The following is a 57,671-nucleotide window of genomic DNA, read 5'->3' as shown; positions in this document are numbered from 1 at the left end:
GCTCAGCCGCCTGGGTCGTGGCACGGATCTCCCGATTCCCAGCGAAATCGCCTTCACGCTGCATACGATGGAAAATTGCTAGCGGAGGCTTTCCGGCGTCTCGATTTGAAGGTCCAGATAGCAGGGCGCCAAGGCATCCGGATTGCCCTGCGCGGCATCCGTCATGCGCGCGATCAAGGCGGCGCAGAGAGCGGGCAGAGGATGCGATAGCAGTAGGCGAATATGCCCGTCGAGCAAGCCCTGATGGGCAGCGCTGGTGCGGTCATTGCCGATAGTGGCGATGGATTTCGCCCGTGGGCATTCGCGCAGCGCGGTCAATGCGCCGCCGATGCCGCCGCCCGCGATATAAAGACCACGCAAGTCTGGGTGCCTTTGCAACAGATGCCGGACGAGTTCTGCCGCGACATTGGCGTCTTCCAGTGTCGCGCCGGGTTCGATGACCTCGAATTGCGTCGCATGTTCCCGGAGATAGGATCGGAAGCCGCTTTCGTTGAGATCCTGGCAGCGGAAACGGTGGGTTCCGACCAGCACCGCGACCTTGCCGGATTCCCGCGCCATCTGAGAGATGAACCAGCCGGCGGTCCGGCCCACGGCGTGATTGTCGAGGCCGACATAGCCGATGCGGGCAGCGGTGCTGATATCCGAAATCAGGGCGAAGACCGCGACACCCTTGAGGGTCAGCGCTTCCAGCGCCGCCGAGATAAGGGGATGGTTGGCGGCGACGATGGCGATGGCGTCGACCTCCGCGCCCAGCGATTTGATCTGGGCGGCAACGGCGGTCGGCGCGAGGTTCTCGGCATAGAAAATCCGCACGGAAATGCGGGCCGCTGTCGAAGCCTGCGCCGCTATTTGTATATCCCGCGCCAGCGCCTGATAGAAGCTGCGATGCTTTTGCAGCAGCAGGAAGCCGAAGCGAAGGGCCGGTTTTTCCCGAGACCAGCGTCGGGCAATGACAGGGGCGCCGCGAAAGCCGAGGGATTCCGCGGCCTGCATGACCTTTTCGGCCGTCGGCTGCCGTACCGGGTTGCGGCCGTTGATGACGCGATCAACGGTGGACACGCTGACACCGGCGGCTTCGGCCAGGTCGGTGATACGCGTCCGAGCCCCCGATTTGCGAGATTCTTTCATTTTCCGGCCGCTTCTTTGACGGGTTTGACAGAAAATACCGCGATTTCCTCTGACGGCAAGCGGCCTGGGCGTAAAGGCAGGCAACGGAGGAAGACGCAGAATGAAACATGTGTGGAAAAACTATCGCCTGCGGGACGAAACGGCTGGCATGGCGACGGCAAATGCCGACGGTGATCTGGGTCACGCGGTTGGAACCCTATGGTATGCCTGCCCGGTCAGCCGAAAGCAGCTGAAAGAGCTGATGCGCCGGTCCGATGGGCCGGCTTTGCGCTTCTTCGCGCTGTGGCTGGCGCTGCTGGCCGTGGCGGGCATGACTGCTTTTTTCGCCTGGGGGACATGGTGGGCAATTCCCACCTTTTTCATCTACGGCACGCTCTATGCGGTGGCCGATCATCGTCATCATGAATTGTCGCATGGCACGGGATTCCGCACGCGCTGGATCAATGAGATGTTCTATCATCTCTGCGCCTTCATCACGCTACGCGAGGGCTTCTATTACCGTTGGAGCCATAGTCGCCATCATACGCATACGCTGCTGGTGGGAAAGGATCCCGAGATCGCGGCGCCGCGTCCGCCGAACGTCTGGGCTCAGTTTCTCGACTTCTTCTTTTTGCATGACGGCTACGTTCAGGTCGGGCGGCTATTGCAGAACGCAACCGGTAATCTGACAGAAGACGGCAAGTATTTTGTGCCGGATGGCCAGCGTCGTGCCGTCATCTGGGCGTCCCGCGCCTATTTGGCCATTATTCTGGCGGTCGCCGTCATCTGCGTCGCGGCGCACAGCATTCTGCCTGCCATGTTCGTCATACTTCCGCGTTTCTACGGCGGCGTCCTCTGCCAGGTTTTCAACCTGACCCAGCATGCGGGCCTGGATGAGGATGTCTTCGATCATCGGCTTAATACGCGTACGGTGATCATGAACCCTGTCTTTGCCTTCCTATACGCGAATATGAATTATCATATCGAGCATCACATGTTCCCCATGGTGCCGTTCTACCGCCTGCCGCAGTTGCATAGGCTGATCAGGCAGGACTGCCCGCCGCCTTATAGGGGCGTCCTGTCTGCCTGGGCCGAGCTATTGCCGGCATTGATCCGCCAAAGGCGAGAGCCCGCGTACTTCGTGCAAAGGCAATTGCCGGCGCATGCTCGGCTCCCAAGTCAAGCCGCAGATTAGGCTTTGCCGTAATGTTTGATGTGCGGTAGGATGCGACCTCCCATCCGTTACACTCATACCGGGCACCGCTCTGACCTCCCGCTGGTGCCCGGACTGCTGGCCTTGCGTACGACCCCGCCCATTGGGGTAAGCCAGCATCGGACTTTTACCGCCTCGGCGGGTGTATTTCTCCGCGCGTGAGCAAACCTGGCAGAGACAAAGGCAAAACTTGCCGGTCTCCCTAAGCGCTAAGGTCGGGACAGACTACCCCTTTTGGTAGATAGATCTGCCTACGCAAATCATAAGATTTATGCGGGTTCATCCGGATGGCATTTTCAGTGCCGCCGAAGGTGCTAACGACTGAGCCTGTTCCGAAAAGCCCAGCGGCACAGCCGAAAAATAGATTTTATTTGATCTGGCAAAAAATCCTCCCGATGTCGGGGTGGCTTTTGCGATCCCCAATATCATTAGACTAGCATTGCGAAAAATCGCAAGCTGGCTCTGATCCATGACACTGCGGCCGCGCACGGAGAGGGCGGCTGCTTGGCGTTTAGATCAAGAGGTGTACCCATAAATAGGAAAACGTCTAACCCAAATGCACGAAACTAATTGCCTTTAGTACCTCGCCATAAAGTCCAGGCAGAAATCGGGTTAGTCTCTATCTAGATTGAGAATCACAAGATTCTTCTGGTCCCACAACAGCCCGAAGAAAAGTCACGTCATCTCACTTTGGCTTAGTAATCATCCGGATGTCGGCAGTTCCGCATTGGTGGTTCGTGGTCAGGCTTGGTGCCGCCGCAATCAGGATAGTAGCATGGCCTCCTCAGTGCAGCGTTTTGAACTGGTGATTATCGGCGGCGGGCCGGGTGGTGTTGCAACGCTTCTTGCTGCCCACAAGGCTGACCAGCTGGATAACCTCCTCTCGATGGGCATCGCGATCGTGGAAAGCGCAGCCAGCCTGGGCAAGGGGGAGATCGGCAATTATGCGATTAACTCCGATAGCGGCGGCGGCACCTTTGTGGATTGCCTCGACAGCGCCCATCCGACGGAGCTGACGCGGCTGCAAAGCCACGAATTGACCAGAAATTTGGCGGCAGCCGGACATGGTCCTGTGCCTTTGCGCGAGGCTGGCCGCTTTTTGGGACTGGTCGGGGCCGCGATCGAACGTATGGCTGAGGCCTATCCGGCCAGCGCCGTCCTCACGCGTCACAAGGCGCAGTCTGCCCGGCGGTGTGACGATGGCTGGATGGTCGAGATCAGCGATCTTGAGGCCGGCACGACGCGCAAGATATTTGCTCGCCAGCTGATCGTCGCTTCCGGCGCACATCAGCCTCTGCCGCGCATGGCGCGGGAACAGTTTGATGGCAAAAGCCTGGTCGAGCGATGCGGTGCGCGCCTCATGCAATCGGGTGAGGTGCTGACACCGGAAGGATTGCAGCGTATCGGCGACATCCTCAGCAAAAAGGCTAATCCCCGTCTGGCTATCATCGGCGGGTCGACAAGTGCTGCTGCGGTAGCGCACGCGCTTTTGCATCGGCTGCCGAACGTAGCTTTCGGCGAAGCCGGCATTACGCTTCTGCATCGCCGTCCGCTGCGCATCTACTACCCCGATCGGGAGCAGGCGCTGGCCGAGGGTTACACCGAATGGACAGAGGACGACGTGTGCCAGATCAGTGGCCGTGTTTTCCGCTTCGCGGGTTTCCGGCTGGATTCCCGGGAGCTGGTCATGCAGGCGCGTGGCATTGGTGGACGGCCGGTCGAAGCGCGTTTGCGCTTGCAGCAGATCGGCGCGGATGAGAGACACGCCGCCCAGATCATGGACGATGCGGATATCGTGATCGCTGCGATGGGATATCGGCCCCGCGGCCTCCCTTTCTTTGACGAAGTGGGCGTGCCGATCACCCTGCACTCGCAGCTTGGCCCGCAGCACCCGATGGTTGATAGCGCTTGCCGCGTCATGGATAGCGAAGGGCAAGCGATACCGAATGTCTTTGGTATCGGCCTGGCCGCCGGCTTCGTGCCGCGTGGATCGCTGGGCGGCGAAGCGAGCTTCCGGGGGCAGGCCAATGGCCTTTGGCTCTGGCAACATGATGTCGGCACTTTGATCGTGAATGCCGTGCTGAAAGCGTCCCGCACGGAAACAGACAAGATCGAGATTGGTCTGCCTGCAGTCGCTGCGGCGGCTTCGAAGCGCGAAATCTTTCATTCCACCCCAGCCCTGTACGGTTAGTCATGTCAGTCGCTTTCATTCGTCCCAATCCGCCGCGGTTGAGTGAACTGGCCGCGGAACTGCGCGAAATCGAAGATCGCCGGATGTTCAGCAATTTCGGGCCGGTGAACTCGGCCTTCGAGCAGGACATGATCGATCAGGTCTTTTCGGGTGTCGGCCACGCCATGACAGCGTGCAATGCCACGATCGGTCTGATTCTCGCGATCCAGCAGGCCATCGGCGACCGGCCGACGACCACACGCTATGCCTTGATGCCGTCCTTCACTTTCGCCGCTGCCGCGCAAGCCGCGCTGTGGTGCGGCCTGACGCCGCTATTCTGTGACATTGATCCGGCAACATGGGCCGCCTGCCCGCGTGACGAAGAACGGCTTCTGTCCGAATATGGCGACAAAATCGCGGTTGTCGTGCCTTATGCGACATTCGGCTTCGATATCGATCTCACCCGTTACGAGCGCTTGATGGCCCAGCACAAGGTTCCGGTAGTCGTCGATGCGGCGGCCTCTCTCGGGACAGTCTCCTCGGACGGCCGTGGCTTCGGGACCGGCTTCAGTGGTACCATCGTCTATTCCATGCATGCGACCAAAGCCTTCTCGACCGGAGAGGCGGGCATCGTTTACAGCGGTGACCAGGCGCGCATCGACGAATTGCGGCAGATGTGCAATTTCGGCTTCGGCGAAGCCCGCGCGGCGACAATGCCAGGATTGAACGGCAAGTTGAGTGAAGTTGGCGCCTTGCTGTGCCAGCAGCAGCTCAAGCGGTTCGACGGCACCATGCTGCGCCGGTCTCAGATCATGGCGCGCTACCGCGAGGCGTTTCCGGAATTGACCTTTCAACCGCGCAGGTTGGGCCGTCAGGCCCATCAGTTCGGCGTCGGGCTGCTGCCGGAAGGCTTTGGTCCGCGCCGGAGCGAGTTTCAGGCTGCGCTGACGGCTGCAGGCATCGGCAATGCTGCTTATTTTAGCCCGCATGTGGCGCAGCAGCGCTATTTCGCGAATCACGCGATTTTCGGCGAACTGCCGGTGACCAATGATGTCGCCAGCCGCGTCATCAGCCTTCCGATGTTCGACACCATGACGGACGCGGAACTGGAAGAGGTTGTGACCGTCGTCCGCCGCGAACTCACGGCCCTGATCGAAACACAATCGGCGATCACCCAATGGCCTTGGGCATCGATGGCCGCCGACTGATCGTGCGCTACGAAAAAAGGCGAAGCATCGGCTTCGCCTTTTAAAGTCGACGAAAACGCCTTTCCGGAGTGATAAGCCTCCGCCTGCGCTACACGGCCTTAGACCGCAGCGATCTCCGGAGTGTCGATCCGATTCTTCCGGCAAGCAATCCGGGCCTCGCGATCATGCCGATGAGACGCTTGCGGTCGTATGCGGTGAACAGTACCGCGAAGACGACGCAGGCCGTCAAAAGCCATCGCTGGTCAACCGCTTCGTTCAGCCTCGACCGAGCATCGACCAGTCGCCACCTTGCCGTGCGCTCCGCGTCCGAGAAGGCTTCCGCGATCATGCGGAAGCTCTTTCGGTGCCAACGATTTCGTTCGGAGGCGCGGGCATCGATCAATTGCGCGAGGATCGAGCCTCCGTGCTTGCGGTAGACCGAGCGCGCCGCGGTCTCGACAAGCATGTCACCATGCTGCGCTGCGATGGCGAAAAGCCCCCAATCGGCGGCCGGAATGTCCTTGTACCAATCCGGCAGCGGACCCACGCAAGCTGAACGCACCATCCACGTCGACGTCTGAAAGGGGGGTGAGACAATAATGTCACGCAGGCCAACTCTGGGAGCGCCACCATGGTCCTCGAAAGCAAGGTCCGAGAAGCGCAATCCATCGTCGGTGGATCCGTCTTCGAACGAAATCAGAGCATCATGGGCGGCACCGACGACATCGGGGTTCGCCTCCAGAAGTTCCACCTGATGGGCAAGTTTGCCAGGGTCCGTCCAGAAGTCGTCGCCGTCCAGGAATGCGATGAACTCGCCACGGCAGGCCTCCAGCGTGGTTACCTGATTGACGCGACCCGGGACACCGTCGGGCCGGCGGCCCTGGAGATTGAGGCGGATGACGCCGGGATGGAGCGCGGCATAGGACTCGACGATCTCTCGGGTGCCATCGGACGAGAAATCGTCGCCGATGACGATCTCCATGGCGAAGTCGACGTGCTGCGCGAGCGCGCTATCGATGGCCTGAGCGATCCATTGCCTCTGATTGTAGGTTACGATCAGGACGCTGACCTTCGGACGCGTCGACATGCCCACCCTTCCGTCCATCACCGGCAATAATAGTCGCCCTTCCGTCACCGGCGTTAGCCCTAACACGGCATCTTTGGCGGGTGGATAGCGATTGTGATCAGGGTAAAATCATTCGGCCTCAGCCATTTGGGTGAGGTGCAGCCGAACCGTCTGCATGGACGCAGGGCTGCTCCAGCGGGCCCGTTGGCCAATGCGCACAGCAAAAACCGGCCAATCGCCTGGATTCTCCCCCTCGACCGCACTGTCACATAGCTGTTATGGCTAAGCCGAACTGCTGGCGGAGAAAGACCTATGCTGACGCGTCGGACAATGCTGACAACCACGGCCGGGACGGCCGCGGCTATCGGGCTAATGCCCCCTGGGGCGGCTTCCGCCTGGGCCAAGACCCCCAAAAACATGGTCGTGATGGCGAAGCAGATCGACGACATGGTCAGCCTCGACCCGGCCGAATCCTATGAGTTCACCGATAACGAGGTGGATGCGAATTGCTACAGCAAGCTCATCGTCCCGGATACGGCGGACCCGAGCAAGCTGGTGGGCGACCTTGCGCAGTCATGGGATGTCTCGCCGGATGGCCTGACCGTCACCTTCCACCTCAAATCGGACAAGCTCTTTGCGTCCGGCAAAGCCGTGACGGCTGAGGATGCCGCTTATTCCCTGCAACGCGTCATCAAGCTCAACAAGGCGCCTGCCTTTGTCATCGGCCAGTTCGGCTTCACGCCGGACAATGTCGACAGCCTGATCACGGCGACCGACGCCCATACACTCGTCGTCAAGCTGCCGGCTTTGCAGGCGACCAGCTTTCTTCTCTACTGCCTCTCGGCCAATGTCGGCGGCATCGTGGAAAAGGCGGTCGCCGAGGCCCATGCCACGAACGGCGATTTCGGCAATGCTTGGCTAAAGACGAATAGCGCCGGCAGCGGTCCTTACAGCCTCGTCTCTTGGGTCGCGAGCGACCATATCATCCTGAACATTAACCCGCATTTCACGCCGGCGCCGCAGATGAAGCGTGTCGCCATCCGTCATGTCGCGGATCCCTCGGCCCAGCTTCTGCTGGTGCAAAAAGGGGATGTCGATATCGCGCGTGACCTGACATCGGATCAGCTGAAGTCCATATCGGGTGACAAGGCGCTTCATCTCATTTCCGCCAATCAGGCGGCTCAGATGTATATCGCCATGAACGAAGCGGTGCCGCAGCTGGCCAAGCCCGAAGTGCGGCAGGCCATCAAATGGGCGCTCGGCTATGATGCGATTGCCCAGAACATCACCCCCGATACCTGGGGCGTCTCTCAGTCATTCCTGCCGAAGGGTCTGCCTGGCACGCTGAACGAGACACCGTTCAAGAAGGACGTCACCAAGGCGAAGGCTTTGATGGCCCAGGCCGGCCTCTCGGGCGGTTTTTCGGTGACCATGGATTACATCTCCCACGCGCCCTATTCGGATATCGCCCAGGCTATCCAGGCGGATCTGGCGGGGATCGGCATCAAGCTGACGCTGGTGCCCGGAGAAGAAAAGCAGGTCATCACCAAGACGCGCGCCCGCACCCATCAGCTGGCCCTGCTGGAATGGTTCCCGGACTATTTCGATCCGAACTCGAACGCGCAGGGTTTCTGCTACGACCCTGACGATACGGATGCCAGCAAGGTCCGCGTCCCGGCCTGGCGCAGTCATTTCGCGGACAAGACGCTGAGCGCGGATGTACTGGCTGCATCCAAGGAAACGGATAATGCCAAGCGCATGGCCATCTACGCGGATATGCAGCACCGCTTCTGGGATATCGCGCCCTTCGCCTTCGTGTTGCAGAAGAACGATGTCGCGACGCTCCGCACCGGCGTGAATGGCCTGTCGCTCGGCGCGCTGCCGGACTTCACCAGCTATAAGGGCATTACCAAGAGCTAGAACCTTGCGTCGTATTAAAAGCCTGTCTGAGACCCTGAGCAGCGTGCTGGTCACGCTGTTCGGGTTGGCTGTGGTCACCTTCATGATCGGGCGCGTGGTGCCGATCGACCCTACGATCGCGATCGTGGGGGACCATGCGCCGCCAGACGTCGTGGCGGCGGCAAGGCTTCAACTGGGGCTGGACAAGCCTTTGCCCGTCCAGTTCCTGATCTATGTCCAGCATCTGCTGCATGGCGATCTGGGACGGTCGGTGATGAGCAGTCACCCTGTCACCCAGGATATCGCGCAGTATTTTCCGGCGACCGTTGAACTGGCGACCACCGCCATCATCATCGCCATGCTGATCGGCATTCCGCTGGGCGTGCTGGCGGCCGCCAGGCAGGGGTCGCGCTTCGATCAACTCGTGCGCGTCATCAGCTTGGGTGGCCAATCGGTGCCGGTTTTCGTGCTGGGGCTGGTCGCGCTGCTGGTCTTCTATGTCAAACTCGGCTGGGCGCCCGGTACCGGCCAGCAGGATGTGCTGTTCGACGGCACGGTGCCGCGCGTCACCGGTATGCTGGTGGTGGATGCGGCGCTGAACGGCGATTGGGATGCGACCTCGGATGCACTGGCGCATCTGGCTTTGCCGGCCCTAGTCCTCGCCTTTTTCAGTCTCTCCACCATCACGCGGATGACACGCGCCTTCATGCTGGATGCCTTGGGCGGCGAATATATCGTAACCGCCCGGGCCAAAGGCCTCTCCGGCACGCGCATCCTATGGCGGCATGGTTTCGGCAATATCGCGGTGCCGCTGATCACGGTTCTGGCGCTTGCCTATGCCGGTCTGCTGGAAGGGGCGGTGCTGACCGAAGTGATCTTTTCCTGGCCGGGCATCGGCCAGTATCTGACGGTTTCACTGCTGAATGCCGATATGAATGCCGTGCTGGGCGCCACTTTGGTTATCGGTGCCGTCTATGTTGGCCTCAATATGCTTGCCGATCTCGCCTATCGGCTGTTCGACCCGAGGGTGCGATGAGTAGCACGCGTGATTGGCTGCTGACGGATGCGCCGTCATCGCGGCGCCAAGCGGCCTGGGGGCGGCGCTATCGCCGCTGGCTGCAATTCCGAACGAACGGCCTTGCCATGTTCGGCCTGACGGTCGCCGTCATTCTCATCCTGGGCGCGGTTTTCGCCCCCTTGCTGGCGCCGCAAAACCCTGGTGCGCAGAATCTCGCCATGCGGTTGGCGCCGCCCTCGGCCCAACATTGGCTGGGCACGGATGAACTGGGCCGCGATCTGTTTTCGCGCCTGCTCTATGGCGGGCGCGTGACGCTCGGCATGGTGGTGGCCGTGGTTATTCTGGTGGCCCCCATCGGGCTGCTGGTCGGCAGCGTTGCGGGCTATGCCGGCGGCTGGGCGGACCGCGTGCTGATGCGCGTGACCGACGTTTTCCTGGCCGTGCCGCAGTTGATCCTGGCGCTTGCCTTCGTCTCCGCCTTGAAGCCCGGCATTACCAGTGCCGTCATCGCCATCGCGCTGACAGCCTGGCCGCCTTACGCGCGCCAGGCGCGGGCGGATACGCTGACGATACGGCATAGCGATTTTATCGCGGCCGCGCGGCTGACAGGCGCTTCCGGCACACGCATCGTTCTGCATCACATCATTCCGCTTTGCCTGTCGAGTATGATCGTCCGCATGACGCTCTCCATGAGCGGCATCATTCTGACGGCGGCGGGGCTTGGTTTCCTTGGCATGGGCGCGCAGCCGCCAATGCCCGAATGGGGCACTATGATCGCGACCTCCCGCGCCTTCATCCTTGCGCAATGGTGGGTGCCGGCCATCCCTGGCATTGCCATTTTCGTCGCGTCGCTCGCGTTCAATCTCCTGGGTGACGGCTTGCGCGACGTGCTTGACCCGAGGCAGCGCTGATGCTGGTGCGCATGGATAATCTGCGGGTGGGCTTTCGCACGCCGCAGGGTGTGAGCGAGGCCGTGCGCGGCGTCTCCCTCACCGTCGGCCAAGAGAAGCTGGGCATCGTGGGGGAGAGCGGATCAGGCAAGTCGCTCACCGCCCGTTCCATCCTGCGGCTTTTGCCGGGTAGCGCCACCGTGACGGCGGACAAGCTGGAATTCGACGGGATAGACGTGCTGTCAGCCCGGGAAGGCGCATTGCGGCGTATTCGCGGAAAGCGGGCCGGGCTTATCATGCAGGATCCAAAATACTCGCTCAATCCGGTGATGACGGCGGGCGCGCAGATCGCGGAAGCCTGGCGTGCGCATAAGGGTGGCAGCCGGCGCCAAGCCACCAAGGCCGCTATCGATTTGCTGGCGCAGGTGCGCATTCGCGACCCGGCCAGGGTCGCCGGGCTTTATCCGCATGAACTCTCGGGCGGCATGGGCCAGCGGGTCATGATCGCCATGATGCTGGCGCCGGACCCCGAACTGCTGATTGCGGATGAGCCGACCAGCGCGCTGGATGCGACCGTGCAGGCGGATATCCTGCGGCTGATCGAGGATCTGGTGGCAAAGCGCGGCATGGGGCTGATGCTGATCAGTCATGACCTGCCGCTCGTCAGCCATTTCTGCGACCGCGTGCTGGTGATGTATGCCGGGCGAGTTGTGGAGGAGGTAAAGGCGGCCGATCTGCATCGCGCCAAACACCCCTATACCCGTGGCCTGCTGGAATGCCTGCCGTCCCTGGTGAAGCCGAAACCGCAGCTTTCTGTCTTGAAGCGCGACCCGGCCTGGAGCGCGCCGCAATGACGGCCAGCATGATCGCCGTGGAAAACCTGCGCGTGCGCTTCGGCACGCAGGACGTCGTCAAGGGCGTATCCTTCAGCGTACCACGCGGTGGCAGTTTCGGCATGGTGGGGGAAAGCGGTTCGGGCAAATCGACTATTCTCCGCGCGGTCTCCGGATTGAATGCCGACTGGACCGGGCGCATGGAAATCGACGGCGTTGCATTGATGCCCAAACGCGGCCGCGCCTTCTTTCGCCGCGTGCAAATGGTCTTTCAGGACCCTTACGGCTCGCTGCACCCGGGCCAGACGATCGACCGCGCCTTGAGCGAACCGCTGCTGGTACATGGGATTGGCGACATCGAGACGCGCATTCTGCGTGCTTTGGCCGAAGTCGCTCTCCCGTCCACCGTCCGCTTTCGCTTTCCGCATCAATTGTCGGGTGGCCAGCGCCAGCGCGTGGCCATCGCCCGCGCGCTGATGGCCGAGCCCGAGGTTCTGCTGCTCGATGAACCGACCAGCGCGCTGGACGTGTCCGTGCAGGCCGAAGTCTTGAACCTGCTGTCTGCTCTGCAAAAGTCGAGAAACCTTACCTATGTCATGGTCAGCCATAATCTGGCGGTGGTGGCCCATCTTTGCCCGATGATCGGTGTCATGCAGGGCGGCAATCTGGTTGAAACGATCTCAGCCGAAAACCTGCGTGCTGGCCGCACGCAGCATGCGCATACGACCGAGTTGCGCGCCTTGAGCGTGGAACTGGAAGACCCGGAAGAGGTCTGAGACCGGGCGTGAATGCCAGTTACTGCGCGCAGTAAGGAACGAAAAGCTTTCGACGGTTTTCCTCGTATTTCTATGAAATCTGCCCTGAGGAGATGCGATGATGAGCGTGCCGGACCCGTTGAGCCAATTCGCCTCAGGCCTGGCGCCGCATAGTCCGCTCCGCACGGCTATCACCCATCATTACCGCGCGCCGGAGGCGGGTTGCGTCGCTGCCCTGATTGAGGAGGCGAGGCTGCCTGACACCGTCGCGGCACAAGCGCGGGCGGTTGCGATGGCGCTTGTCCAGACGCTGCGCGCCAAGGGCAGTCCAGGGCCGGTGGAAGGGCTGGTGCGGGAGTATGATCTCTCAAGCCAGGAAGGCGTCGCGCTGATGTGCCTGGCGGAAGCGCTGCTGCGCATCCCCGACAATGCCACGCGCGATGCGCTGATTCGCGACAAGATCAGCGCCGGGCACTGGCGTGGTCATCTTGGCCAGTCATCCTCGCTTTTCGTCAATGCCGCGACCTGGGGGCTGGTGGTGACCGGCAAACTAACCGGCACGGTCAATGAGACAGGTTTGGGTGCCGCGCTGACCCGGTTGATCGCGCGGGGCGGCGAGCCGCTCATTCGCCATGGCGTCGAACTCGCCATGCGGATGATGGGTGAGCAGTTCGTGACCGGCCAGACCATTACCGAAGCGCTGCGCAATGCCCGCCGGCTGGAAGCGCGTGGCTTTCGCTATTCCTACGATATGCTGGGGGAGGCCGCCGTCACGGCTACGGATGCCGCGCGCTATTACCGTGACTATGAGGCGGCGATTCACGCCATCGGCAAGGCGGCAGCGGGCCGTGGCATTTATGAGGGGCCTGGGATTTCCATCAAGCTGTCCGCACTGCATCCGCGCTATAGCCGGGCGCAGCGCGATCGTGTGATGGCGGAACTGCTGCCAAGGTTGGTGGCGCTGGCGCAGCTATGCCGGCACTACGATATCGGCCTCAATATCGATGCCGAAGAAGCTGACAGGCTGGACCTGTCGCTCGATCTGCTGGAGGCGCTGTGCTTCGACGCCGGGCTCACCGGCTGGGACGGCATCGGCTTCGTGGTGCAGGCCTATCAGAAGCGCGCGCCTTATGTGCTGGACTGGATCATCGATCTTGGCCGGCGCAGCGGGCACCGGTTGATGATACGGCTGGTCAAGGGCGCCTATTGGGATAGCGAGATCAAGCGCGCGCAGGTCGACGGGCTGGACGGTTTTCCGGTCTTCACGCGGAAGGTCCATACGGATCTGTCCTACCGCGCCTGTGCGGCCAAACTGCTGGCCGCGCCGGATGCGGTGTTTCCGCAATTCGCGACCCATAACGCGCAGAGCCTGGCCGCCATCTATGCCATGGCCGGCGACGGCTTTCATATCGGGCAATATGAGTTTCAATGCCTGCATGGCATGGGCGAGGCGCTGTATGAGGAGGTTGTGGGTGCGGAGACGCTTGCCCGGCCCTGCCGCATCTATGCGCCTGTCGGCACGCATGAGACGCTGCTGGCCTATCTGGTCCGCCGGCTGCTGGAAAACGGCGCCAATTCCTCCTTCGTCAATCGCATCCAGGACAAGACCGTGTCCGTGGATCGGCTGGTCACGGATCCGCTGGACGAGGTTGGGGACGGGCGACCGCATGACCGGATTGCACTGCCTCGCGATCTTTTCATGCCGGAACGGGTCAATTCGACTGGGCTTGATCTTAACAATGACAGCCAGCTTTTGGCTCTTTCCGAGGCACTGCGAGCGAGTGCTACAGCGACATGGACGGCCTTGCCCGCGAGTGGGGCCGAGACGCCGCCGCAGCGGGTACGCAACCCAGCGGATCGGCGCGACATTGTCGGCCATGTTGTCGAGGCAACAATGTCGCAAGTCGATGTCGCGTTCGCCCGTGCGGCGGCAGCCGCTGGGCCTTGGGCGGCAACAGCGCCGGGCGTAAGGGCCGATTGCCTGATGCGCGCCGCCGATCTGCTGGAGGCGCGAGCGGCAGCACTGCTCGGTCTCATCATCCGCGAGGCCGGTAAAAGCCTGCCCAATGCGATTGCGGAGGTCAGGGAGGCCGTCGATTTCCTGCGCTACTATGCCGAACAGGGGCGCGCCTTGGATGGACCGGGTTACGGTCCGCTTGGCGTCGTGACCTGCATCTCGCCATGGAATTTTCCGCTCGCCATCTTTACCGGCCAGGTTGCGGCAGCGCTCGCCGCTGGAAATTGCGTGCTCGCCAAGCCGGCGGAGGAAACGCCACTGATCGCGGCCCAGGCGGTTGCTCTGCTGCATGAGGCCGGCGTGCCGCAGGACGCGCTGCAACTACTGCCCGGCCATGGGGAGGTTGGCGCGCAGTTGGTGGCCGATGCGCGTACCTGCGGCGTGGTCTTCACCGGCTCCGCCGCCGTCGCCAAGCAGATCCAGGCGGTGCTGGCGCAGCGGCTGAACCCCGATGGCCGTCCCGTGCCGCTGATCGCGGAGACCGGCGGACAAAACGCGCTGGTCGTCGACTCGTCCGCATTGACCGAGCAGGTGGTGGCGGATGTGCTGGTCTCGGCTTTCGACAGTGCGGGCCAGCGGTGCTCGGCGCTCAGGGTTTTGTGTTTGCAGGCCGATATCGGGGATCGCACGCTGACCATGCTGCGCGGCGCTCTGGCAGAACTGTCCATCGGCAACCCCGATCGGCTGGCGACGGATATCGGACCTGTCATCACCGACGCGGCGCGCGACGATATCGCGGACCATATCGCAGAGATGCGCGCGGCAGGATGCGTCATCCATCAGCCGCCGCTGCCGGACGGTTGCGCGCAGGGCAGTTTCGTCGCGCCCACGATCATCGACATTCCGAACCTCGCTATTTTAAAAAGGGAAGTCTTCGGCCCGGTTCTGCATGTTCTGCGCTATCCGCGTGACGGCCTGGACAGGCTCATCGCCGATATCAATGCCACCGGCTTCGCGCTGACCTTCGGCCTGCATACCCGTATCGATGAAACGGTCGCGCGCGTTACGGCCCTGGCAAGTGCCGGCAATATCTACGTCAATCGCAACCTCATCGGGGCCGTGGTCGGCGTGCAGCCCTTCGGCGGCCATGGGCTATCAGGCACAGGCCCCAAAGCCGGCGGCCCGCTCTATCTCCGCCGGCTCCTGGCGCAGCGGCGCGATGCGGCTTTCGTCTTCGGCGGGCAGCGCGACCTGCCCGGCCCGGTGGGTGAGCGCAATCTCTATGGCACGGAAGCGCGCGGGACAGTGTTCTGCATCGCGCGGGACGCATTGGAATCAGCGCGACAGATCCGCGCCGCGCTCGCGACCGGCAACCGCCCGCTAATTGCTTCTGCCAGCTTGGCCGGGCTGCCGGATGATCTTCGTGCCTCTGTGCAGGTGGCAGAAAATCCCTGGGCTGCCGACTTCTCGGCCATTTTGTACGACGGTGACAGCGAAACCTTGCTTGCGGTCAATCAGCGCGTTGCTGCCTTGCCCGGCCCGATCATCGCAATTCACACAAGCAACGCGACCGGAGACTATCCGCTCGAATGTCTGGTGCGGGAGCGGAGCATCAGCATCAACACCACGGCTGCCGGCGGCAATGCCAATCTTATGATGATCGGTGACTGACAACTCTCGCCCGGCCGTGCTCTCACTTAGCCGGACTGATCGACAGCGAAGATGTTTGCCGCCATTCTTGGACCGCAGGCGGATGTGTGCCAGGCAAAGAATAAAGACCAAACGGAGGGAGGCGAGAATGAAGGCGGCAAGACTGGAATCGGTCAGCGAGATGGCCACGCGTAGCGTTGAAAAGCCCATTGCCGGGCCAGGCGAAATTCTGGTCAAGGTTCTGGCAGCCGGGATCTGCGGCTCTGACCGGCATATGTTCAAAGGGGAATATCCCACCGCCCGCCCGGTGACGCTGGGCCACGAATTCTGCGGCACCGTGGAGAGCATCGGCCAAGGCGTGACGCGTTTCTCCGGCGGCGAGTTGGTGACGATTGATCCGAACATCGCCTGTGGAATCTGCCCGGCCTGCCGCAACGCTCAACCAAATCTCTGCGCCCGGCTGACCGCGATCGGCGTGACCCGCGATGGCGGCTTCGCGGAACATGCTGCGGTCCCGGAAGGTCAGGCATTTCTGCTGCCGGCCGATCTGGACCCCGTCCACGGCGCGTTTTCCGAACCACTCGCTTGCTGTCTGCATGCCATAGACAAGGCGGAGATACGATCAGGCGGCAGTGTCGCCATTTTGGGTGGTGGCGTCATCGGGCTATTAATGGTGCAGCTTGCCAAGCTGGAAGGTGCCGCAAAGGTCATCCTGATAACGCGGCAGGCCTCGCGACGCCAGATGGCATTGGACCTCGGCGCGACCCATGCTTTTGATCCGTCTGCAACGGACACGGTCTCTGCCGTCCGGGATCTGACGGGTGGCGGCGCGGATGTCGTAATCGAATGCGCCGGTGTGCCGGAAACGCTCCGGACGGGCATTGCGATGACGCGTCGCGGCGGCAATTTCGTTCTTTTCGGTGTCACCCCGGCGGGACTGGAGGTGCCGATCACGCCTTTTGATCTTCTCGTCAACGAAGTCACGATACGGCCGGCTTATCTCAATCCTTTTACGCATGATCGCGCGGCAGCGTTGGTCGCGAGCGGCGCCTTGGAACTTGATAAGCTTGTTACCAAAACCATCGGTCTGGACGATGTCGCTGCGGTTATCGGCCAATCACCCGAGGCCGGGGAAATCAAGGTGATCGTCAGGCCCTGAGTCTCCGGCACCACCGTCTTTGTCAGTAATGAGCCATGGCGGTCAGATGGGGAGATGACCGGCCATGGGCCAGCTGAATATCGTCCGGATCAAGCAGAGCGCCGTGCGACAGGATCCAGGGCTGGCGGCCATCGGCCAAACCGCTGGACAGAACGCGCATCGCCTCGTCCACCGCGTCATGGATATCCGCGTGATAGGATTGAGAGAACGCGCCATGAGGGCGAAACTGACTTTCGCGGGGCGTTTCGCCCCGTCGCAGCCAAATCAGGCTAGCACCCCGGTCACGATTGGGCATTTGGCGCTCCTCACATCCTTGCGATTTTGCTTATCGTCAATTTCACCAAATGTGTTCGCTATGGGGCAATATCAATGGGTCCGGCAAAAGATTAATCGATTTCTAAAGGCGGTGTGACTAAGTCCACTTGTGGACAGAGAATTTGCTAATGCAGGTAGCGGCACGAAAGTATTTCTTACCATATTTTTGTTTAATCAAATAATTGAAAGATCAATTCTCTGGAGATGCCTCTCGGCTGGCGCGAGCGCCGCTTTACCAGGAGCCAGAGCTGGGTCCGGCGTCTTGGGTGATGCCATCGTCAAGCTGAGTTAGGTCGGTTCGATGAGCCGAGAAATCTCCTGCGATGCAAGAAAAATCGGCACTGCGTAAGACATGCCCATCGGACAATATTGCAGTTGACGGTACAGTATTTCGGGTCATTAAACTGATGCGCAAAATAATAAGGTGGAAGCCATGGAACGCTGGCTCAAGCGCGGCGCCGATCTCGGCGGGATCGCTCTGGCAGATAAAAAAGTGCGAGAAACGGTCGAAGGAATCCTCAGCGACGTCGCCGAGCGTGGTGATGCGGCGGTGCGCGAATTGTCGATACAGTTCGATAAATGGGATCGTGAGTCCTATCGCCTGACCGAGCAGGAAATCGAAGCCTGCCTGTCGCAACTGTCAAAGCGCGATTTGGACGACATTGCCTTCGCGCAATCGCAGGTGCGGAACTTTGCTCGCCATCAGCGGAGTGCCATTCAGGATATTGAGGTTGAAACCTTGCCGGGGGTTGTCCTGGGCCACAAGAATATCCCGATCCAGTCAGCCGGATGTTACGTGCCTGGTGGCAAATATCCACTCCTCGCATCGGCCCATATGTCCGTCATCACGGCAAAGGTGGCCGGCGTGCCGCGTATCGTCACATCTGCCCCGCCGTTTCAGGGCAAGCCTGCGCCGGCGATCGTTGCAGCACAGCACTTGGCCGGTGCCGATGAGGTCTATTGCCTGGGCGGCATACAGGCGGTGGCCGCCATGGCGCTGGGCACGCAGTCGATAACGCCGGTCGATATGCTGGTTGGGCCCGGCAATGCCTTTGTCGCTGAAGCAAAGCGGCAATTGTTCGGGCGCGTCGGGATCGATCTTTTTGCTGGTCCGACCGAGACTTTGGTCATCGCGGATGACAGTGTCGACGGTGAAATCTGCGCCACCGATCTACTGGGCCAGGCCGAGCATGGTCCGGATTCGCCGGCCATTCTCCTCACGACCTCCGAGGCGCTGGCCCGGGACACAATGCGCGAAATTGACCGCCTGCTGCAAATTCTGCCGACCGCCGCCATCGCGCGGCAGGCCTGGGAAGGGCATGGCGCCGTCATTGTCGTCGATAGCGCCGATGAGATGGTGGCGGTCGCCAACCGGCTGGCTTTCGAGCATGTCCAGGTAATGACGGCTGATCCCGACTACTTCCTGGCGCATATGGTGAATTATGGAGCCTTGTTCCTCGGACCTCGGACGAATGTGGCCTTCGGCGATAAGGTGATCGGCACCAATCATACTTTGCCGACCAAACAGGCGGCCCGCTATACCGGCGGTCTCTGGGTCGGTAAGTTCTTGAAAACCTGCACCTATCAGAAGGTTCTGACCGACGAGGCGTCGAACCTGATCGGCAGCTATTGTTCCCGGCTTTGCGCCCTGGAAGGCTTTGTCGGCCATGGCGAGCAGGCCAATATTCGGGTCCGCCGTTACGGCGGTGGCAATGTGGCCTATGGTGGCGCTGCGGCGTTTCAGACGGAAGCTGCTGCGACGCCTATATAATAGGTACGCTGTGATCACAGATCATAGGACGTGACCTTCGATTTGGGACGAGAGGAAACAGGGATTCATGGCCAAAACCAAAAAAGTCGTCATTACCTGCGCGGTTACGGGGGCCATTCACACGCCGTCGATGTCGCCTTATCTGCCGGTGACGCCGGATGAGATCGTGGAGGCCGCATTGGGCGCTGCTGAGGCGGGCGCGGCGGTGCTGCACCTGCATGCGCGCAACCCGGAGACAGGCCAGCCTGATCAGCGCCCAGAGGCCTTCGCGCCCTTCCTGTCCCGCATCAAGCAATCGACCGATGCCGTGTTGAACCTGACGAGTGGCGGCAGTCCCTTCATGGGCATCGAGGAGCGCATTCGGCCGTCCACGACCTATAAGCCCGAGGTCGCTTCGCTGAATATGGGCTCGATGAATTTCGGTCTTTTTCCGATGCTCGGTCGTTTCAAGGACTTCAAACATCCCTGGGAGCGCGAATTCCTGGAAAACAGCCGGGATCTCATTTTCCGCAATACTTTCAAGGATATCGAATTTGCCCTGAAAGCCATGGGCGGCAATGGCACCAAATTCGAGTTCGAATGCTACGACATCGGCCATCTCTATAACCTCGCGCATTTTCTGGACCGCAAACTGGTGACACCGCCACTGTTTGTGCAAACGGTCTTCGGCATTCTGGGTGGCATCGGTCCGCATCCGGAGGACGTCATGCATATGCGGCGCACGGCCGACCGACTGTTCGGCGATGCCTACCAATGGTCGGTCTTGGGTGCCGGTCGCAATCAGATGCCTATCGTCGCCATGGGGGCCGCTATGGGCTCTCACGTGCGGGTCGGTTTGGAAGACAGTCTGTGGATCGGGCCGGGCAAATTCGCTGAAAGCAATGCCGCGCAGGTTCGGCAGGCAAGGCAGATAATTGAAGGTTTGGGTCTGGAACTGGCATCACCGGATGAGGCGCGCAGCATTTTGGCGCTGAAGGGTGGGGACACCGTCGAATTCTAAAATATACCGCGATCTGTGATCACAGTGTTGACGAGGGCTCCGCCGCGTGTCATCGTCAACGCTGCTAGGAAGACGACGTAAACCAAATCAAAGAATTTGGGCCAAGTAAGAATAGGACGAAACACCGCATAATCATGATAATAACGCCAGACTTGTCTGGTGCGATGTTGTCGTTGCGGACAGAATCCGTCATAGAATAACGCGTCTACGCCAATAATAATCGGCCGGAAAACGGTCAAAGCGGGAGACTTATACGTGAGCGCTGGTACCATCGTCTCATCATCACTGATGCCGAAACGCCGAGACCTTCTCAAAGTCGTAGCGGCCGGTGGTGCCGCGGCTTTTGCCGGTGCTGCGCGGCCTGCCGCCGCCGCTGCGCCTGTTCTTGGATTCAGCAATAAAAGTCTCGACTTTTACTTCTTTCGTATTTTACAGGAAGCCGCCAAGCGCGCGGCGGCCGCCCAGGGCTGGGGCTTTCAAGCCGTCAATGCCAACTTCGATAATACAACGCAGATCCAGCAATGGGATTCTCTGCTGCTGACGCGCCCGATTGCCATGCTGGGTGACACCGTCGACAGCCAGGCCATGGTGAGCGCGGTCAAAAAGGCTAACGCCGCCAAGATTCCGGTCGGGCTGGTCGACAGTCTGGCGACCGGCGGCAATGTCGCCATCTCCGTTGCTTTCGACAATTACCAGGGCGGCGTCATGGCGGCGAATACGGTCATCGATCTCCTGAAGAAGAAGTATAACGGACAGGCCAAGGGCATTGTCCTCAATTGCTATGGTGCGCTGGCAAGCGACGCCTGGCGTGCCCGCAAGCTCGGCTGGGACGCGACTTTCAAGAACTACCCCGATATCAATATGCTGGATCGCCCGACCGACGGTCTGCTCAAGAACATGCTGAGCGTGACGGTCGATACCTTGTCTCAATATCCTAACCTCGATGCCATTCACGCGCCCAGCGATACGCCGTCCCGTGGTGTCGTCACGGCGCTGAAGCAGCGGCATCTGTGGCACAAGATCGGCGACCCGAAGCACGTCATTTTCGTTACCATCGATGGTGAGCCGATCGGCCTGCAATGGATCAAGGAAGGCTATATGGACGCCGATATTTCGCAGGATCCAATCGCCTATAGCGAGATCGCGGTTGAAATGCTGGCCAAATATTCGGTGAAAGGCCAGGCAGTGCCCTTGGGCAAATATACCAACAAGAAATACTACTGGGAGAGCGGCGACATTGTGCAGGGCGATACCGGTCCACGCCTGATCATTCCGCCGTTCGTCATGAATGCAACCAATGCTTCCGACCCCCGGATGTGGGGCAATGTTGCGTCCAATACCTGGGGCATCGCCTATCAGTGATGGGGTGTCTGCTCAGATTCCATCATTGATACTGCAATTCTCTGGGGAGATTTCCATGGCCGATGACTATCTGATCGAAGTGGATGACTGCATCAAACGCTACGGCGGTGTCGTCGCTTTGAAAGGCGTCTCGCTTCGCGTCAGAAAAGGATCGGTCCACGGGCTCCTCGGCGAAAACGGCGCCGGCAAATCGACGCTCGTCAAAATTATCGCCGGGATCGTGCAGGCTACGAGCGGCACGATGCGCTTCAACGGCGAAGAGATCGTCGACGCCGATGTCAAGGCCATGGAGGAAAAGGGTGTTTTCCTTGTCACGCAGGAGCCGATGATCGTCGAGCCGATGACGGTCGCCGACAATCTGATGCTGGGGCGCTGGCCCGCGCGTTCCGGCTTTGTGCGCGATCGGCATATGATGGCATTGGCGACGTCCTTTCTGGAGGAAGCCAATCTCGACCCAAGACGGCTGGCCAGCACCTTGTCTGTGGTCGAGAAACGCAAGCTGAATATCCTGCGTGCCCTGCATAGCGGCGGCAAGCTGATCATTCTGGATGAGCCGACGACGGCTTTGACGATGGCGGACAAGCATCAGCTTTTTACGTTCATGAAGCAACTGCGGGCGCAATCCGTCTCCTTCCTGTTTATTTCGCATTACAATGAAGAAATCCTCGAGATCTGCGATGAGGTCTCGGTTCTGCGCGACGGCCAAATGATCGGGCAGGGGCAGGTCGTGTCCCACCTCGATTCGTCGGCGCTCAGCGAAATGGTGATCGGGCGTGACGTGCATCTGTTCAAACGCGTGACGGATGAGGCCAAGGGCGATGTCGTCTGGACCCTGCGTGACGTTCGCGCATCGGGTCTGAGCGTCGATCGCCTTGATATCAGAAAGGGGGAGATCATCGGCTTCGCTGGTCTACCAGGGTCGGGTGCCAAGGAATTGGGCAGGGCCATTTACGGGCTTATGCCCTCCGCTCGCGGCTTTCTGGATGAAAGCGGAGTCGCCCACGCTTTGCCGCGCGACCCGGCAGAAGCGCTGCGCACCGGCATCGCCTTCCTGTCGGAAGACCGACTGCGCGACGGTATCATCGCCATCCAGTCGATTGCCGAGAACATGACCTTGTCCAGCCTGCCGGCGGTCTCTCGCTTCGGCTGGGTGTCGCGCAGCGCGGAACGCCAATTAGTCGAGAAATTCTGGCGACTGTTCGCGGTCAAGGCGGCGTCGCATGCGGCGCCGCTCGGCTCGCTCAGCGGCGGTAATCAGCAGAAGGTTCTGCTGTCCCGCCTGGTCGCGACCGAACCACGGCTTGTTATCCTGAACGAGCCGACGCGAGGCATTGATGTGGGCGTCAAGGAAGAAGTGCATCGTCTGGTCGACGATCTGAGCCACAGGGGCGTTTCCGTTATTATCATCACCTCCGACATCGAGGAGATGCTGCGGATTGTCGATCGGGTGGCCTTGTTTGTCGATGGTCGCATCAGCGCCATCGAGCCGGCACATGGTTTGACGAAAGAGGATGTGTTTGAGATGGCCTATTCCGCATCCGACAGATCCGTCTCCGCTTCGCATCAGCCTCTTCATTGATCGAAGAAGAACAACAATGAATACAAAAACCAGTGTGATGCCAACCGTTGCGGTGGCGCCGGGTGCCGTCGCCAAAAATGCCGGCGCCAGCCCTTCCGTTCAGCTTCTGCTGAAATATGTCGTGTGGATCTGGCTGGTCGGCCTCGTCATCGTCTTCGGCCTGCTCAACAAGTTCTTCTTCACCACATCTAACCTTCAAAACATCCTGACCCAGGCGACCGTTCTGGGCCTTCTGGGCCTCGCCGCGTCATTGCCGTTGCTGGTGGGAGAGATCGATCTGTCGATTGCCGGCAATATGGGCATATCCTCCGCCATCGGCGCGCTGGCGATTCTGCAACTGCACATGCCGACCTTCCTCGGCGTCATTGTGGGTGTCGGTGCCGCGACCTTGATCGGCTTCTTCAACGGCTTGTGCATCACCCGCCTGCGCATGGTCTCCCTGATCGAGACATTGGGCATGATGATCATCCTGCAGGGCGGCCTTTTGGCCATCACCCAGGGTGCCACGATCACTGATTTTACCGATGCCTATACCTGGGTGGGGCAAACCACCGTCGGCGGTTGGCCGGTCATGCCGCTGGTTCTCTTCGTCGGCTTCATCGGCATGGCGGTGCTGCTGCGGCGCACGGTTTTCGGGCGCAAGCTATACGCGACCGGCGGCAATGCGGCCGCCGCCCATGTCGCAGGTATCCGCGTCAACAAGGTCAAGATCGTGGCCTTCACCCTGTCCGGGTTCATTGCCGGGATTGCCGGCTATTTTCTCGCATCCTGGCAGATGGCCATCACATCGGATCAGGGCGAGGGTTTTCTGCTCTACTCCATCGCGGCCCCCATCATCGGCGGTGTCAGCGTCTTCGGCGGTCGTGGTGACACCTGGGGCATTTTGGGTGGCGTGCTGCTGCTGACGGTTATCCATGTCGGCCTGGCGGTCGTGAATGTCCCGTCCTTCTACGTGGATATGATCGGTGGCTTCCTGATCTTCATCGCGGTGGCGGTCGATGCCATTCGCGTCGGAATGGGCGGAACGCGCTGAGCCTCCGCACGCGACGCGACAAAACAATAAAGGGAGATGACGATGAATTACATGGTCAATGGAACCGGGCTTTCGGCAGAGAATCAGGGCTTCCTCAAGAAACGCCATAAGCTCATGATTGGCGGCGCTTGGGTTGACGCCCTGTCCGGCAAGATGTTCCCGGTCTTCAATCCGGCCAATGGGCAGGAAATTGCGCAGGTCGCGGAAGCGCAAGCGGAAGATGTGGACCGCGCGGTCGCGGCCGCCCGCAAGGCATTCGAATCCGGTCCCTGGCCGTCCATGAAGCCGGTGGAGCGCAGCAAGCTCATCTGGCGCCTGGCGGATAGTCTGGAGGCCCATGCGGATGAGCTGGCGCAGCTGGAAAGCATCGACAACGGCAAGCCCTTCAAGGACGCGCGCAATGTCGATCTGGCATTTTGCTGTGAATTACTGCGCTATATGGCCGGTTGGTGTACCAAACTGAATGGCGAAAGCATCCCGGTATCGATTCCGGGCGACTGGCACGCCTATACCATGCGCGAACCTGTCGGCGTCGTCGGTCAGATCGTGCCGTGGAATTTTCCGCTTCTCATGGCGGTCTGGAAAATTGCCCCGGCCTTGGCTGCCGGCTGCACGATCATTCTGAAACCGGCGGAGCAGACGCCGATGTCTGTCCTGCGGCTGGGTGAAATCGTGCAGGACGTCGGGTTCCCCGATGGCGTGCTCAACATCCTCACGGGTGACGGCATGACGGGTGCGGCTTTGGCGGCCCATCATGACGTCGATAAGATCGCCTTCACGGGGTCGACCGAGGTGGGCCGGTTGATCGTCAAGGCCGCTGCCGGCAACCTCAAGAAAGTCAGTCTTGAGCTCGGCGGCAAATCGCCGGTGATCGTCTTCCCGGACGCTGACATGGATGTGACGATCTCCGGCACGGCGTCCGGCATCTTCTTCAATTCCGGTCAGTGCTGCACGGCGGGTTCCCGGATGCTGGTGCATAAAAAGGTCTTCGACAAGCTGATGACCGGCCTGGCCGACGAAGCGTCCAAATACAAGATCGGTCCGGGCCTTGATCCGTCCAGCCGCATCGGGCCGCTGGTATCGCAGGAACAGCTTGATCGCGTGACCGGCTTCATGGATGCCGGCAAGCGCGACGGCGCCGAGGTCGTGACCGGTGGCGAACGCTGGGGCAATGAGGGCTATTTCGTCAAGCCGACGATTTTTGCCAATACATCGCCCGATATGTCTGTCGTGAAAGAAGAGATCTTCGGGCCTGTGGCCTGCGCCATGCCCTTCGATGATGATGACCTGGCCCGGATCGCCGCTCAGGCCAATAATACCCCCTATGGTTTGGGTGCCAGTATTTGGACGCGCGATATCGGCGTGGCCCATAAGCTGGCTCGCAAGATCAAGGCCGGCACTGTCTGGATCAATGCGCATCTGCCCAATGATGTCGCTCTGCCCTTCGGCGGCTATAAGCAGTCCGGCTGGGGCCGGGAAATGGGGGCCGAGGCGATCGAGCTTTACACCGAGGTCAAGGCGGTCGCCGCGAATCTCTGACCTGAAGGGAAGGGGCATCCAGCCGGTTGCCCCTTCCGACCTAAGTTCTGATGAGGATAGATGCGATGCAAGTAACGGCCGAGGGCAAGCGCGTATTCGTCACCGCCGGTGCTTCCGGCATCGGCCGGGCGACGGCATTGGCCTTTCGGGAGGCCGGTGCGCGCGTGCATATTTGCGACGTCGATACCAGGGCGCTAGCCGCGATGGCCGAACTGGGCATTGGCGTTTCGCGGGCGGATGTCTCGTCCTCGCGGGAGATGGATCCCGTCTTTTCGGACATCGAAGCGAAATGGGGCGGGCTTGATGTTCTCGTCAATAACGCGGGCATCGCCGGCCCGACCAAGCTGGTCGAGGATATCACCGATGCCGAGTGGGACGCGACGGTTGCCGTCAATATCAACGGCGCCTTCTACTGCGTTCGTCGCGCCGTACCGATGATGAAACGTCAGAAAAGCGGCGCCATTATCAATATCTCCTCGACGGCGGGGCGCATCGGGATGCCGATGCGTACGCCCTATTCGACCACGAAATACGCGGTACGCGGATTGACGGATGTTCTGGCGATCGAGCTTGGCAGCCATAATATTCGCGTCAATGCCGTACTGCCGGGGTTGATCGACGGCCCCAGGGGCAAGCGCGTCGTGGATGAACAGGCGGATGCCAAGGGGATCGACCGCCAGGCCTATCTGGCCGCCATGCTTCACAATATCTCGCTCCATGCGCTGATCAGTATGGAGGAGGTCGCGGCCATGGTGCTGTATCTCGGCTCTGACTGGGCCAAGCATATTTCCGGCCAATCGTTCGGCGTTTGCGGGAATTTTGAAAGCTATCGGTCGCCGTTGACGATCGAGGAGACCACGCTCACCTTCAGCGTCTAGCCACCAGTCTGGCCAGGCGAGACTGGTGGCGCGAACTGGCCACGGGCCAGCCGGTCGCGTATTATCGGTTAGGAACGGGAAGAGGCTTGCCGATGGACGGCGCACGAGACCTGATTGACATTCGCAGCCTTCATGATCGGGTCTATGGCAGAATACGCGACGCCATGCGGAAAGGCGTCTTCACCTCTGGCCAGACCCTGACAATTCGGGGACTGGCCGCCCGTTTCGGCACCAGTGACATGCCGATCCGTGAAGCCATCAAACGGCTGACGGCGGAGAAGGCGCTTGTCCAACAGGCCGATCGAACCTTCAAAATCCCTGAGATTACCGCGGACGGCTTCGAGGAGCTTGTTGTGGTCCGCGCCATGATCGAAGGCCGGGCGGCTGAACTGGCGGCAGACAATGCGGATGCCGCCTTTGTCGAGCGTCTGCGAGAAGCCAATGCGGCTATGGCGCTCGCCTTGGACGAAGGCGATCTGACGCTGGCGCTGGAGAGCAATCAGGAATTTCATTCCCGGTTATATGAAGGCTGCGGCAACGCCACGCTTTTGGAACTCATTGATATATTGTGGCTGCGCAGCGGTCCTTATCTGGCGGCGCTTGTCGTTGATATGTCCGGCAGCGAGGTTTTCCGCGAAGCGGTTTTTGTCCATGACAGCATCATAGCGGCCGTTGTCGCCAAAAACGGGAAGCAGGCTGCCAAGGCGTTGAAGGTCGATATCGAAAATACAGCGCAGTGGTTTCTGTCTCATGGCGGAACCGGGCCAGCGGTTGCCAAATTGGACGATCAACCGCCTCCGATTGACGCCAGGGTAAAGCCGGTGAGGAAGCGCCGCACCTTAACCCGGTAACAGCGCTTCCCAACCAATCCGGTCAGGCCGCGAGGCCGGACTGCCCCGCAGGTCGCGTGCCCGCCGTCGTCCCCCGGCCAAGAATAAAGTCCGCCGCACGTTCGGCAATCATGATCGTGGGCGCGTTGGTATTGCCGGTGGTGAGTGTCGGCATGATGGAAGCGTCCACCACACGCAGCCCATCGATGCCATGAACACGCAGCCGATCGTCGACGACAGCCATGCTGTCCGAGCCCATCTTGCAGGTTCCGACCGGATGATAGATCGATTCGATATTGGCCCGGACATAGGCATCGATATCCTGGTCGCTCTTCACCTCGGACCCAGGGCCATATTCCGTGCCGCGATAGGGATCAAAAGCACGCTGCGCGATGATCTGGCGGCTGATCTTGATGCCGTCGCGCATGACGCGAACGTCCTCCGACCGCTCAAAATAATTCGGCTGGATTGTTGGATGCTTGGTCGGATCGACCGAGTTGATCATGATCGAGCCGCGGCTCTCGGGTCGGGCGATATTGAAATAGGGCATGAACCCGTGCTCGGGGATGATGTTGCGTCCATGGTCATCGTACATGATGAGCATGAAATGATATTGCAAATCTGCCGCCACCAGCTCAGGCCTTGTCTTCACGAAGGCCAGTGCCTCGACGCCATGATAGGCCGCCGGTCCTGTGCCGTTGAGAAGATATTGGCCGAGCGCCAGGGCAGATCGTACAGGCTTGACCATCGGCAGCATCGAAATCGGCTGCGAAGACCGCTGCTTGACGCTGAGTGCGAGGTGATCCTGGAGGTTTTGGCCGACGCCGGGCAGGGCTGCCGCGATGTCGATGCCCAGCGGCCTGAGATGATCAGGGTTACCGATACCCGAAAGCTGTAACAGCTGCGGTGAATTGACGGCGCCGCCGGACAGAATCACCTCCCGATTGGCGTTCAGGCGATAGCGCTTCTGATCCTTGATATATTCCACCCCGACGGCGGTGCCATGTTCGATGATGATCTTCGAGACCATAGCCCCGGTAATGATCTCCAGATTTTTACGGTCCTTGACGGGGCGAAGGTAGCTGTGAGCCGCACTTGACCGCACCGGTACCTTGCCGGTCAGGTCCAGCGTGCTGTCGCAGGGGCCGAAGCCTTCCTGATTGCTGCCGTTGAAATCCGATGTGCGAGGATAGCCCGCCTGAACGCCGGCTTCGACGAAGGCCTTCGAAAACGGGTGTTTCAGGCCATAGCGGCTGGTCTTGAGCGGACCTTGCCCGCCATGAAATGCGTCGCCACCGTCCTTCCATCCTTCGGAGCGTTTGAAATAGGGTAGGCAATCGTCATAGGACCAGTTGCGATTGCCCATCTGGGCCCAAAGATCATAATCCGACGCGTGGCCACGAATATAGATCATGCCGTTGACGGCGCTGCATCCGCCAAGGACTTTGGCGCGTGGCCAAAACAATGTTCTGTTATTAAGATGCTGCTGGGGGACGGTGTGATATCCCCAGTCGATCTGGCCGGTTTTCATGAGCTGAAAATAGCCTGCGGGCATGCGGATAAAGGGGCTTTTGTCATGGCCTCCGGCTTCGAGAAGGGTCACTTTGATATCGGGGTCAGCCGACAGCCGGTTCGCCAGCACGCAGCCGGCAGATCCTCCACCGATGACAATATAGTCGCTCATATGGACGCCCTCTTTTTTGGCGGGGCTTTGATGCCCCATGGCTTATTGGCAAGTCTTTTGGCTTGCTGTTAGGTGATTGCCGCGGAAGCATTCGAATAGCCCGTATTTTGCCAATTTGACCCGCTGAGTGTCAAGCAGTGTGATCACAGATCGCGCTTTGGCGGCCTAAATCACGCTGCGCGCCTTTGCGGTATTGCAGGCACTTGCGGCTTGCGGTTGCGACGGCTGACATTGGCTGGCACGATACCGTTATGGGGCGGCGATTTTTGTGGCGCCGCAGCAAATTGGTTTTGCGATCGGGCAGGTTGTCCAAAGTCGGTCAAGAAGAAAAGTGTGCGATCAACGTGCACGGCAAGGGAGAGATGAATGAATTCGTCATCCGCGACAACGCAGCTTAAATCCTGGATCAGTGCTTTCAGCAATGCGCTGGACAGTGGCGATGCCGACAAAGCGGCTGCGATGTTTACCGAGGATTGCTACTGGCGCGACCTATTGGCATTCACCTGGAATCTTTCAACGGCGGAAGGAAGAGCGGCCATCACGGCGATGCTACGCGCTGTTTTACCGCTCGTGAGACCGTCAGGCTTCGTAATCGACGGCGAGGCAACCGAAAGCAACGGCATTATTGAGGGCTGGTATCGGTTCGAGACGGAGCAGGCGACTGGCAAAGGCTTCATTCGGCTTAAGGGCAGTCAATGCTGGACTCTTCTGTCTTCGATGGAGGAATTAAAGGGTTTTGAAGAGAAAAAAGGCAGTCGCCGGGTCTTTGGTGCCGAACATGGCGTTCAGAAAGGGCGCCGGACCTGGCTGGAGCGTCGGGAGGAGGAAGAGCGGACGATTGGTCATGAACGGCAGCCTTATGTCGTCATTGTCGGGACCGGCCAAGGCGGTCTTGCCCTGGCGGCAAGGCTCAGGCGGCTGGATGTTCCGACGCTTTGTCTGGAGAGCAATGCCAATCCCGGTGACGCATGGCGGAAGCGATATAAATCGCTCTGCCTGCATGATCCCGTCTGGTACGACCACATGCCGTACCTTCCTTTCCCGGATGATTGGCCCGTCTATACGCCGAAGGACAAGATCGCCGATTGGCTCGATCACTACGCCAAAGTGATGGAACTGAATATCTGGACATCGACGGCGTGTGAGGGCGCCAGCTACGATGAAGAGCGGCAGGAATGGGCTGTCAAAGTCACGCGCGGGGGCAAGCCCGTTACCTTGCGGCCCAAGCACCTGGTTTTTGCGACCGGAGTTTCCGGCTTTCCGAACGAGCCAAAATTTCCGGGTATGGATCGCTTCAAGGGTGAACAGTATCATTCCAGCAAGCATGGCAGCGGCGAGCGCTTTGCGGGTAAGACGTGCGTGGTGGTCGGATCCAATAACTCCGCTCATGATATTTGTGCGGAGCTTTGGGAAAACGGTGCCGACGTCACGATGGTGCAGCGAAGCTCCACCCATGTTGCGGGTTCAGACTCGCTGTTCAAGTTTGGAACCAGCAAGCTTTATTCGGAAGCCGCGCTGGAACGCGGCATCACGACAGACAAGGCGGATCTTATCAACGCCTCCGTGCCATACGGATTGATGCCGCAATTCAATATCCCCGTGACCGAAGCGATCAGGGAGCATGACGCGGAATTCTACAAAAAACTGGAAAAGGTAGGCTTCCAGCTGGACTATGGTGATGACGGATCTGGGTTGTTCCTCAAATATATGCGCCGTGGGTCAGGGTATTATATCAATGTGGGCGCGTCTGAACTGATCATCAATGGCGACATCAAATTGCGGCATGGACAGATCAGAGAGATTACCGAGCATGCCCTCGTTCTGGAGGATGGCATGGAACTGCCAGCCGATCTTATTATTTATGCCACGGGCTATGGATCGATGAGTGACAGGGTCGCGCAAGTCGTATCACCAGCCATGGCGGCAAAGGTCGGCAAGGTCTGGGGCCTGGGGTCCAATACAACAAAAGACCCAGGTCCGTGGGAAGGGGAGCCGCGCAATATGTGGAAGCCCACGCGACAGAATGGCCTGTGGTTTCAAGGTGGCAACCTGCATCAGGCTCGCCATTATTCTCAATACCTGTCGCTTCAGCTTAAAGCACGTTTGGAAGGTCTGCCGACGCCTGTCTATGGCATGTCCGAAGGCTCGGCAGATCGCTGAACCTGTTGGCCAATCCCGGCATCGACTGCCGGGATTGGCCGGAGGACGGCTGCGCCTGTGGCTTGATCGGGTCAGGGATTGTTGACCGGATAGGTAAAGAGAGGCTGGACGAAGCGAGGCAACTTATGGCTAAGCCATTCTGCAATCGCTGCCCCTCGTCAATATGGACCATAGTTCTGTGTCTCTTCCACCGACCAAAGCACATCTGCCATATGACGTGGCATCGGGCGAAGCGGCTCCTTTCGTCTCAATTGTTGTGCCTTGTCACAACGAGGCCGAAAATCTTCCGGCTCTTTACGCAAGGGTGCGCGCCGTGCTGGACGGTATCGCAGTCAGTTGGGAACTGATCTGCGTCAACGATGGCAGCCAGGACGCGACGCTGCCGGGCCTCATCCGCCTTCAGCAGCAGGATGCCCGGGTGCGCGTTTATGATTTATCGCGCAACTTCGGGAAAGAGGCAGCGATGAGCGCCGGGCTGGATCAGGCGCGGGGCGAGGTCATCATCCCCCTCGACGCTGACTTGCAAGACCCGCCCGAGGTCATTCCTGACCTCATTGCCAAGTGGCGCGAGGGCTTTGACGTCGTCAATGCCGTGAGAGAAGCGCGGGACGGGGAGGGCTGGCTGAAGCGGACCTCGGCCCATGTCTTCTATCGCGTCATCAACCGCCTGAGCGCCATTGATATTCCGCGTGATACGGGTGATTTCCGGCTGCTGTCCCGTGCCGCGGTTGAGGCTTTGCGGCAGATGCCGGAACGCCGGCGGTTTATGAAGGGCATGTTTGTCTGGGTCGGATTCCCGACGGCTTCGGTGCCGTATCGTCGCGCCAGCCGTCATGCCGGCCGGACGAACTGGAACTATTGGGGCCTGTGGAATTTCGCGCTTGAAGGGATCACCTCCTTCAGCCAGGCACCGCTGCGCATTGCCTCCTATATCGGACTGCTGGTGGCACTGCTTTCGCTATTCTACGCTCTGTTTTTGATCGTGCGCACCATGGCTTTCGGCAATCCGGTCAGCGGGTACCCGTCTCTCATGGTGGCGATTTTGTTCCTGGGCGGCGTGCAACTGGTGGCACTGGGCGTCATTGGCGAATATGTCGGCCGTATCTATGAAGAGACCAAGCAAAGACCGATCTATATCATCCGCCGCAGTTGGGCGGCCGACACGGCCGCCAAGGATGACCAAGACGAGCAGCAAGCCTGAAATCGGTCAGCTTCCAGAAGACAGCTGCGTATTCGGGTTGCTGATACCTATTATCCGGCATGAAACAGCCAAGACTGCGATGATATAGCATAACATTGCAGTGGCAATCGGATACGGAAATGCCGGTTACGAAGCACTGTCTTTAATGACGCTTGTTATCATTTGTGTGCAAAACATGGGTGATCTGTCAATTATGCGTCAATTGCATAACAACAATTTAGACGGAGGTGTATAAAGACGAGGTCAAAACGTCTTCTGAAGCAGGCAAATAAAATGATCCGATCTTCCTCCATCGTGGCAGCAGGTCTGTTTTTTTTTTCAGTAAATTCTTACGCAGCACCAGTAATTCCGAGCGTCTTTTCTAGCGGCGCGTCAATCCAGTCCATGCAGATCGAGCGCGTTGCTGAGGGCTGTCCCGCCGGGCAATGGCGCGGGCCCTGGGGGCATTGCCGAGGCACGCCCTATAGCGGCAATATGCCGGGCGGCGGCTATGCGATGCGGTATGACGGCTGCCCGCCCGGCTATTGGCGCGGACCCTGGGGCAATTGCCGCAACACGATCTATCACGGTCGCCTGCCTGACGGTGGATATCAGTAAGCGCACTGAACTTTGTATAGCGAGAGACTGAGATAATCAGGGAAATCACCCGGTGCCCCAACGGCGCCGGGTAATTTCGCTGTCAGAAAGGTCAGTCGCCGTAGCCGATGATGCCTTTGATTTCCATGAAATCACGCAGGCCGAAATCAGCATATTCACGGCCATTGCCAGACTGCTTATAGCCGCCGAAAGGCGCAAACAGATCCCAGTCCGGATAATTGATTTGGATCGCGCCGGCACGCAGGCGGCGCGCGACGCGTCGCGCCTCGGCCATGTCGGTTCCCTGCACATAAGCGGCAAGGCCGTAAGGTGTGTCATTCGCGATGGCGATGGCCTGCTCCACCGTCTCGTAAGGAATAATCGCCAGGACCGGCCCGAAAATCTCTTCCCGCTCGATACGCATGCCGGGCTGAACATTGCCGAAGACAGTTGGCTTCACGAAATAACCGGCGTTCAAGCCGTCAGGCTTGCCCGGGCCACCGGCGACAAGCGTCGCACCTTCGGCAATGCCGGCCTCGATCAGGGCCTGCACCTTATTGAACTGCACATCGCTCACCAGCGGCCCCAATTCCGTCGCTTCGTCGCGCGGGTCGCCGGTGACCACGGCCAGCGCTGTCTTGCGGGCAATCTCCAGCGCCGCATCGTGCTTGTTGGCTGGGACCAGCATGCGCGTCGGCGCATCGCAGGACTGTCCCGTATTGCCGAAACAGCCAAGCACGCCCTGGCTCACCGCCTGTTCCAGATCGGCGTCGGGCAACACGATATTGGCGGACTTGCCGCCCAGTTCCTGTGCCACGCGCTTGACGGTGGCGGCCGCATTGCGCGCCACGTCCGTGCCCGCGCGGGTTGAACCGGTAAAGGAGACCATGTCGATATCGGGATGGGAGGACATCGCCGCACCCACGTCCGGCCCGGTACCATTCACGAGATTGAACACGCCCTTGGGCACGCCCGCCTCATGCATGATTTCGGCAAAGACCATGCCGGAGATCGGTGCGATTTCGGAGGGCTTGAGCACCATGGTGCAGCCGGCGGCCAAGGCAGGCGCCACTTTGCACATGATCTGGTTCATAGGCCAGTTCCAAGGCGTGATCAGGGCCACGACACCGACCGGCTCATGAGTCACGACCGTCGTGCCGCGCTTTTCATCAAATGCGAAAGCCTTGAAGGATTCGATCAGTGCTTCCAGATGGCCTTGGCCAGCGAAAGCCTGTGAATCTCTGGCGCGGGCGATAGGGGAGCCCATTTCCTGACTGATCGCCTGGGCCATATCCTCGTAGCGGCGCTTGTAGATCTCCAGCATCCGCTCCAGCAGCGCCAGACGTTCGTCGCGGGTCGTCTGGGAAAACGTCTCGAAAGCGGTTCGAGCGGCCGCTACGGCGCGGTCTACGTCCTGGGCGCTGCCGAGCGAGATGGTGGCAAAAACCTGCTCGGTCGCCGGGTTAATGACCCCCAGGGGACGCGCCTCGATCGGATCGACGAAAGCGCCGTCAATGTAAAACTTTCTATAATCCGATGCCATGACAGCCCCTTCTTGCTATAAATAGTGATCACAATGACACCATTATCTAAAGGGCCGCAATGCGGCCGGTGGGATTTTTGCGGACTTACGTAGGGACGATGGCTCCCAGGCCCTGACGCGGGCCTGGCCGCTGTAGCTGCGAACTTCCAAAAGGCGGCGCAGGGCGTTCTGCTGCCGCACAACAGTGAGAATGATCGGGTTCCGGTCGACACTTGCGATCGCCTCATGAAAGCGCGCGTCGAGGTTAAAGATCACAATTGGCGTGCGGATTTTCTCGCGCAGCCTATCCAGCAAGTGACGGTGATCCGCCAGTATCGCGCGGATGGGCGTGCCGGGCGCCTGCACTTGCTCGGCAAGTTCCACTTCTGTCACGCGCTGACCTTCCGGCCAGTTCTGCTGGGCCGCCAGATCGACGAACCGCTGCATGAGTTGGGAATGGCGGGATGGACGTCAGGGGCGCGAGCTGGCCATGGACATAATGTACACTATCTGCCAAATCGAACAATAAGCTGCGCAATATCAGTAAGCCCGCGCGGCGCGGCCTCGCATTCACGCTGTCCCGGACCTGCCGCCGGGCCCGCTTGGCGGGTTGTGGGGCGCTTTTCTGACAGCATGCCCTCGGCGTGCTTGAACCAAGAGAGTGATGTCATGAAAGACAGAAGCGAATCCGCCGAGCGTCTGCGCGGCCTTTTTAATATCACCGTGACGCCCTTCACGGCGCAGGGCGAAATGGATATCGCCGCTCTCGCGGAGAACGTGGAGCGCGTCATCGGCCTTGGCTTTGATGGGCTGCTGATCGGCGGCACCTATGGCGAATTTCCGACCATGACCACAGAGGAGCGCGCCGATCTGTTTCGCGCCGTCATGGACATCGCCGGTGACCGCGTGCCGGTCATGCTGTGCAGTGCGGGTTCCGACGCACGGGTGGTGCACGACCTTACCGTGCTGGCCGGTGACCTCGGCGGCGTTCCGATGATTACCCCGCCCTATGTGTCCGAGATTACAGACGCCCAAATCGTCGCATTCTTTAAGGAGATGATCCCGCTCTCCAAGACAGGTGCCATCATCTACAATGCGCCTGGCATCGGCATTACGCTGTCGCCCTCCGTCATCGAAGAACTGGCGGACATTCCGGGCGTCGTCGGTTTGAAGCAGGGAGACTTAAATCCGACTGCGATCGACCGCATCGCCAATCGGGTCGGTGGGCGCATCCGGCTTTTCTGTGCCTCAGACCTTGCCTTTCTGGGGCCGATGATGGCGGGGTTTGACGGCACAAGTTCCACCAATTCCGGAGCGCTTCCCGAGCTTATTCTGGCAACCTACCGCGCGATCGAGGCTGGCGATGCGAAAGCCGCTTGCGACTTGCATCGGCTTTGGTATGGCTTCCGTGCCCTTGCGCGTCTTCATGGCCAACCGCAATTCGTAAAAGCGGCAATGCGCCAGCGCGGCTTCAAGGGGGGGCAGGTCCGCAAGCCTTTGCAGGAAATTTCTGATGCGGCTATCGCCGAATTGGCGCTCGTCCTGCAGGTATTGGCACAAGACCCGCGTAGCGGCGTCAGCATCTAATCCGGGCGACGGTACGGGGGGGGCAGCCGCCCCCGGGCTGTCTAAGCTTTTTCGATTGCCGGGCATCAACAGCGGTGGACTAAGACGCGCTTCTGCGCTGGAGAAAAGCGGGCGACGCGGCTGGAACGTGCGGCCGCCGACGGCGTGTTGATTGACGATCCAGATCGTGCAATGCGTATTTTGAGGGGCTTAAATTTCACGACATCACATCGCTCTCGATGGTGCCGGCACAGGATATTCAGCTTGATCCGCTTGCAAAGATTTCCGATTGATCAAGACCAGATCAACAATATTACTGTTCCCGCAATGCAGCGGTTCTTCCAACCAAGTGCCCTGTTTAGTGTACAAGATATTATTACCCGTCATCTCGTGCCAGCCTCGGTAATCCAGGGGCTTTATTACAATGCGGATAAAGGCCATTTGGCGCGGAGGCAGGCGTGAGTCTGAATTTGCCAAGGGAAGGCGGTGTTCCAGCGGCTATAAAGCCTCGGCCGCGTCTTTTTGGTCTAAACCAGGCATCGATGATGCGGTGGTGTACCATCCTTCTCGTCCAGGAAATTTGCGTATTTATTTTCTTGGTTCTCGGCACTCATGGCTTGATTACGAAAGTTAAGCCAGGGACCACGGATTACGTTAGCTTTTACGCGGCAGGCCATCTGGCCAATATTGGTCAAGCGCCAATGGCCTATAACCACGCTGCGCATTATGCGGCAGAGGTAGCCGCGACCCAGCCGGGTATTCAATATGTGTTTTTCTTTTATCCACCCGTCTTTCTCCTTGTGTGTTCGCTGCTTGCTCGGCTCCCCTATCTTTTGTCGTTCGTGGTTTTCGATACCGTTACCCTGACACTTTACCTTGCCGCTTTGCGTGCGATTTTGGGGGCAAAGGGATGGCGATGGATGATACCGGTACTGTCGTTCCCTGTGACATTCTTCGTATTGGGCTGGGGCCAGAATTCATTTCTGACGGCGGCGTTACTAGCTCTGGGCTCGGTTTTTCTTGAACGTCGTCCCATTGTTGCGGGCCTGATGTTCGGTCTTATTTGCTATAAGCCGCATTTTGGTATCCTCATCCCGCTTGTGCTGATTGTTGGCGGCTATTGGCGTGCAATCTTTGGGGCGGTGATTTCAGTCCTGGCGACAGTGGGGTTGTCCTGGGCGATGTTTGGGTCCGCGACCTGGCTGGCCTTCTGGCATGGTTTCGCCGCTTCACCTTTGATGTATCAGAGCGGCCGCATCCCCTTCAAATTTTTCATCACACCGTTCGGTGCGGCAAGATTGATGTCACTTCCGCCCGCCTTGGCTTATGACGTCCAGATCATCGTGTCTGTCGCAGTGGCGATATTGGTCGGGTGGATCTGGCGATCCGATACAAGGCCGGCAATCCGCGGCGCGTCGCTGATCGCGGGAACGCTTTTGGTCGTTCCGCTCGCCCTTGTGTATGATCTGTTGATGGCTATGGTTGCAATGGCATGGCTGGTTGCGGGCCTGCGCCAGGAAGGTTTGCTTCGCGGCGAAAAGCTCGCTTTCGTGGCAATTTACGCCATTAGTGTCTTGGCGTCAGGTATTGCAGAGCATTTTGGGGTTCCGCTTGGACTTCTGCCGGGGGTATTGCTGCTTGCGATATGTGCGCTGCGCTGTTTTCGCAAGGGACGTCTGGCAGTAACCTGAGTGATTTGGCTTCAGCGGCTGCTCTATACAAACAAACGCCATGACAGCCTCCTTATGACCGACAGTCTCTGAGTGGCTATCGACAGTCCGGTCTGAAGGTCTATCCTCGCACGCGATTGATAACGAAAACGAGGATTGCGACTTGACCAGACAGGACAGCTTTCGTCTCGAAGCGGAAGGCATCCAAGTAGACCTCGATCTGGATCTTGGCCAGATAGCCTCTCTGTCAATCAGGCAGGGTGACAGGGTGCTTTCGCCTTTTCATCGCGTGCCATGGGCCGATAGTCAGGATGACGCGCTGTTCGAAGGAACTGACCCGCATCTGCGGCGCATGTCGATCGATTTTTTCGGCGCTCCTTTCACGTTGTCGGATGTTGAGCCGGCGCCCTATCACGGCTGGCCCGCGAATAGCTCTTGGCACCTCGTCGAGGTTTGCCATTTTGAGAGGGGTGTGACAGGGCGCTTCCAACTCGACCGCGATGTCATGGGTACCAGACTTGTCAAGGAATTGACGCTGCGTGACCACCACCCCTTCCTGTACCAGAACCATATTTTCAAAGGTGGCAGCGGCAAGCTGCCGGTCGGCTATCATGCCATGGTTTCGCTGCCTGGAGAGGCTTTTCTGTCCTTCTCGCCGAAGCTTGAGGCAATGACGCCGGAGACGGCTCTGGAGCCCGATCCGGCGCGGGGAACGTCTTTGCTGCGATACCCATCATCGTCCTCGGATATTCATGCATTTCCGATGGCCGATGGCAGAACTGCCGATCTTGCTCGCTACCCGCTCGCGGATAGGCATGACGATCTCGTCATGCTGGTGGAAGACCCGGCCAATAGCCTGGGCTGGAGTGTCGCGGCACGGCCGCAGCGGCGTGACCTGGCTTTGGTGCTGAAGTCGCCAAAAACCTTGCCTTTTACCATTCTTTGGTATTCCAACGGTGGCCGCTTTTATCCGCCCTGGAACGGCCGGCACGTTGGCGTTCTGGGCGTGGAGGAAGTCTGCGCTTTCATGAATGCTGGGCACAAAGCCTCTGCGGCGCCGAATGGGCTGAGCGAACGAGGTTTCCCGACAGCCGCTGTGCTTGGCGGTGATCTGTCCATTCGATCAGTTATCGGTGCCGTCGATTGGATTGTAGGCGCAGAGACTGTGCGTGAGATCAAGGCAGGTGGGAAGGGGCTGATCATCCGCACGGCGGACGGTGAAGCCGAGGTGAATTTCGACGGTAGTTTCCTGGCCTGAAACCGGCAGCATCATCCATGCGCCGCGATGCGCGTGGATGATGCTACCTGCTGCGTCAGGTTTTGTGATGGATCGGGGCGAGGCGTCGCCAGACGAAGAACAGGCCAGCGATCACAACCAGAAAAACGCCGAACCAAAGGTTGATGGGAATGCCATCCGCTTTCGCGAGGCTGGCTTTGGTGTCGGTCAGACCTGTCACGAACAGCATGAGGCCGTAAATACCCAGCACGATGCCGATCAGCACGCGCAAGTCGAACAGCTTGCCGCTCGCACCTTCTTCGGTGGCGGTCGTGGGATTGGTTAAATCAGGACGGTTCACAGCGAGGCCCTCCAGATAACGATGGCGATTGAGGCGGCGACAACCACAATCAGCATAAGAATGCCGAGCAACACAGGCGAGCGAAACCACGGCGTGCCTTGCAGCGCTTCGGCAGCGTCGGGTGAGTTGGGATCGGGCAAGCCCCAGATAAGCCCTTTCAACTCACTGGCCGGTCGTGGCGTGGTGAAGGTGCTGATGACGACGGTGATAACGGCAGTCCCGATGAAGGCCGCGATGGCGCCGTAGAAATTGGCCATCTGCGCGCTGAAGCGCGCGTTCTGCATGATGCCGCCCTGATAGAACCAAGCCATGCTCGGGGCTACGAAATGCGCCACGGCGGCGGAAGCGCTGCCCGCCAGCATGCCCCAGAATGCCGCCCAAGGTGTCGTGCGCCGCCACAATACGCCGATCAGGAACACCGTGAACAACGGGGTGTTGAAGAAGGAAAACAACATCTGCATATAATTCTGGATGTTGTTGTAGGAGGCCGCGATAAAGGCGGTGCCGACGCTGACGACGATGCCGATGACCGTCGCCCAGCGGCCGATATTGAGGTAGTAGTGGTCGCTGCGGTTGCGCACCACATAGGGGCGCCAGATGTCATAGGTGAAAACCGTGTTGAAGCCGCTGACATTGGCCGCCATGCCGGCCATGAATCCGGCCAGCAGGGCAGTCACCGCAAGACCCAGAACGCCATTCGGCAGCAGCGTCGCCATCAGGCTCGGGATCGCCTGATTGAAGGACGGGCCATTGGCCTGCCCCAGATGCGGAATGATGGCGAGCGCAATCATGCCGGGCACAACGGTAAAGAGCGGCAGAAACAGTTTCGGCAGGGCGCCGATGATGGGCGTGCGCCGCGCGGCATTTAGGCTATTGGCGGAAAGAGCCCGCTGCACCTCGGCGAAATTGGTTGTCCAGTAGCCGAAGGCGAGCAGGAAGCCTTCGCCCATGGCAAGGCCAATCCAGTCACCCAGCGGATTGGTCCAATGGCCGACCTGTGTGCCCTCCCAGGTGTCGAGATGGGTCGTGTCGGGCATGTGATGCGCCAGAGCGTTCCAGCCGCCGACATGATGCAGGCCGATGATGACGATAGGCGCAAGCCCCGCCAGAATGACGAAGAACTGTAGTACTTCACCATAGATGGCCGCCGACAGGCCGCCGACGACGATATAGACCAGAACGACGGCGGCACCGAGCGCGATGGAGAAGGCCAGCGGCCAGCCAAGCAGAAGATGGATGATCAAGGCAAGCGCATAGAGATTGATGCCGGCGATCAGCACCTGAGAGAGCGCGAAGATCAGCGCATTCAGCATATGCGTCGCATTATTGAAGCGCCGGCGCAGATATTCCGGAACGCTATGCACGCGTGAAGAATAGTAAAAAGGCATCATCGCAACGCCAAGGAAGATCATCGCGGGAATGGCGCCGAGCCAGAAGAAATGGATGGCCGAGAGTCCATATTGCGCGCCATTGGCGGCGTTGCCCAGAATTTCCAGAGCGCCCATATTGGCGGAGATAAAGGCGAGGCCTGTGACCCAGGCGGGCATGGAACGGCCGGCGAGAAAGAAGTCTCCCGCCGTGCGCGTTGCGCGTTTGACCAGGAAACCAAGCACGACAATAGTAATGAAATAGACGACAGGAAAAGCGTAGTCGAGCGTATCGAGATGCAATAGCCCCTGGGCTGAATCGGTCGACATATGTTGGACGTCCCTAACGGACCGACCGTGCCACGAAGGCACGGGGCCAGCGTGTTGCTATGTTTGTCTTACACCCAGGGCAAAATCAGATCAGCCCTCGCGCGAGAGGTTTGGATCAGGCGCGCATTCGGCGCATCTGTGTTTTCAACCCAGGCTTCGGCGGCTTCGCGGCTGCGGCCGTAGCGCATATGGCGTTCGACCAGCCGGCGCTTCTGCTCTTCCAGGGGCACGTCGACGAACCAGCATTCGTCGAAGAGTGCTGCAACCGGCGTCCAGGGATCCGTGTCGAGCAGAAGGTAATTGCCTTCGCTGATGATCAGCTGAACATCCGGCCCGACCGGGATTTCGCCCGCGATGGGCTCTTCGATCTCGCGATGGAAGGCCGGCGCATAGACGGTCTCGCCGCGCGCCGGATGGCGCAGGCGGGCCAGCAATGCCCGATAGCCGAAGGCATCGAAGGTATCCGGCGCGCCCTTGCGCTCGGCGCGGCCAAGACGCTTGAGTTCGGCATTGGCGAGATGGAAACCGTCCATAGGCACCACCATGGCCCGGTCACCCAGAGCGTCAGCCAGCAGGGCGGCGAGGGTTGACTTACCCGCGCCGGGCGTGCCCGCTAAACCCAGCAAGCGGCGTCCACCCTTATTGAGCAGACGCTCCGCCCGCTGCCGCAGGTCTGGCGGCAGCGTCGTACTTGCGCCGGCGATCATGCGCGGCCGAGCACGGCGGCATCGGCATGATTCTGCATAAACTGGCGCGCGTGGTTTGCAAGATCGAAGCCATCATTCCACAGGTTGCGCCAGATCGAGAGATCAACAGAAAGTCCGCGCGAGACGACGGCATCCGAGAAGCTTTCGAAGGCGATCGGCCCCGTGTAGCCGATATGGGCCAGAGCGTGGAAGAAGCTTGAAAAATCAAGATGGCCGGAGCCGAGATAGCCGCGATGATTTTCGCCGATATGGACATAGCCGAGCTTGTCGCCGCAGGCCAGAACGGGCGTGAAGAAATCAGCTTCCTCGATATTCATATGATAGATATCGAGATGGATCTTCAGATGCGGCGCGCCGACCTTTTCCAGAACGTCCAGCGCCTGCTCGGTCGTGTTGACGACATTGCTTTCGTAGCGATTGACGATCTCAAGACCCAGCGTGATGTCACGTTTGGCGGCACTATCGGCCACGCGCTTCAGCGACTCCACAACATGCCGTCGGCCAAGTGCGCTGACCGGCTGGTGGTATTTGCCGAAAGCACTGTAAAGGCCGCCGCAGAGAAATTTCGCGCCCAGGCCTTGCGCGACCTCCAGGCTCTCTTCTAGCAGCGCGACGCCACGGGCAACCACTTCAAGATTATCCGAAGACACATCAGCGTCGAAAGCGAGACCGCGCGAGCAGGCGGGTTCAATGCCGTTTTCTTCCAGAAGGGCGCGGGTCGCGCCGATATCGAGTTCCGATAGGTCGTGGAGCGAGAACTCCACCAAATCGTATCCTGCCTTCTTGCTTTGCGTCACGATGCGCTGCACGGAAGGGCCGCTTAGATCACCGGCCCAAACCAATGCGTGTACGCCAAACTTGTTCATCGCTTCCTCCGACTGATTTCCGAAAGACTATCACCCCTTTTGCTTGTCAGTCGACTAGTTATGTCAAAAAATTACGCAAAAGTGTTTTGCCTTCCGCGCCTCGCATAGGTAATCTGTTTTCAATGCATACGAACGGCCAGTAAATGCTCGCTCCCCTCAGCACTTCGCCAACCGGTCCCGGTGCCATCCTGACCCTTGTAAGAAGCGGCCAAGCGGTGACGCGCGCGGGTTTGATGGAGATTACGGGTCTCTCGCGCTCGACGATCGGCCAGCGCCTCGATCAGCTGCTGGCGGCCGGCTATCTGATTGCCGGTCCGGTTGAGAGCTCGACGGGTGGCCGCCCCGCCGGAGGATTGGTGATCAATCCACAATTCGGACTACTGTTGCTGGTGGCGGCCGGTGCAAGCGGATTCACTGCCGCGATCGCCGATTTCTGTGGCAACGTAATCGAGCAGCGGTCAGTCACGATGGACATTGCCCGCGGACCCGCGGCTGTTCTGGGACGCATGCAGACGATATTCCGCGACCTGCTGAACCAGATCGGGCATAAGCCGGCGGGTGTGAAGGGTATCGGCATTGGTCTGCCGGGTCCGGTTGCCTTTCCTGAAGGCCAACTCGTGCGACCTCCCATCATGACGGGCTGGGACGGCTATCGGGTGCCGGATTTCTTTGCCGGCCAATTCGACGCGCCCGTACTCGTTGATAACGATGCCAATCTCATGGCGCTTGGCGAGCAGCAGCAGAGCTTTCCGCAGGTAAAGGATCTGCTCTATTTGAAGCTCGGCACCGGCATTGGTGTCGGCTTGATCATGGATGGCCAGTTGCAGCGCGGTGCGCAGGGGGCCGCCGGTAATATCGGGCACTGGTTCATGCCGCCGGCCGGTGACACGTCGGGCAGTTCGGCGGCCGCCGGCCCACGTCTTTGCCGCTGCGGCAATCAGGGCTGCCTGGAAGCCTATTCCTCAGGCTGGGCGTTATGCGAGGAATGCGGTGTCACGCGTGTGCGCGACCTGACGCGCCGCGCGGCCGACGGTGATATGGCGATGCTGGCGCGACTACGCGCGGCCGGGCAGCATCAGGGTGAGGCTTTGGCACTTGCGGTCAATTTGACCAATCCCGCCGTGGTGGTGGTGGGTGGCTCGCTGGCGCAGGATCAGCTGCTGGCGGCCCTACGGGAGACCGTCTATCGGCGCTCCGGCTCGCTCGCGACGCGCTCACTGCAAATCGTGGCGGGACCATTGGGCAATGACGCCGGGCTGCATGGAGCCGCCCATTTGGTCTCTGATGCGCTTCTCGCGCCTCATGTGGTCGATCGGCATCTGTCGGCCGGCTAAGCCAGTTTGTTGAGCCGTGACATCCACTGCCTATTGCGAATAATTCGCAACAACGCTAAACCGGCGGCCGATGGAGGTCTAGCCAGGGGCGTCGTGGTTTGTCAGTCAGGGATCTGGGAAGGCTGTTCCTCGCCCATCAGCGGGAAATCCTAAGCTATTTGATGGTGCGGCTGCGAGACCGTGAAATGGCGGCTGACCTCACCCAGGATACCTTTCTGCGCTACGCTGAGCAGGCTGGTCGTGCAGTCATCCTGCACGAGCGGTCCTACCTTTATCGCACGGCTCATAACTTGGCGATCGACCATATGCGTCAGGTCGAGCGGCGGCAGACGGAGTCTGTGCCTCATGAAGCGCTGGCGGAAATTCCTGGTCAGACCGCAAACCCGGAAGAGGCCTTCGCTGCCCGGCAGCGGGTGGACCAACTGCGCAGGGTAATTGCAGAACTTCCAAGGCGCACACAGGAAGTCTTTGCTCTCAACCGTCTTGAAGACCTGACCTACCCCGAAGTTGCGCGGCGCCTGGGTATCTCTGAAAGTTCCGTTCAAAAACATCTGTCCCGCGCGCTGCAGCATCTCATGCATCGCCTGGAACTTTGATCATGGCAAAATTTACCAGCGGGATGGGTCTGGTGCGTTTTGCCCTTTGCACAGAGCGCGGCACGTGAAAGTGCCAGACCAGCAGACGGATATCGCGAGCCACGCGGCTGCCTGGGTCATCCGGCTTGGCGGCGCGCCATTGACGGCGGCAGAACATCAGGCCTTCGATCTGTGGCTGGCGCAAAGCCCCGACCATGTGGCGGCCTTCACGCAAGCAGAACAGCTTTGGGGAGAAGCGCGGGCGTTGAAATCCGCGCCGGGCCAGCCTCGGCACAGCTTGCCACAAGCTCGGCTTCCGCGTGCAGGCCGCCTGCCTTTGACGTCTGCCGGCTTGGCTTTGGCACTCTTCGGATTGGGTGCCGCGTGGTTCTGGTTCGGTGATCCCACGACGATTCTGGCGGCCGATGACCGCACGGGGCCTGGCGAAATCCGGACGGTGAGATTGACCGACGGCAGTCAGGTCCAGCTCGATACCGATAGCGCCATCGCGGTTGATTTTACGACGCGGCAGCGGAGCGTGAGGCTGCTGTCGGGGGATGCCTATTTCACGGCCGCGCCGGTCGCCGGTTCCGAACATCGCCCCTTCGTCGTGGCCGCTGGCCAGGGCAGTGCCCAAGCACTCGGCACGCAATTCATGGTGGCGCACGAGCCTGATGGCGGTCAGGTGACGGTGATCGAACATAAGGTAAGGGTGGCGGCCGCAGGGGCGGAGGTTACGCTCTCTCCCGGCCAGGCTGTGCGCTATGACGCGGCGCACGGGCTGGAGCCCGTTGAAAAAGTTAATCTTGAGCAGGTGACAAGCTGGCGTGACGGGCGCCTTGTCTTCGATAATCAGCCACTATCCCAGGTCATCGCGGTGCTGAACCGCTATCGGCGCGGTCGCATCCTTATCGCGAATAACCGCCTGGCTGCGCTCCGTGTCAGCGGCGTCTTTACGACGTCCGATCTCTCCGGCGCATTATCGGCTATTTCGCAGGAAACAGGGGCCAGAACGGCAGCGATGCCGCCCTTCATCACGCTGCTTTATTAACCGCCCATTCCTTAAAAGCGCAATCTTTCCGACCCGGTCAAAATTTCTGGAAAAACTTTTACCGGATCGGGCGGCCTGACACGTCTCATCCTCGAAACGCAAATGCAAATCATTCGCGATTTAGAGCGGCGACAAAGGATCAGGCGAGAGTGACCAGAGTTTCGAAACGTTCAAAGCATAGCGGGCCGTGCGGGCCTTATCTTTCATGGGGTGCGAGTCTTGCGCTGCTGGCCGTTCTGGTCGGGGCATCTCTGCCGCCTTCTGCCCAGGCGCAGGTGAATAGTCAGGCAAAGCCGCTGTCAGCCGCAGTCGGCTTTGCCATTCCGGCGGGTGATTTGAACACCGCTATTCTGGCCTTCGCACAAAAGGCCGATCTTCAGGTCTTTTACGACCAGACAAAAGTGCAGGGCCTGCAGAGCCCCGGCGTGCAAGGCAATCTGGCGCCGGATATCGCCCTCGCCCATATTTTGTCGGGGACTGGCCTCACGTTTCGCTTCACCGGGCCAAAAGCCATCGTGCTGCAGAAAGCGCCGGTGAGCGCTGACGGCGCCACGCTGCCGGCGGTCGAGGTCGAGGCAAGGGCCAGCGGTGGGCAGAACCCCTATGGTCCTGGTGTCGGCTATGTCGCGACCCGCACCATGACGGCGAGCAAGACCAATACTTCCGTTCTGGAGATCCCGCAGACCATCAATACCATCACGCGGGCGCAGATGACGGCGCAACAGTCGCAGACCATTCGCAACGCCTTGCGCTATGCGCCCGGTGTATGGGTGAATGACGATGCCGATGACCGGCTGGACAGTTTCACCGCTCGCGGCTTCTCGCTGGACCAATATCTCGATGGGCTGAAACTGCTCAGCGGTGTCTGGGCCGTGCCAAAAGTCGAGCCCTATATGCTCGACAGGCTGGACGTGCTGGAAGGTCCGTCCTCCACATTGTATGGCGCGGATACACCTGCCGGCATCATTGACATGACCAGCAAGCGCCCCACCGAAACGCCGGTGCATGAGGTCGAACTGTCCACGGGCAGCTACGGTCTGGCGCAGGGTGCTTTCGATCTCGGCGGGCCAGCCAACAAGGACGGCACGCTGCTCTATCGCATCACCGGCATAGCCCGCACGACCGGGACAGAGGTGAACGACACGCGCGAGGAACGCGTCAATATCGCGCCATCGCTGACCTGGAAGCCCAACCCCGATACGTCATTTACCCTGCTGACCAGCTATCTGCATGACCCGAACGGCGGTTTTTGGGATGAACTGCCTTTGCAGGGCACGCTGCTTTACAGCCCGACCGGCAAAATCTCACCCAGCTTCTATACCGGCGATAAGAATTTCGAAAACTACAACCGCACGCAATGGCAGGTGGGTTACGAATTCTGGCATCGCTTCAACGATATCTGGCAGGTGCGGCAGAATTTTCGCTACACGAATCTCTCCCTCGAATATGAGGCCGTGCAGGGTCTGTCGATGGAAAGCGACAATGTAACGATGACCCGGCAGGCCTATACGGCGAACGAGACGCTCAACACCATCAATCTCGATAATGAGGCGCAGGCCAATTTCAGCACCGGGCCGGTGGGCCATACCTTGCTGCTGGGCATTGATTATCAGCACCTGACATGGAATGACCTGACCCGTTGGGGGGATGCGCCGTCGCTCAATATCCTTGACCCTGATTATGATCTGCCGATCGCGACGCCGGCGGTGTTTCAGAACCAGTATGAGATAGAGGACCAGATCGGTCTTTATGCCCAGGACCAGCTGAAGCTTGGCCGCTGGCGCCTTCTGCTCGGCGGGCGCGAGGATCTGACGTCGTATAGCCTCCTTAATCGCCTGACGGACAGCACGAGTGAGCAGTCGCCATCGGCCTTCACCGGCCATGTCGGCCTGAGCTATATTTTTCCAACCGGCATCGCGCCTTATGTGAGCTATTCGACGTCCTTCTCGCCCACGATTGGCACGGGTTACGACGGCAATGCTTTCAAGCCGACGACCGGAAAGCAGGAGGAGGTCGGCATCAAATATCAGCCCCATGGCTGGAACGCGCGTTTCACAGCGTCGCTGTTCAATCTGCTTGAGGACAATGTCGAGACGACGGACCCGAACCATGCCAATTATTACGTGCAGACAGGGCAGGTGCGGTCACGCGGTGTGGAGCTTTCCGCCGTTGGCAGCCCCGAACCCGGGCTAAACCTGCGGGCGTCCTATACGCATCTTGCAACCGATATTACACAGGCGAATGACGGCACTGAAGGCAATGAGCTTGCCGATACACCCAATAATATCATTTCGGGCTGGGGAGACTACACGGTTCAGCAAGGTCGGATGACGGGTTTCGGCTTCGGTGGCGGCGTCAAGTTCGGCGGCCAGATGTTCGCGACGAATGACAATACCTACAAGATGCCATCCTATGTCATCGTTGACGCGGCACTTCATTACGATCTCAGCTCACTCGGCCGGAATTTCGAAGGCGCGAAATTGGCCGTCAATGCCGACAATCTGTTCAATGAGGAATACCTCGCCGCTTGCTCGTCCAGCGGCTGCCAATATGGTTTGGGTCGCTCCGTCATTGCGACGCTCAGCTATAGCTGGTGAGGGAGGCTCATGAAAGGGACAGGCCTTGCCGCCTGTCCCTGCGGCCTTCAAGAACAAATTATTGATTCAGCAAATATTTCCCGCCTTTTCTGCCAAGTTTCTTACATTCGAAATGAAATTGGTCTTGCTTCGCCAGGGCGCCATAAGTCGTATGTGAGTGACAGCGATGCTCATTATTGACAATCAGGTGACAGGCCGCTACGCAGTTTCATTCTTGTACGGACAAGCAGGTCAAGCGTCTCATGGGTTCGGCATTTGAAATCGACCGGGCGTCTGCGGAGCCATTTTATCTCCAGCTTGTGCGATGGATCGAACAGCAGATTGCTGCCGGCCGCTATCACGTCGGGGATCCGCTTCCCAGCGAAACGCATCTCTGTCGCCAATTCACCTTGTCGCGGCACACGGTCAGGGAGGCCTTGCGGCTGCTGCAGGACCAGGGCCGTATTCGGATCGTGCAAAGACGCGGCGCTTTTGTCGCGACACCGCCCGCGCCGAGTTGGATGCTGCAATTTGCGGAAGGCTTCTCCGAAGCAGAGACAAGTTTCAAGCGCACCGTCGATACCGATGTTCTTCGGGTCGCTTTTGAAACGCTGCCCGATGAAGCGGCATCCGCGCTTAGCCTGCCCAGTGGCAGCCAGGGTGTCGTGGTCGAGCGCTTGCGTCGGCTGGACGGGCGATTGGCGCTTTATGGCCTGAACTATCTTGCGCCCAGCCTGGCGCCTGTCATCGGCAATGGCGACGTTCTGCGGGGCGGGGCGTCGCTCAATCGCGTCCTCAAATCCGCTGGCTGGCATGTCCACGGTGCCAAACGCTCTATTTCAGCGGTCAGCGCAAGCCGTGCTTTGGCCAGGCACCTGGACGTCAAACCGGGTTCGCCGGTCCTGCTGATACGATCTGTCTCGTGGGACGCGGACAATCGCTGTTTTGACTATTATCTGTCCTGGTTGCGCAGTGACGAAGTTCCTGTGGAAATTGAAGTGCATGCCAAGAGGCGGCCTGATCAGCGATAGGCGTGAGCGCGCGGGAACCTGACGCCTGGGCCACCGGCGCTTGACGCTGCCAACGGGCTGGCGTAGGAAATGTACGTCTTGTCCGGACAAGAGGGTTCAGCCCCACCGAGGATCTGATGCAAGCTATCGTCGCTGCGCCAAGCGCGCTTTCGTCTAGGTTAAGAACGGCGTGCTGAACATGGCGTTCGGCATATCCTCCATTTTTTTGGTTCGCGGCAACGCCCGTCGTTCGCATCGGCGCTGGTTAAGCGCAACTGACTTTTGATCCAGCCTTCTCAAATCGGCGCATCAAGCGCTCACGAATAATCTTACGTCGAAAAGGACGAGATATGACAACCAGGAATTTGCCCAATCTGGTCTCCACCTATCGAATGCAGCGCCTGTTTCCCGCTGGCCGCGCCGCGATCATCTGCCCGGTCGATCATGGGTTGATCTTTCCGCGCGCCCTCATGAAGGGGCTGGAGGCACCGGTTGATGTCGTCAATCGCCTTATCGAGCAGGGGGCAACCGGTTTCATGATGAGTCCCGGCCTCATCAAGCAGACGCAGGCGGAAATGGGCCAGGCCAGCCATCTGTCCCGCGTCATGGCGGTGGATGGCTTTTACGAACTCATCAATGCGCGTGAAGGTCTCGGCACGCTGCTGGCGACGGTCGAGGATGCCGTGCGCCTCGGTGTCGACTGTGTGAAGATGCTGATGCCCTGGAATGTTTCGACCCGTGAGAAAATGAAGCTGGTCGAGCGCATGGGCAAAGTCGTGTCCGACGCCGCGCAGTGGCAGATGCCGGTGATGATCGAACCCGTTCTGATCGGCGACCCACGTAGCCCCGACGTGGTTGCGGCGGAGTTCGAGGTCTCTCGCATTGCCTATGACGTCGGCGCCGATATCATCAAAATCGCCTTCCCGGGTGCGGATACAACGGCGAAGCTGGTGCAGGAGTTGAAGGTGCCCCTGGTTATAGCGGGTGGTCCGATGACGGGTAGCTATGCGGATGCGGTGCGCGAAGTGCAGGAAGCCGTCGCGGCAGGTGCGCAGGGTCTTATCGTCGGCCGCAACGTCTGGTCGCGCGAGCCGGCGGATTCGGCCCGGATGATGGCTGAACTGAACCGCGTTGCCCGCGAACATCATGTAAAGCTCTGGTAGATCGCGCAATCCGCGGAGCTCGCCCCGATATGGCGCCCGTCTTTTGTGGTGTCGACCTTGGCAGCACGAATGTGAAAGTCCTGCTGCTGGACGAGGACGGCCGCGTTCTGTCGCGCAAAGCTTGCAGGACACCGCGCCTGGCGGAGCCTGACGGGGTCGCGACCGATGCCGAGGCTCTGCTCTGCATGGTGGAAGCGCTGATGATCGCGGCCTTCCATGACGCGGGGCTGAGCAGCCCTTTGGCGGCGGTCGCCGCCGCCGGCGTGGGTGAGGACGGTGTTCCGGTGGATGGGCAGGGACTGGCCTTGGATCGTGCCATTCCCTGGTTTGATCGGCGCGCTTCCGCACTGGCTCAGGCAATGGCAGCGCGTGCGCCCTGGCGGAATGCGCCGCTACCCGTCGCGCTCGACTATTCGCGCACGGCGGCCAAATGGGCATGGGCGCGGCAGCACAGACCTGAAGCTCTGGCCGCCGCGACGAGTTGGGTCGCGCTGACCGATTACCCGGCGGCACGCTGGTCCGGCCGGTGCTTCATGAGTGAAAGTCTCGCGGCCCGTACCGCCTGCTGGCATGTGGGTGAGCGGCGCTGGATGGACGACCTGCTTGCCGATTGCCGTGCGCCGCCGCTGCCGGCCGTGGTGCCGGGCGGCACCGTGTTGGGCTCGCTGCATTCGCCGCGTCTTGAAGCCGCAGGCGTCGCGAATAGAAAGACCGCCGTTGTTGCGGGCGGCCACGACCATCCGGTGGCGGCCTTCGCCATTCGGCAGCGCCATCCGACGGCCATCGTTGATTCCATGGGCACGGCGGAACTGATCTATGCCGAAATTCCCGAGGATAATGGTCAGCCGCCGCCGCATCCCTATTTCGCCTTCTCGCGCCCGGTCTGGGGAACTGGCATCGCCTGCCTCGGTGTCACGGAACTTTCCGGCGCTTTGCAGCCGTTGATTGAGGATGCGAGCGACCTTGGTTCAGCCTTCCGTGCCATCATGGCAGGTGGGTCGGTGCCTGGTGGCCCTGGGCAGGGACCGGTCGTTCGGAACCGCCTTGAAGAGATGACTTGGGACACGGCGCGACGCTTGGCCGTACTTGCGGAACTCGGTGTGCCGCCAGGTCCGCTTTTTACCGGCGGCGGCTGGGCGCGCTCTGACAGTTTCCTCCGCCTGCGCGCCAGTATCTTCGGCCGGGACATTCATATCGTCACCGAGGCGGAATTGAGCGCCTTCGGCGCAGCCTTTCTCGCGGCCCATGCGGCAGGATTCTCACCCCCTGTTTTGCTCGGCGAGCGAAGCATTTCACCTGACCCTGACTGGGCGCGGCTCTATGCTGGCTAGCAAGACAAACAAGGAGCCGCAGTCATGAAGAAGCTCATCAATAATCCCGTCAGCGTTGTGCCCGAAATGCTGGAAGGTCTCGTGCGCCTCTCGCCGGGACTTCGTCTTCTGTCGGACAGCCATGTCGTTTTGCGTCAAACGCAAACCGAGGGCGTCGCCCTTGTCTCCGGCGGCGGCGCCGGGCATGAGCCCGCCCATGCCGGTTTCATCGGCCCCGGTTTGTTGCATGCGGCCGTGACTGGCGATGTCTTCACGTCGCCCTCCACCGATGCGGTGCTGGAGGCCATCCGTGCTGTCGCAACCCCGGCCGGCGTTCTGCTGATCGTCAAGAATTACACCGGCGATCGCCTGAATTTCGGCCTTGCCGCCGAGATGGCCAGGGCGGAGGGCATTCCCGCTGAGGTCGTGATCGTCGATGACGATACGGCGCTCGAGGCGGGGCCCGAGAACGCTGGACGGCGTGGCATCGCCGGCACGGTGCTGGTGCATAAGGTGGCGGGTGCAGCGGCGGCGGCGGGGCTTGATCTGGCAGCAGTCAAAGCTGAAGCCGAAGCGGCCATCGCCGCGCTTGGCACCATGGCGGTCGCCCTCTCGCCCTGCACGGTGCCGGCTGCGGGCAAGCCCGGCTTTACTTTGGGCGAGACTGAAATCGAGCTTGGGCTTGGCATTCATGGCGAGGCCGGTATCCGTCGCGTATCGATGGCGTCCGCCGATCGGCTGACGGAAATCCTGCTGGACCGGGTCGTGGCGCAGAAAGGGCTGCGTGCCGGCGACAAGGTGGCGCTGCTTGTCAATAATCTTGGCGCCACGCCGGTAATGGAATTGCTGATCGTGGCGCGGTCGGCGCTCGCTTCGCTGGAAGCGCGCGGCATTAGCGTCGAACGCGTCTGGGCCGGCACCTTTCTGACGGCCATCGATATGGCCGGCTGTTCGCTGTCGCTGATGAAGGTCGATGCGGCGCGATTGGCGCGGCTGGATGCGCCGGCGTCCGCGCCCGCCTGGACGCCGGGCCAGGTACCGCAGCGGCCCGCCAAGCCGACCGAGCTGGCGCCCCAGGCACGCGTTCTGGGAACCTCTTCGCCGCGTTTTGAAGCAAGCTTACGCGCCATCTGTGCCGCGCTGAGCGAAGCAGAGCCGAAACTGACCGCCATGGATCAGGCGGTGGGTGACGGGGATCTTGGCATCAGCCTGGAGCGTGGCGCGGCTGCCATTCTGGCGGCGCTGCCGGAACTCGACCTCGCGCATCCGCCTGCGGCGCTGGCTGGCCTCTCGAGTCTTCTCCGGCGCGTGCTGGGTGGCACGTCCGGACCGCTCTACGCGGTCATGCTGCTACGGGCGTCCCGCAGCCTCACGGCGGCTTCCAGCGTGACGCCTGGCGCCTGGGCCGAGGCTTTCGCGGAGGGTGTGCAAGCTCTGGCGCAACTGGGCGATGGTAGGGCAGGGGACCGCACGATGCTGGACGCCCTGTTGCCGGCGGCCGAGGCCTTGCGGACTGCCTTGGCTGGCGACGTCCCCGTATCTGCGGCCATTGCTGCTGCTGCCTCTGCCGCCCGCGAGGGCGCCGACGCGACGGCCAAGATGGCGCCGAGGCGCGGCCGCTCCAGCTATCTCGGCGACCGCACGGCAGGCCATGCCGATCCGGGGGCCGAGGCCGTCGCTATCTGGCTCAAGGCTTTGGCCGATCTGCCGTAAGCCTTTGCGCGGGACGGCGCGTATCGATGCGTGCCGAATGCGGCGGCCGTTGGCCCGGTCAGACTTTGTCCATGACTTTCCGGGTCGCTGCCGCGCGGGCGGCGAGCTTCTCTTCCTCCGTCCAGACCTTGCGCTCGCGCTTTTCCTGAGGCTTGGCTTCCTTGGGTGCCGCACCGCCCAGCAGAGGCGGGCGCATGGTCGAATGCCGCGCCGCCTCGGAATGCCATGCGTGATCGGCGTTCACTGTCAGGGGGCGGCCGATATCCCGCTCCACATCCCGCAGCCAGGCGCGCTGCTCGGCGTCACAGAGCGTGATGGCGAAGCCGTGGCGGCCGGCGCGGCCGGTGCGGCCGATGCGATGGACATAGCTTTCCGGCAGGCTCGGCAAGTCATGGTTGAAGACATGCGTCACCGTGTCGACGTCGATGCCGCGCGCGGCGATATCCGTTGCCACCAGAACCTGGACGCTGCCGGCGCGGAAGGCGTCCAGCGCGCGTTCCCGCTGGCCCTGCGACTTGTTGCCGTGCAGGGCCTCGGCGGTGATGCCCGCTTCCGTGATGAAGGCGCAGACTTCATTGGCGATGTTCTTCTGCAGCGTGAAGACCACGGCCTGGCCGATGCCCGGCGTCCGCAGCAACGCCAGCAGCGCGGTCTTCTTGTTCGCCGCATCGACGAACATGACCGACTGCTCGATCCGGTCGACGGTGGTGGAGGGCGGTGCAATCTCAACTTTGGCCGGATCGCGCAAAAGGCGGTCGGCCAGGGCAGCGATGGATTTCGGCATCGTCGCCGAGAATAGCAGCGTATGCCGGTCCTTCGGCAGCGTGGCGACAATGCGCTCGATCGGCTTGGCGAAGCCCATATCCAGCATCTGGTCGGCTTCATCCAATACCAGCGCCTCAAGCTGCGACAGGTCGCACAGGCCCTGGTCAATCAGATCCAGCAGGCGCCCCGGCGCGGCGACGACAATGTCCACCCCGGCCTTGAGGGCATTGACCTGATGGAATTGGCTGACGCCGCCGAAAATCGTCGTCACGCTGAAATTCATATGGCTGCCGAATTTCGCGAAACCGTCGGCGATCTGGGAGACCAGCTCGCGCGTCGGGGCCAGCACCAGGACGCGGGCGCCGCCCTTGGGGGCCGAGCGGGGCGCTGCGGCCAGGCGATGCAGCAGCGGCAGGGCGAAGGCGGCGGTCTTGCCCGTGCCGGTCTGGGCCATGCCCAGCATGTCGCGGCCCTCCAGCAGCATCGGGATGGATTGGGCCTGAATCGGGGTCGGGCTGATATAGCCTTCCTCGGACAAGGCAGTGAGCAGGGCGGGCGCCAGGGCGAGGTCGGCGAATGTCATGGACATGGTCGAGCGGCGCCTCCGGCGCTGAGTAAGGTTGCGCCTGATCGGGCTTCGCTGGTTCAGAAGGCGGCCTTTTACGAGTGATGCTGCACTGCGTCAACGCAAAGCGCGGTGGCGGCAGCACTGCCGACACCGCGCCTTTGGTCGATATCGGCCGTCGACCGCCGCACTTACTCGATGCCGTTGAAGACCTTGTGGTCGATATTCTGCAGGACGATGGTCGTGCCATCCGTCAGGGTAATGACGTCGGATCCCCCGACGACCGCTTCCGCATTGATCGGCTTCGCGCCGTAGCCGCCGAAGACGATCGTATCGGTATCCTTGAAACCATAGATGACTTCGGTGCCGCCGCTATAGCCTTTGATGAAGCCATAGACGTCAAAGCCGGAGCCCCCCAGGACAGTCGCGCTGCCGCTGCCGCCGATCACCGTGTCCGAGGCATTGTTCAAGGACGAGAAGGATCTGCCGCTGCCGGTAAAGATCGTTTGTGTCCCATAACCCGTGGTGCCGTTGATCGTCGTGTCGCCCGAGGCGGCGACGAAGGTCGTCGATGCGGAGCCATAGCCGAACTCCTGGGCCGTCCCCGCGCCGCCAATCAGGGTTGAACTGCCCGTGCCGGCGATGAGGGTATTGGAGCCGGAGCCACCGACGAGCAGGGAACTGCTGCCGCCTGACGCGCCGAACAGCGTGATATTGCCGGACCCGCCGAGCACGGTGATCGCGCCAGGCGTGCTGCCAAGGAAGACATCCCCGCCCAGGACCGTCGAGGCGCCCGAGGCCGCGTAGACGGTGGTGTCACCGGTGCCGGCTGACCCGGTTGTGCCTGACCCACCGTCGCCTCCGGTCGCACCGGTGTCGCCCGTGGCGCCGATTTGCCCGGTGACACCTGTCGAACCTGTGGCACCCGTATCGCCGGTGGAACCCGTGGCGCCTGTGTTGCCCGTCGCGCCTGTGGCGCCGATGGATCCCGTTGCCCCGGTAAGGCCAGTCGATCCGGTTGCGCCCGTTGCGCCTGTGTTGCCGGGGGCGCCAGTCTGACCCGTTACCCCTGTGGCGCCGGTGGATCCGGTTACCCCTGTGCCACCCGTCGCGCCCGTGCCACCAGTTTGACCAGTCACGCCGGTTTGGCCAGTGCTACCGATCGCCCCAGTGCTGCCAGTCGATCCGGTTGCGCCCGTGTTGCCGATTGAGCCGGTTTGCCCGGTCACGCCCGTAGCGCCTGTATTGCCGGTCGATCCGGTGGAGCCAGTTGCACCGGTGCCGCCTGTTTGACCAGTCGCGCCTGTATCGCCTGTGTTGCCAGTCGAACCTGTGTTGCCTGTCGATCCGGTTGCTCCCGTGGCGCCCGACTGACCGGTGGACCCGGTTGCACCCGTGCTGCCCGTCTGACCAGTGCCACCAGTTTGACCAGTCACGCCGGTTTGACCAGTGCTGCCCGTCGAACCTGTGGCCCCGGTGGAGCCAGTCGCGCCTGTATCGCCAGTGGATCCGGTCGCGCCAGTTACCCCGGTCGAACCGGTGTTGCCAGTGAACCCGGTCGCGCCGGTGTTGCCTGTCGCGCCGGTGCTGCCGGTTTGACCAGTGCTGCCAGTCGATCCGGTCGCCCCTGTGCCACCGGTCTGACCGGTCACACCAGTGGAACCCGTCGCGCCCGTCTGACCGGTCGCTCCAGTATCGCCAGTCGCGCCTGTACTACCGGTCTGACCGGTCACGCCCGTAGCGCCTGTGTTTCCGGTGGAGCCAGTCGCGCCGGTATCGCCTGTGTTGCCAGTGGACCCGGTCGCACCCGTGCCGCCGGTGCCTCCGGTTGAGCCAGTTGCACCCGTGCCGCCTGTTGTCCCAGTCACGCCAGTTGATCCGGTCACGCCCGTTGCTCCGGTGGATCCGGTCGCGCCAGTTACCCCCGTCGAACCGGTGCCACCTGTTTGACCCGTTGCGCCCGTGCTGCCAGTTGAACCAGTGCCACCGGTGGACCCGGTTGCACCCGTGCTGCCAGTCGATCCGGTTGCCCCGGTGTCGCCGGTCGCGCCAGTTACCCCCGTCGAACCGGTGTTGCCAGTGGACCCCGTCGCGCCGGTGTCGCCTGTGTTGCCTGTCGATCCGGTTGCGCCTGTGCTGCCCGTAGAACCCGTCGCGCCCGTGCCACCAGTTTGACCAGTCACGCCGGTTTGACCAGTGCTGCCAGTCGCACCTGTGTCCCCAGTGTTGCCAGTCGAGCCAGTCGCGCCAGTAACGCCGGTGGAACCAGTGCCACCTGTTTGACCAGTGCCGCCTGTTGCTCCAGTCACGCCAGTGGATCCGGTGGCGCCCGTGCCGCCAGTTGAACCAGTGCCACCGGTTGAGCCAGTCGCGCCCGTAACACCGGTGGAACCAGTGCCACCTGTTTGACCAGTGCCGCCTGTTGCCCCTGTCACGCCCGTCGATCCGGTCGCCCCTGTGCCACCGGTTTGACCGGTCATACCAGTTACGCCAGTGGAACCCGTCGCGCCCGTGCCACCCGTTTGACCGGTCACGCCGGTTTGACCAGTGCTGCCCGTCGAACCTGTGGCGCCGGTGGAGCCAGTCGCGCCAGTAACGCCGGTGGACCCGGTGCCACCTGTTTGACCAGTGACGCCTGTTGCCCCAGTCACGCCGGTGTCGCCTGTGTTGCCAGTCGATCCGGTTGCGCCGGTGTTGCCGGTGGCGCCAGTCTGACCCGTTGCCCCTGTGCCACCGGTCTGACCGGTCACACCAGTGGAACCCGTCGCGCCCGTGCCACCAGTTTGACCAGTCACGCCGTTTTGGCCAGTGCTGCCAGTCGAACCTGTGACGCCGTTGTTCCCCGTTGAACCTGTTGAGCCAGTTTGACCAGTCACGCCAGTCGATCCGGTTGCCCCGGTGTCGCCGGTCGCGCCAGTTACCCCCGTCGAACCCGTGTTGCCAGTGGACCCGGTCGCACCCGTTGCGCCTGTGTCCCCGGTGTTGCCAGTCGAGCCCGTTTGACCAGTCGAACCTGTGGCGCCGGTGGATCCGGTTACCCCTGTGCCACCCGTCGCGCCCGTGCCACCTGTTTGACCAGTGCTACCCGTTGCTCCCGTGTTGCCTGTGGCTCCAGTCTGACCCGTTGCCCCTGTGCCACCTGTTTGACCAGTGACGCCTGTTGCCCCAGTCA

At 60.7% G+C, this 57,671-nt stretch carries 47 protein-coding genes (1 of these 47 running past the window's edge); 34 read left to right on the top strand and 13 right to left on the bottom strand.

What is annotated here, in order from left to right; translation table 11 throughout:
* Positions 1 to 82: the final stretch of a LacI family DNA-binding transcriptional regulator gene (locus ASILVAE211_RS21165; RefSeq protein WP_227323357.1), read on the top strand. It extends 932 nt beyond the left edge of the window; the window shows 82 of its 1,014 coding nt (coding positions 933-1,014); its start codon lies off the left edge, out of view; the stop codon is at positions 80 to 82.
* On the opposite strand, the gene ASILVAE211_RS21160 is transcribed toward ASILVAE211_RS21165, so the two are convergent.
* A complete protein-coding gene (locus ASILVAE211_RS21160) occupies positions 79 to 1,128 on the bottom strand; it encodes a LacI family DNA-binding transcriptional regulator (protein WP_227323356.1) in 1,050 nt (349 codons plus the stop codon). The genes ASILVAE211_RS21165 and ASILVAE211_RS21160 overlap by 4 nt on opposite strands.
* 100 nt (positions 1,129 to 1,228) lie before the next feature.
* On the opposite strand from ASILVAE211_RS21160, the gene ASILVAE211_RS21155 reads away from it, so the two are divergent.
* Positions 1,229 to 2,302: a fatty acid desaturase gene (locus tag ASILVAE211_RS21155; RefSeq protein ID WP_227323355.1), complete on the top strand. Its 1,074-nt coding sequence runs from the start codon at positions 1,229 to 1,231 to the stop codon at positions 2,300 to 2,302.
* A gap of 297 nt (positions 2,303 to 2,599) precedes the next feature.
* Here ASILVAE211_RS21155 and ASILVAE211_RS21150 read toward each other — a convergent pair whose 3' ends face one another.
* Entirely contained in the window at positions 2,600 to 2,791 is a 192-nt protein-coding gene (locus ASILVAE211_RS21150) for a hypothetical protein (RefSeq protein ID WP_227323354.1), read from the bottom strand.
* Positions 2,792 to 3,095: 304 nt separating this feature from the next.
* Between ASILVAE211_RS21150 and ASILVAE211_RS21145 the strand changes: the two genes are divergently transcribed.
* Together ASILVAE211_RS21145 and ASILVAE211_RS21140 are read left to right on the top strand one after the other, a co-directional pair.
* Positions 3,096 to 4,511: an FAD-dependent oxidoreductase gene (locus ASILVAE211_RS21145; protein ID WP_227323353.1), complete on the top strand. Its 1,416-nt coding sequence runs from the start codon at positions 3,096 to 3,098 to the stop codon at positions 4,509 to 4,511.
* Between the two features lie 2 nt (positions 4,512 to 4,513).
* Positions 4,514 to 5,698: a DegT/DnrJ/EryC1/StrS family aminotransferase gene (locus tag ASILVAE211_RS21140; protein ID WP_227323352.1), complete on the top strand. Its 1,185-nt coding sequence runs from the start codon at positions 4,514 to 4,516 to the stop codon at positions 5,696 to 5,698.
* Positions 5,699 to 5,786: 88 nt separating this feature from the next.
* Here ASILVAE211_RS21140 and ASILVAE211_RS21135 read toward each other — a convergent pair whose 3' ends face one another.
* Entirely contained in the window at positions 5,787 to 6,764 is a 978-nt protein-coding gene (locus ASILVAE211_RS21135) for a glycosyltransferase family 2 protein (RefSeq protein WP_227323351.1), read from the bottom strand.
* 291 nt (positions 6,765 to 7,055) lie between these two features.
* Between ASILVAE211_RS21135 and ASILVAE211_RS21130 the strand changes: the two genes are divergently transcribed.
* The 7 genes from ASILVAE211_RS21130 to ASILVAE211_RS21100 all read left to right on the top strand — a co-directional run bounded on the left by ASILVAE211_RS21130 (position 7,056) and on the right by ASILVAE211_RS21100 (position 16,904).
* On the top strand, positions 7,056 to 8,663 hold the full coding sequence (locus ASILVAE211_RS21130) for an ABC transporter substrate-binding protein (RefSeq protein ID WP_227323350.1): 1,608 nt from the start codon (positions 7,056 to 7,058) through the stop codon (positions 8,661 to 8,663).
* Between the two features lie 4 nt (positions 8,664 to 8,667).
* Positions 8,668 to 9,678, top strand: a complete 1,011-nt coding sequence (locus tag ASILVAE211_RS21125) for an ABC transporter permease (protein ID WP_227323349.1) — start codon at positions 8,668 to 8,670, stop codon at positions 9,676 to 9,678.
* Positions 9,675 to 10,571, top strand: a complete 897-nt coding sequence (locus ASILVAE211_RS21120; protein WP_227323348.1) for an ABC transporter permease — start codon at positions 9,675 to 9,677, stop codon at positions 10,569 to 10,571. Before ASILVAE211_RS21125 ends, ASILVAE211_RS21120 begins: the two co-directional genes overlap by 4 nt.
* Positions 10,571 to 11,404, top strand: coding sequence for an ABC transporter ATP-binding protein (locus ASILVAE211_RS21115; RefSeq protein ID WP_227323347.1), 834 nt, complete (start codon positions 10,571 to 10,573; stop codon positions 11,402 to 11,404). Before ASILVAE211_RS21120 ends, ASILVAE211_RS21115 begins: the two co-directional genes overlap by 1 nt.
* Positions 11,401 to 12,159: an ABC transporter ATP-binding protein gene (locus tag ASILVAE211_RS21110; protein WP_227323346.1), complete on the top strand. Its 759-nt coding sequence runs from the start codon at positions 11,401 to 11,403 to the stop codon at positions 12,157 to 12,159. The genes ASILVAE211_RS21115 and ASILVAE211_RS21110 overlap by 4 nt, the downstream gene beginning before the upstream one ends.
* Before the next feature lie 100 nt (positions 12,160 to 12,259).
* Complete coding sequence (gene putA / locus ASILVAE211_RS21105) at positions 12,260 to 15,766, top strand: bifunctional proline dehydrogenase/L-glutamate gamma-semialdehyde dehydrogenase PutA (protein WP_227323345.1); 3,507 nt, start codon at positions 12,260 to 12,262, stop codon at positions 15,764 to 15,766.
* 127 nt (positions 15,767 to 15,893) lie between these two features.
* Positions 15,894 to 16,904, top strand: a complete 1,011-nt coding sequence (locus ASILVAE211_RS21100) for a zinc-dependent alcohol dehydrogenase family protein (protein ID WP_227323344.1) — start codon at positions 15,894 to 15,896, stop codon at positions 16,902 to 16,904.
* Positions 16,905 to 16,926: 22 nt separating this feature from the next.
* On the opposite strand, the gene ASILVAE211_RS21095 is transcribed toward ASILVAE211_RS21100, so the two are convergent.
* Complete coding sequence (locus tag ASILVAE211_RS21095) at positions 16,927 to 17,199, bottom strand: hypothetical protein (RefSeq protein WP_227323343.1); 273 nt, start codon at positions 17,197 to 17,199, stop codon at positions 16,927 to 16,929.
* 453 nt (positions 17,200 to 17,652) lie between these two features.
* On the opposite strand from ASILVAE211_RS21095, the gene hisD reads away from it, so the two are divergent.
* The 8 genes from hisD to ASILVAE211_RS21055 all read left to right on the top strand — a co-directional run bounded on the left by hisD (position 17,653) and on the right by ASILVAE211_RS21055 (position 27,232).
* Positions 17,653 to 18,990 carry a histidinol dehydrogenase gene (gene hisD, locus ASILVAE211_RS21090; protein WP_227323342.1) on the top strand — a complete coding sequence of 446 codons (1,338 nt, stop codon included), beginning with the start codon at positions 17,653 to 17,655 and terminating at the stop codon, positions 18,988 to 18,990.
* A 67-nt stretch (positions 18,991 to 19,057) separates the two neighbouring features.
* Positions 19,058 to 19,990, top strand: a complete 933-nt coding sequence (locus ASILVAE211_RS21085) for a BKACE family enzyme (protein ID WP_227323341.1) — start codon at positions 19,058 to 19,060, stop codon at positions 19,988 to 19,990.
* A 255-nt stretch (positions 19,991 to 20,245) separates the two neighbouring features.
* Positions 20,246 to 21,352 (top strand): sugar ABC transporter substrate-binding protein, encoded by a 1,107-nt coding sequence (locus tag ASILVAE211_RS21080; protein WP_227323340.1) that lies wholly within the window; start codon positions 20,246 to 20,248, stop codon positions 21,350 to 21,352.
* 55 nt (positions 21,353 to 21,407) lie between these two features.
* Positions 21,408 to 22,931, top strand: a complete 1,524-nt coding sequence (locus ASILVAE211_RS21075; protein WP_227323339.1) for a sugar ABC transporter ATP-binding protein — start codon at positions 21,408 to 21,410, stop codon at positions 22,929 to 22,931.
* 16 nt (positions 22,932 to 22,947) lie between these two features.
* Positions 22,948 to 23,964 (top strand): ABC transporter permease, encoded by a 1,017-nt coding sequence (locus ASILVAE211_RS21070; RefSeq protein ID WP_227323338.1) that lies wholly within the window; start codon positions 22,948 to 22,950, stop codon positions 23,962 to 23,964.
* A 42-nt stretch (positions 23,965 to 24,006) separates the two neighbouring features.
* Entirely contained in the window at positions 24,007 to 25,503 is a 1,497-nt protein-coding gene (locus tag ASILVAE211_RS21065) for an aldehyde dehydrogenase family protein (RefSeq protein ID WP_319799610.1), read from the top strand.
* 65 nt (positions 25,504 to 25,568) lie between these two features.
* Positions 25,569 to 26,381 (top strand): SDR family oxidoreductase, encoded by an 813-nt coding sequence (locus ASILVAE211_RS21060; protein ID WP_227323337.1) that lies wholly within the window; start codon positions 25,569 to 25,571, stop codon positions 26,379 to 26,381.
* Between the two features lie 92 nt (positions 26,382 to 26,473).
* Positions 26,474 to 27,232 carry a GntR family transcriptional regulator gene (locus tag ASILVAE211_RS21055; RefSeq protein ID WP_227323336.1) on the top strand — a complete coding sequence of 253 codons (759 nt, stop codon included), beginning with the start codon at positions 26,474 to 26,476 and terminating at the stop codon, positions 27,230 to 27,232.
* Positions 27,233 to 27,254: 22 nt separating this feature from the next.
* Here ASILVAE211_RS21055 and ASILVAE211_RS21050 read toward each other — a convergent pair whose 3' ends face one another.
* Entirely contained in the window at positions 27,255 to 28,895 is a 1,641-nt protein-coding gene (locus ASILVAE211_RS21050; protein ID WP_227323335.1) for a choline dehydrogenase, read from the bottom strand.
* Positions 28,896 to 29,261: 366 nt separating this feature from the next.
* Here ASILVAE211_RS21050 and ASILVAE211_RS21045 point away from each other — a divergent pair, with 366 nt between their 5' ends.
* The 3 genes from ASILVAE211_RS21045 to ASILVAE211_RS21035 all read left to right on the top strand — a co-directional run bounded on the left by ASILVAE211_RS21045 (position 29,262) and on the right by ASILVAE211_RS21035 (position 32,853).
* The gene (locus ASILVAE211_RS21045) at positions 29,262 to 31,055 is read left to right on the top strand and encodes an NAD(P)/FAD-dependent oxidoreductase (protein WP_227323334.1); all 1,794 of its coding nucleotides are present in this window, start codon (positions 29,262 to 29,264) and stop codon (positions 31,053 to 31,055) included.
* A gap of 205 nt (positions 31,056 to 31,260) precedes the next feature.
* A complete protein-coding gene (locus tag ASILVAE211_RS21040) occupies positions 31,261 to 32,256 on the top strand; it encodes a glycosyltransferase family 2 protein (protein WP_264479031.1) in 996 nt (331 codons plus the stop codon).
* 384 nt (positions 32,257 to 32,640) lie between these two features.
* Complete coding sequence (locus tag ASILVAE211_RS21035) at positions 32,641 to 32,853, top strand: hypothetical protein (protein ID WP_227323333.1); 213 nt, start codon at positions 32,641 to 32,643, stop codon at positions 32,851 to 32,853.
* Positions 32,854 to 32,944: 91 nt separating this feature from the next.
* On the opposite strand, the gene ASILVAE211_RS21030 is transcribed toward ASILVAE211_RS21035, so the two are convergent.
* Together ASILVAE211_RS21030 and ASILVAE211_RS21025 are read right to left on the bottom strand one after the other, a co-directional pair.
* Complete coding sequence (locus ASILVAE211_RS21030; protein ID WP_227323332.1) at positions 32,945 to 34,375, bottom strand: aldehyde dehydrogenase family protein; 1,431 nt, start codon at positions 34,373 to 34,375, stop codon at positions 32,945 to 32,947.
* Positions 34,376 to 34,417: 42 nt separating this feature from the next.
* Positions 34,418 to 34,801, bottom strand: coding sequence for an FCD domain-containing protein (locus ASILVAE211_RS21025; protein WP_227323331.1), 384 nt, complete (start codon positions 34,799 to 34,801; stop codon positions 34,418 to 34,420).
* Between the two features lie 222 nt (positions 34,802 to 35,023).
* On the opposite strand from ASILVAE211_RS21025, the gene ASILVAE211_RS21020 reads away from it, so the two are divergent.
* From ASILVAE211_RS21020 to ASILVAE211_RS21005, 4 genes are all read left to right on the top strand, one after another.
* Entirely contained in the window at positions 35,024 to 35,941 is a 918-nt protein-coding gene (locus ASILVAE211_RS21020; protein WP_227323330.1) for a dihydrodipicolinate synthase family protein, read from the top strand.
* 243 nt (positions 35,942 to 36,184) lie between these two features.
* The gene (locus ASILVAE211_RS21015; protein WP_227323329.1) at positions 36,185 to 36,382 is read left to right on the top strand and encodes a pericentriolar material 1 protein; all 198 of its coding nucleotides are present in this window, start codon (positions 36,185 to 36,187) and stop codon (positions 36,380 to 36,382) included.
* A complete protein-coding gene (locus ASILVAE211_RS21010) occupies positions 36,379 to 37,611 on the top strand; it encodes a glycosyltransferase family 87 protein (protein WP_227323328.1) in 1,233 nt (410 codons plus the stop codon). Before ASILVAE211_RS21015 ends, ASILVAE211_RS21010 begins: the two co-directional genes overlap by 4 nt.
* Before the next feature lie 142 nt (positions 37,612 to 37,753).
* Positions 37,754 to 38,848 (top strand): hypothetical protein, encoded by a 1,095-nt coding sequence (locus tag ASILVAE211_RS21005; RefSeq protein WP_227323327.1) that lies wholly within the window; start codon positions 37,754 to 37,756, stop codon positions 38,846 to 38,848.
* Positions 38,849 to 38,903: 55 nt separating this feature from the next.
* Here ASILVAE211_RS21005 and ASILVAE211_RS21000 read toward each other — a convergent pair whose 3' ends face one another.
* The 4 genes from ASILVAE211_RS21000 to ASILVAE211_RS20985 form a co-directional block, all read right to left on the bottom strand.
* Positions 38,904 to 39,167, bottom strand: coding sequence for a hypothetical protein (locus tag ASILVAE211_RS21000; RefSeq protein ID WP_227323326.1), 264 nt, complete (start codon positions 39,165 to 39,167; stop codon positions 38,904 to 38,906).
* A complete protein-coding gene (locus ASILVAE211_RS20995; RefSeq protein WP_227323325.1) occupies positions 39,164 to 40,864 on the bottom strand; it encodes a sodium:solute symporter family protein in 1,701 nt (566 codons plus the stop codon). The genes ASILVAE211_RS21000 and ASILVAE211_RS20995 overlap by 4 nt, the downstream gene beginning before the upstream one ends.
* 68 nt (positions 40,865 to 40,932) lie before the next feature.
* On the bottom strand, positions 40,933 to 41,571 hold the full coding sequence (locus tag ASILVAE211_RS20990; protein WP_227323324.1) for a nucleoside/nucleotide kinase family protein: 639 nt from the start codon (positions 41,569 to 41,571) through the stop codon (positions 40,933 to 40,935).
* Entirely contained in the window at positions 41,568 to 42,437 is an 870-nt protein-coding gene (locus tag ASILVAE211_RS20985; RefSeq protein ID WP_227323323.1) for a sugar phosphate isomerase/epimerase family protein, read from the bottom strand. Before ASILVAE211_RS20985 ends, ASILVAE211_RS20990 begins: the two co-directional genes overlap by 4 nt.
* A 143-nt stretch (positions 42,438 to 42,580) precedes the next feature.
* Between ASILVAE211_RS20985 and ASILVAE211_RS20980 the strand changes: the two genes are divergently transcribed.
* The 8 genes from ASILVAE211_RS20980 to dhaL all read left to right on the top strand — a co-directional run bounded on the left by ASILVAE211_RS20980 (position 42,581) and on the right by dhaL (position 53,169).
* Entirely contained in the window at positions 42,581 to 43,771 is a 1,191-nt protein-coding gene (locus ASILVAE211_RS20980; RefSeq protein ID WP_227323322.1) for an ROK family transcriptional regulator, read from the top strand.
* Between the two features lie 98 nt (positions 43,772 to 43,869).
* A complete protein-coding gene (locus tag ASILVAE211_RS20975) occupies positions 43,870 to 44,367 on the top strand; it encodes an RNA polymerase sigma factor (protein ID WP_227323321.1) in 498 nt (165 codons plus the stop codon).
* 64 nt (positions 44,368 to 44,431) lie between these two features.
* On the top strand, positions 44,432 to 45,397 hold the full coding sequence (locus tag ASILVAE211_RS20970; RefSeq protein ID WP_227323320.1) for a FecR family protein: 966 nt from the start codon (positions 44,432 to 44,434) through the stop codon (positions 45,395 to 45,397).
* Positions 45,398 to 45,546: 149 nt separating this feature from the next.
* Positions 45,547 to 47,994, top strand: a complete 2,448-nt coding sequence (locus tag ASILVAE211_RS20965) for a TonB-dependent siderophore receptor (protein ID WP_227323319.1) — start codon at positions 45,547 to 45,549, stop codon at positions 47,992 to 47,994.
* A 242-nt stretch (positions 47,995 to 48,236) separates the two neighbouring features.
* Positions 48,237 to 49,004 (top strand): GntR family transcriptional regulator, encoded by a 768-nt coding sequence (locus ASILVAE211_RS20960; RefSeq protein ID WP_227323318.1) that lies wholly within the window; start codon positions 48,237 to 48,239, stop codon positions 49,002 to 49,004.
* 329 nt (positions 49,005 to 49,333) lie between these two features.
* Positions 49,334 to 50,146: a class I fructose-bisphosphate aldolase gene (locus ASILVAE211_RS20955; RefSeq protein WP_227323317.1), complete on the top strand. Its 813-nt coding sequence runs from the start codon at positions 49,334 to 49,336 to the stop codon at positions 50,144 to 50,146.
* 29 nt (positions 50,147 to 50,175) lie between these two features.
* A complete protein-coding gene (locus tag ASILVAE211_RS20950; protein ID WP_227323316.1) occupies positions 50,176 to 51,477 on the top strand; it encodes an FGGY family carbohydrate kinase in 1,302 nt (433 codons plus the stop codon).
* A gap of 24 nt (positions 51,478 to 51,501) precedes the next feature.
* Positions 51,502 to 53,169: a dihydroxyacetone kinase subunit DhaL gene (gene dhaL / locus ASILVAE211_RS20945; protein WP_227323315.1), complete on the top strand. Its 1,668-nt coding sequence runs from the start codon at positions 51,502 to 51,504 to the stop codon at positions 53,167 to 53,169.
* Positions 53,170 to 53,227: 58 nt separating this feature from the next.
* Here the strand turns inward: dhaL and ASILVAE211_RS20940 are convergent, their stop codons facing one another.
* The gene (locus ASILVAE211_RS20940; RefSeq protein ID WP_227323314.1) at positions 53,228 to 54,523 is read right to left on the bottom strand and encodes a DEAD/DEAH box helicase; all 1,296 of its coding nucleotides are present in this window, start codon (positions 54,521 to 54,523) and stop codon (positions 53,228 to 53,230) included.
* 167 nt (positions 54,524 to 54,690) lie between these two features.
* Positions 54,691 to 57,671 (bottom strand): beta strand repeat-containing protein (locus ASILVAE211_RS20935; protein ID WP_319799608.1); only part of this gene is annotated, 2,981 nt, incomplete at its 5' end.

Source organism: Acidisoma silvae, assembly GCF_020618775.1.
Taxonomy (GTDB): Bacteria; Pseudomonadota; Alphaproteobacteria; order Acetobacterales; family Acetobacteraceae; genus Acidisoma; species Acidisoma silvae.
Note: the sequence above shows the minus strand (reverse complement) of the source record. Positions and strands in the feature narration are given on the sequence as shown.

Excerpts from the sequence above, each read along its gene's own strand:
- ASILVAE211_RS21160 (WP_227323356.1), bottom strand. The coding sequence starts at position 1,128 with ATGAAAGAATCTCGCAAATCGGGGGCTCGGACGCGTATCACCGACCTG.
- ASILVAE211_RS21155 (WP_227323355.1), top strand. The coding sequence starts at position 1,229 with ATGAAACATGTGTGGAAAAACTATCGCCTGCGGGACGAAACGGCTGGC.
- ASILVAE211_RS21150 (WP_227323354.1), bottom strand. The coding sequence starts at position 2,791 with ATGGATCAGAGCCAGCTTGCGATTTTTCGCAATGCTAGTCTAATGATA.
- ASILVAE211_RS21145 (WP_227323353.1), top strand. The coding sequence starts at position 3,096 with ATGGCCTCCTCAGTGCAGCGTTTTGAACTGGTGATTATCGGCGGCGGG.
- ASILVAE211_RS21140 (WP_227323352.1), top strand. The coding sequence starts at position 4,514 with ATGTCAGTCGCTTTCATTCGTCCCAATCCGCCGCGGTTGAGTGAACTG.
- ASILVAE211_RS21135 (WP_227323351.1), bottom strand. The coding sequence starts at position 6,764 with ATGTCGACGCGTCCGAAGGTCAGCGTCCTGATCGTAACCTACAATCAG.
- ASILVAE211_RS21130 (WP_227323350.1), top strand. The coding sequence starts at position 7,056 with ATGCTGACGCGTCGGACAATGCTGACAACCACGGCCGGGACGGCCGCG.
- ASILVAE211_RS21120 (WP_227323348.1), top strand. The coding sequence starts at position 9,675 with ATGAGTAGCACGCGTGATTGGCTGCTGACGGATGCGCCGTCATCGCGG.
- ASILVAE211_RS21115 (WP_227323347.1), top strand. The coding sequence starts at position 10,571 with ATGCTGGTGCGCATGGATAATCTGCGGGTGGGCTTTCGCACGCCGCAG.
- ASILVAE211_RS21110 (WP_227323346.1), top strand. The coding sequence starts at position 11,401 with ATGACGGCCAGCATGATCGCCGTGGAAAACCTGCGCGTGCGCTTCGGC.
- putA (WP_227323345.1), top strand. The coding sequence starts at position 12,260 with ATGAGCGTGCCGGACCCGTTGAGCCAATTCGCCTCAGGCCTGGCGCCG.
- ASILVAE211_RS21100 (WP_227323344.1), top strand. The coding sequence starts at position 15,894 with ATGAAGGCGGCAAGACTGGAATCGGTCAGCGAGATGGCCACGCGTAGC.
- ASILVAE211_RS21095 (WP_227323343.1), bottom strand. The coding sequence starts at position 17,199 with ATGCCCAATCGTGACCGGGGTGCTAGCCTGATTTGGCTGCGACGGGGC.
- hisD (WP_227323342.1), top strand. The coding sequence starts at position 17,653 with ATGGAACGCTGGCTCAAGCGCGGCGCCGATCTCGGCGGGATCGCTCTG.
- ASILVAE211_RS21085 (WP_227323341.1), top strand. The coding sequence starts at position 19,058 with ATGGCCAAAACCAAAAAAGTCGTCATTACCTGCGCGGTTACGGGGGCC.
- ASILVAE211_RS21075 (WP_227323339.1), top strand. The coding sequence starts at position 21,408 with ATGGCCGATGACTATCTGATCGAAGTGGATGACTGCATCAAACGCTAC.
- ASILVAE211_RS21070 (WP_227323338.1), top strand. The coding sequence starts at position 22,948 with ATGAATACAAAAACCAGTGTGATGCCAACCGTTGCGGTGGCGCCGGGT.
- ASILVAE211_RS21065 (WP_319799610.1), top strand. The coding sequence starts at position 24,007 with ATGAATTACATGGTCAATGGAACCGGGCTTTCGGCAGAGAATCAGGGC.
- ASILVAE211_RS21060 (WP_227323337.1), top strand. The coding sequence starts at position 25,569 with ATGCAAGTAACGGCCGAGGGCAAGCGCGTATTCGTCACCGCCGGTGCT.
- ASILVAE211_RS21055 (WP_227323336.1), top strand. The coding sequence starts at position 26,474 with ATGGACGGCGCACGAGACCTGATTGACATTCGCAGCCTTCATGATCGG.
- ASILVAE211_RS21050 (WP_227323335.1), bottom strand. The coding sequence starts at position 28,895 with ATGAGCGACTATATTGTCATCGGTGGAGGATCTGCCGGCTGCGTGCTG.
- ASILVAE211_RS21045 (WP_227323334.1), top strand. The coding sequence starts at position 29,262 with ATGAATTCGTCATCCGCGACAACGCAGCTTAAATCCTGGATCAGTGCT.
- ASILVAE211_RS21035 (WP_227323333.1), top strand. The coding sequence starts at position 32,641 with ATGCAGATCGAGCGCGTTGCTGAGGGCTGTCCCGCCGGGCAATGGCGC.
- ASILVAE211_RS21030 (WP_227323332.1), bottom strand. The coding sequence starts at position 34,375 with ATGGCATCGGATTATAGAAAGTTTTACATTGACGGCGCTTTCGTCGAT.
- ASILVAE211_RS21025 (WP_227323331.1), bottom strand. The coding sequence starts at position 34,801 with ATGCAGCGGTTCGTCGATCTGGCGGCCCAGCAGAACTGGCCGGAAGGT.
- ASILVAE211_RS21020 (WP_227323330.1), top strand. The coding sequence starts at position 35,024 with ATGAAAGACAGAAGCGAATCCGCCGAGCGTCTGCGCGGCCTTTTTAAT.
- ASILVAE211_RS20995 (WP_227323325.1), bottom strand. The coding sequence starts at position 40,864 with ATGTCGACCGATTCAGCCCAGGGGCTATTGCATCTCGATACGCTCGAC.
- ASILVAE211_RS20990 (WP_227323324.1), bottom strand. The coding sequence starts at position 41,571 with ATGATCGCCGGCGCAAGTACGACGCTGCCGCCAGACCTGCGGCAGCGG.
- ASILVAE211_RS20985 (WP_227323323.1), bottom strand. The coding sequence starts at position 42,437 with ATGAACAAGTTTGGCGTACACGCATTGGTTTGGGCCGGTGATCTAAGC.
- ASILVAE211_RS20980 (WP_227323322.1), top strand. The coding sequence starts at position 42,581 with ATGCTCGCTCCCCTCAGCACTTCGCCAACCGGTCCCGGTGCCATCCTG.
- ASILVAE211_RS20960 (WP_227323318.1), top strand. The coding sequence starts at position 48,237 with ATGGGTTCGGCATTTGAAATCGACCGGGCGTCTGCGGAGCCATTTTAT.
- ASILVAE211_RS20955 (WP_227323317.1), top strand. The coding sequence starts at position 49,334 with ATGACAACCAGGAATTTGCCCAATCTGGTCTCCACCTATCGAATGCAG.
- ASILVAE211_RS20950 (WP_227323316.1), top strand. The coding sequence starts at position 50,176 with ATGGCGCCCGTCTTTTGTGGTGTCGACCTTGGCAGCACGAATGTGAAA.
- dhaL (WP_227323315.1), top strand. The coding sequence starts at position 51,502 with ATGAAGAAGCTCATCAATAATCCCGTCAGCGTTGTGCCCGAAATGCTG.
- ASILVAE211_RS20940 (WP_227323314.1), bottom strand. The coding sequence starts at position 54,523 with ATGTCCATGACATTCGCCGACCTCGCCCTGGCGCCCGCCCTGCTCACT.